Source organism: Nocardioides proteolyticus (genome assembly GCF_051280635.3).
GTDB lineage: Bacteria > Actinomycetota > Actinomycetes > Propionibacteriales > Nocardioidaceae > Nocardioides.
In genome coordinates this window covers 1-55,366 of the sequence record NZ_JBNBPO030000013.1, presented here as the reverse complement: position 1 = coordinate 55,366, position 55,366 = coordinate 1, and the positions used below count along the sequence as shown (strand labels likewise).

General features: G+C 73.5%; 51 protein-coding genes, 4 tRNA genes and 1 pseudogene (1 of these 56 cut by a window edge). 27 read left to right on the top strand and 29 right to left on the bottom strand.

Annotated elements, in window-relative coordinates; all coding sequences use genetic code 11:
- Positions 1-994, top strand: the 3' portion of a protein-coding gene (gene purL, locus ACPOLA_RS09750; protein ID WP_435770223.1) for a phosphoribosylformylglycinamidine synthase subunit PurL. Its footprint begins 1,310 nt before the window's first position; 994 of the gene's 2,304 nt are visible here — the last part of the coding sequence; its start codon lies beyond the left edge, outside the window; it ends in the stop codon at positions 992-994.
- A gap of 94 nt (positions 995-1,088) precedes the next feature.
- On the opposite strand, the gene ACPOLA_RS09745 is transcribed toward purL, so the two are convergent.
- Both ACPOLA_RS09745 and ACPOLA_RS09740 read right to left on the bottom strand, forming a co-directional pair.
- Positions 1,089-2,138, bottom strand: a complete 1,050-nt coding sequence (locus tag ACPOLA_RS09745) for a hypothetical protein (RefSeq protein WP_435770222.1) — start codon at positions 2,136-2,138, stop codon at positions 1,089-1,091.
- Between the two features lie 68 nt (positions 2,139-2,206).
- The gene (locus ACPOLA_RS09740; RefSeq protein ID WP_435770221.1) at positions 2,207-3,466 is read right to left on the bottom strand and encodes an MFS transporter; all 1,260 of its coding nucleotides are present in this window, start codon (positions 3,464-3,466) and stop codon (positions 2,207-2,209) included.
- A gap of 82 nt (positions 3,467-3,548) precedes the next feature.
- Between ACPOLA_RS09740 and ACPOLA_RS09735 the strand changes: the two genes are divergently transcribed.
- From ACPOLA_RS09735 to ACPOLA_RS09710, 6 genes are all read left to right on the top strand, one after another.
- Positions 3,549-4,196, top strand: a complete 648-nt coding sequence (locus tag ACPOLA_RS09735) for a helix-turn-helix domain-containing protein (RefSeq protein WP_435770220.1) — start codon at positions 3,549-3,551, stop codon at positions 4,194-4,196.
- On the top strand, positions 4,196-4,561 hold the full coding sequence (locus ACPOLA_RS09730; RefSeq protein WP_435770219.1) for a sterol carrier family protein: 366 nt from the start codon (positions 4,196-4,198) through the stop codon (positions 4,559-4,561). Before ACPOLA_RS09735 ends, ACPOLA_RS09730 begins: the two co-directional genes overlap by 1 nt.
- 20 nt (positions 4,562-4,581) lie before the next feature.
- Positions 4,582-5,922 carry a dipeptidase gene (locus ACPOLA_RS09725; protein ID WP_435770218.1) on the top strand — a complete coding sequence of 447 codons (1,341 nt, stop codon included), beginning with the start codon at positions 4,582-4,584 and terminating at the stop codon, positions 5,920-5,922.
- A gap of 120 nt (positions 5,923-6,042) precedes the next feature.
- Positions 6,043-7,503 (top strand): amidophosphoribosyltransferase, encoded by a 1,461-nt coding sequence (purF, locus tag ACPOLA_RS09720; protein WP_435770217.1) that lies wholly within the window; start codon positions 6,043-6,045, stop codon positions 7,501-7,503.
- A 60-nt stretch (positions 7,504-7,563) separates the two neighbouring features.
- Positions 7,564-8,625 (top strand): phosphoribosylformylglycinamidine cyclo-ligase, encoded by a 1,062-nt coding sequence (purM, locus tag ACPOLA_RS09715; protein ID WP_435770216.1) that lies wholly within the window; start codon positions 7,564-7,566, stop codon positions 8,623-8,625.
- Between the two features lie 142 nt (positions 8,626-8,767).
- Complete coding sequence (locus tag ACPOLA_RS09710; RefSeq protein WP_435770215.1) at positions 8,768-8,956, top strand: DUF3073 domain-containing protein; 189 nt, start codon at positions 8,768-8,770, stop codon at positions 8,954-8,956.
- A 519-nt stretch (positions 8,957-9,475) separates the two neighbouring features.
- Here the strand turns inward: ACPOLA_RS09710 and ACPOLA_RS09705 are convergent.
- Positions 9,476-10,870 (bottom strand): hypothetical protein, encoded by a 1,395-nt coding sequence (locus ACPOLA_RS09705; RefSeq protein ID WP_435770214.1) that lies wholly within the window; start codon positions 10,868-10,870, stop codon positions 9,476-9,478.
- Between the two features lie 54 nt (positions 10,871-10,924).
- Between ACPOLA_RS09705 and ACPOLA_RS09700 the strand changes: the two genes are divergently transcribed.
- Positions 10,925-12,283: an alpha/beta hydrolase domain-containing protein gene (locus ACPOLA_RS09700; protein ID WP_435770213.1), complete on the top strand. Its 1,359-nt coding sequence runs from the start codon at positions 10,925-10,927 to the stop codon at positions 12,281-12,283.
- A 21-nt stretch (positions 12,284-12,304) separates the two neighbouring features.
- Here the strand turns inward: ACPOLA_RS09700 and ACPOLA_RS09695 are convergent, their stop codons facing one another.
- From ACPOLA_RS09695 to ACPOLA_RS09650, 10 genes are all read right to left on the bottom strand, one after another.
- Positions 12,305-14,404: an MMPL family transporter gene (locus ACPOLA_RS09695; protein ID WP_435770212.1), complete on the bottom strand. Its 2,100-nt coding sequence runs from the start codon at positions 14,402-14,404 to the stop codon at positions 12,305-12,307.
- Between the two features lie 52 nt (positions 14,405-14,456).
- Positions 14,457-15,389, bottom strand: a complete 933-nt coding sequence (locus ACPOLA_RS09690) for an RNA polymerase sigma-70 factor (RefSeq protein WP_435770211.1) — start codon at positions 15,387-15,389, stop codon at positions 14,457-14,459.
- Positions 15,386-15,958: a carboxymuconolactone decarboxylase family protein gene (locus tag ACPOLA_RS09685; RefSeq protein ID WP_435770210.1), complete on the bottom strand. Its 573-nt coding sequence runs from the start codon at positions 15,956-15,958 to the stop codon at positions 15,386-15,388. The genes ACPOLA_RS09690 and ACPOLA_RS09685 overlap by 4 nt, the downstream gene beginning before the upstream one ends.
- 102 nt (positions 15,959-16,060) lie before the next feature.
- Complete coding sequence (locus tag ACPOLA_RS09680; protein WP_435770209.1) at positions 16,061-16,870, bottom strand: alpha/beta fold hydrolase; 810 nt, start codon at positions 16,868-16,870, stop codon at positions 16,061-16,063.
- 447 nt (positions 16,871-17,317) lie between these two features.
- On the bottom strand, positions 17,318-17,962 hold the full coding sequence (locus tag ACPOLA_RS09675) for an MSMEG_6728 family protein (RefSeq protein WP_435770208.1): 645 nt from the start codon (positions 17,960-17,962) through the stop codon (positions 17,318-17,320).
- 22 nt (positions 17,963-17,984) lie between these two features.
- Entirely contained in the window at positions 17,985-18,761 is a 777-nt protein-coding gene (locus ACPOLA_RS09670; RefSeq protein WP_435770207.1) for an Fpg/Nei family DNA glycosylase, read from the bottom strand.
- Between the two features lie 16 nt (positions 18,762-18,777).
- Positions 18,778-19,668 carry an NAD(P)H-hydrate dehydratase gene (locus ACPOLA_RS09665; RefSeq protein ID WP_435770206.1) on the bottom strand — a complete coding sequence of 297 codons (891 nt, stop codon included), beginning with the start codon at positions 19,666-19,668 and terminating at the stop codon, positions 18,778-18,780.
- Complete coding sequence (locus ACPOLA_RS09660) at positions 19,649-20,404, bottom strand: histidine phosphatase family protein (RefSeq protein WP_435770205.1); 756 nt, start codon at positions 20,402-20,404, stop codon at positions 19,649-19,651. Before ACPOLA_RS09660 ends, ACPOLA_RS09665 begins: the two co-directional genes overlap by 20 nt.
- Before the next feature lie 126 nt (positions 20,405-20,530).
- Positions 20,531-20,604: transfer RNA gene (locus ACPOLA_RS09655), tRNA-Phe, on the bottom strand.
- Positions 20,605-20,669: 65 nt separating this feature from the next.
- Positions 20,670-23,345, bottom strand: a complete 2,676-nt coding sequence (locus ACPOLA_RS09650; protein WP_435770204.1) for a LuxR C-terminal-related transcriptional regulator — start codon at positions 23,343-23,345, stop codon at positions 20,670-20,672.
- A 309-nt stretch (positions 23,346-23,654) separates the two neighbouring features.
- Here ACPOLA_RS09650 and ACPOLA_RS09645 point away from each other — a divergent pair.
- From ACPOLA_RS09645 to ACPOLA_RS09635, 3 genes are all read left to right on the top strand, one after another.
- Positions 23,655-23,727 (top strand) — tRNA-Glu (locus ACPOLA_RS09645).
- 93 nt (positions 23,728-23,820) lie between these two features.
- A tRNA-Asp gene (locus tag ACPOLA_RS09640) sits at positions 23,821-23,897 on the top strand.
- 104 nt (positions 23,898-24,001) lie between these two features.
- Positions 24,002-24,358 (top strand): metallopeptidase family protein, encoded by a 357-nt coding sequence (locus ACPOLA_RS09635; protein WP_435770203.1) that lies wholly within the window; start codon positions 24,002-24,004, stop codon positions 24,356-24,358.
- Here the strand turns inward: ACPOLA_RS09635 and ACPOLA_RS09630 are convergent.
- From ACPOLA_RS09630 to ACPOLA_RS09620, 3 genes are read right to left on the bottom strand one after another with little or no spacing between them, the layout of a single operon-like run.
- Positions 24,349-24,678 (bottom strand): fluoride efflux transporter FluC, encoded by a 330-nt coding sequence (locus ACPOLA_RS09630; protein ID WP_435770202.1) that lies wholly within the window; start codon positions 24,676-24,678, stop codon positions 24,349-24,351. The two genes, ACPOLA_RS09635 and ACPOLA_RS09630, sit on opposite strands and share 10 nt — an antisense overlap.
- Positions 24,675-25,067 carry a fluoride efflux transporter FluC gene (locus ACPOLA_RS09625; protein ID WP_435770201.1) on the bottom strand — a complete coding sequence of 131 codons (393 nt, stop codon included), beginning with the start codon at positions 25,065-25,067 and terminating at the stop codon, positions 24,675-24,677. The genes ACPOLA_RS09630 and ACPOLA_RS09625 overlap by 4 nt, the downstream gene beginning before the upstream one ends.
- A complete protein-coding gene (locus tag ACPOLA_RS09620) occupies positions 25,064-26,047 on the bottom strand; it encodes an ATP-binding protein (RefSeq protein ID WP_435770200.1) in 984 nt (327 codons plus the stop codon). The genes ACPOLA_RS09625 and ACPOLA_RS09620 overlap by 4 nt, the downstream gene beginning before the upstream one ends.
- A 304-nt stretch (positions 26,048-26,351) precedes the next feature.
- On the opposite strand from ACPOLA_RS09620, the gene ACPOLA_RS09615 reads away from it, so the two are divergent.
- Positions 26,352-27,833 (top strand): NAD(P)/FAD-dependent oxidoreductase, encoded by a 1,482-nt coding sequence (locus ACPOLA_RS09615; RefSeq protein WP_435770199.1) that lies wholly within the window; start codon positions 26,352-26,354, stop codon positions 27,831-27,833.
- Between the two features lie 42 nt (positions 27,834-27,875).
- Here ACPOLA_RS09615 and ACPOLA_RS09610 read toward each other — a convergent pair whose 3' ends face one another.
- Positions 27,876-28,571 (bottom strand): PaaI family thioesterase, encoded by a 696-nt coding sequence (locus tag ACPOLA_RS09610; RefSeq protein WP_435770198.1) that lies wholly within the window; start codon positions 28,569-28,571, stop codon positions 27,876-27,878.
- An 81-nt stretch (positions 28,572-28,652) separates the two neighbouring features.
- Here ACPOLA_RS09610 and ACPOLA_RS09605 point away from each other — a divergent pair, with 81 nt between their 5' ends.
- Complete coding sequence (locus tag ACPOLA_RS09605; RefSeq protein ID WP_435770197.1) at positions 28,653-29,186, top strand: GNAT family N-acetyltransferase; 534 nt, start codon at positions 28,653-28,655, stop codon at positions 29,184-29,186.
- Here the strand turns inward: ACPOLA_RS09605 and ACPOLA_RS09600 are convergent.
- Positions 29,170-30,351: a hypothetical protein gene (locus ACPOLA_RS09600; protein ID WP_435770196.1), complete on the bottom strand. Its 1,182-nt coding sequence runs from the start codon at positions 30,349-30,351 to the stop codon at positions 29,170-29,172. The two genes, ACPOLA_RS09605 and ACPOLA_RS09600, sit on opposite strands and share 17 nt — an antisense overlap.
- A gap of 177 nt (positions 30,352-30,528) precedes the next feature.
- On the opposite strand from ACPOLA_RS09600, the gene ACPOLA_RS09595 reads away from it, so the two are divergent.
- Positions 30,529-30,942 (top strand): Fur family transcriptional regulator, encoded by a 414-nt coding sequence (locus tag ACPOLA_RS09595; RefSeq protein WP_435770195.1) that lies wholly within the window; start codon positions 30,529-30,531, stop codon positions 30,940-30,942.
- Between the two features lie 14 nt (positions 30,943-30,956).
- Here ACPOLA_RS09595 and ACPOLA_RS09590 read toward each other — a convergent pair.
- Positions 30,957-31,029 (bottom strand) — tRNA-Lys (locus tag ACPOLA_RS09590).
- A gap of 156 nt (positions 31,030-31,185) precedes the next feature.
- Between ACPOLA_RS09590 and ACPOLA_RS09585 the strand changes: the two genes are divergently transcribed.
- From ACPOLA_RS09585 to ACPOLA_RS09570, 4 genes are all read left to right on the top strand, one after another.
- Positions 31,186-31,575 carry an ArsR/SmtB family transcription factor gene (locus ACPOLA_RS09585; RefSeq protein ID WP_435770276.1) on the top strand — a complete coding sequence of 130 codons (390 nt, stop codon included), beginning with the start codon at positions 31,186-31,188 and terminating at the stop codon, positions 31,573-31,575.
- Positions 31,575-32,333 carry a cation efflux transmembrane domain-containing protein gene (locus tag ACPOLA_RS09580; protein ID WP_435770194.1) on the top strand — a complete coding sequence of 253 codons (759 nt, stop codon included), beginning with the start codon at positions 31,575-31,577 and terminating at the stop codon, positions 32,331-32,333. Before ACPOLA_RS09585 ends, ACPOLA_RS09580 begins: the two co-directional genes overlap by 1 nt.
- 84 nt (positions 32,334-32,417) lie before the next feature.
- Positions 32,418-34,064, top strand: coding sequence for a hypothetical protein (locus ACPOLA_RS09575; protein ID WP_435770193.1), 1,647 nt, complete (start codon positions 32,418-32,420; stop codon positions 34,062-34,064).
- A 103-nt stretch (positions 34,065-34,167) separates the two neighbouring features.
- Positions 34,168-34,485 carry a hypothetical protein gene (locus ACPOLA_RS09570; protein WP_435770192.1) on the top strand — a complete coding sequence of 106 codons (318 nt, stop codon included), beginning with the start codon at positions 34,168-34,170 and terminating at the stop codon, positions 34,483-34,485.
- Between the two features lie 69 nt (positions 34,486-34,554).
- On the opposite strand, the gene ACPOLA_RS09565 is transcribed toward ACPOLA_RS09570, so the two are convergent.
- Genes ACPOLA_RS09565 through ACPOLA_RS09550 form a run of 4 tightly spaced genes read right to left on the bottom strand, consistent with a single transcriptional unit; the run spans position 34,555 to position 38,495 of the window.
- Positions 34,555-36,882: a heavy metal translocating P-type ATPase gene (locus ACPOLA_RS09565; protein WP_435770191.1), complete on the bottom strand. Its 2,328-nt coding sequence runs from the start codon at positions 36,880-36,882 to the stop codon at positions 34,555-34,557.
- Positions 36,883-36,929: 47 nt separating this feature from the next.
- Positions 36,930-37,916: a DUF8832 domain-containing protein gene (locus tag ACPOLA_RS09560; protein WP_435770190.1), complete on the bottom strand. Its 987-nt coding sequence runs from the start codon at positions 37,914-37,916 to the stop codon at positions 36,930-36,932.
- Positions 37,913-38,119: a heavy-metal-associated domain-containing protein gene (locus ACPOLA_RS09555; protein ID WP_435770189.1), complete on the bottom strand. Its 207-nt coding sequence runs from the start codon at positions 38,117-38,119 to the stop codon at positions 37,913-37,915. The genes ACPOLA_RS09560 and ACPOLA_RS09555 overlap by 4 nt, the downstream gene beginning before the upstream one ends.
- A gap of 55 nt (positions 38,120-38,174) precedes the next feature.
- A complete protein-coding gene (locus ACPOLA_RS09550; RefSeq protein ID WP_435770188.1) occupies positions 38,175-38,495 on the bottom strand; it encodes a metal-sensitive transcriptional regulator in 321 nt (106 codons plus the stop codon).
- A gap of 347 nt (positions 38,496-38,842) precedes the next feature.
- Between ACPOLA_RS09550 and ACPOLA_RS09545 the strand changes: the two genes are divergently transcribed.
- Positions 38,843-39,046 (top strand): cold-shock protein, encoded by a 204-nt coding sequence (locus ACPOLA_RS09545; protein ID WP_435770187.1) that lies wholly within the window; start codon positions 38,843-38,845, stop codon positions 39,044-39,046.
- Positions 39,047-39,183: 137 nt separating this feature from the next.
- Positions 39,184-39,375 carry a hypothetical protein gene (locus ACPOLA_RS09540; protein ID WP_435770186.1) on the top strand — a complete coding sequence of 64 codons (192 nt, stop codon included), beginning with the start codon at positions 39,184-39,186 and terminating at the stop codon, positions 39,373-39,375.
- A gap of 35 nt (positions 39,376-39,410) precedes the next feature.
- On the opposite strand, the gene ACPOLA_RS09535 is transcribed toward ACPOLA_RS09540, so the two are convergent.
- Positions 39,411-40,457: a hypothetical protein gene (locus ACPOLA_RS09535; RefSeq protein WP_435770185.1), complete on the bottom strand. Its 1,047-nt coding sequence runs from the start codon at positions 40,455-40,457 to the stop codon at positions 39,411-39,413.
- A gap of 47 nt (positions 40,458-40,504) precedes the next feature.
- Here ACPOLA_RS09535 and ACPOLA_RS09530 point away from each other — a divergent pair, with 47 nt between their 5' ends.
- From ACPOLA_RS09530 to ACPOLA_RS09505, 6 genes are all read left to right on the top strand, one after another.
- The gene (locus ACPOLA_RS09530) at positions 40,505-41,368 is read left to right on the top strand and encodes an NUDIX hydrolase (RefSeq protein ID WP_435770184.1); all 864 of its coding nucleotides are present in this window, start codon (positions 40,505-40,507) and stop codon (positions 41,366-41,368) included.
- A 186-nt stretch (positions 41,369-41,554) separates the two neighbouring features.
- Positions 41,555-42,655, top strand: coding sequence for a phosphate ABC transporter substrate-binding protein PstS (gene pstS, locus ACPOLA_RS09525; RefSeq protein WP_435770183.1), 1,101 nt, complete (start codon positions 41,555-41,557; stop codon positions 42,653-42,655).
- Positions 42,656-42,740: 85 nt separating this feature from the next.
- Positions 42,741-43,691 (top strand): phosphate ABC transporter permease subunit PstC, encoded by a 951-nt coding sequence (gene pstC / locus ACPOLA_RS09520; RefSeq protein WP_435770182.1) that lies wholly within the window; start codon positions 42,741-42,743, stop codon positions 43,689-43,691.
- A gap of 4 nt (positions 43,692-43,695) precedes the next feature.
- Positions 43,696-44,814, top strand: coding sequence for a phosphate ABC transporter permease PstA (gene pstA, locus ACPOLA_RS09515; protein ID WP_435770181.1), 1,119 nt, complete (start codon positions 43,696-43,698; stop codon positions 44,812-44,814).
- Between the two features lie 45 nt (positions 44,815-44,859).
- Positions 44,860-45,639, top strand: a complete 780-nt coding sequence (gene pstB / locus ACPOLA_RS09510; protein ID WP_435770180.1) for a phosphate ABC transporter ATP-binding protein PstB — start codon at positions 44,860-44,862, stop codon at positions 45,637-45,639.
- 10 nt (positions 45,640-45,649) lie between these two features.
- The gene (locus tag ACPOLA_RS09505) at positions 45,650-46,411 is read left to right on the top strand and encodes a winged helix-turn-helix transcriptional regulator (protein ID WP_435770179.1); all 762 of its coding nucleotides are present in this window, start codon (positions 45,650-45,652) and stop codon (positions 46,409-46,411) included.
- Here ACPOLA_RS09505 and ACPOLA_RS09500 read toward each other — a convergent pair whose 3' ends face one another.
- From ACPOLA_RS09500 to ACPOLA_RS09490, 3 genes are all read right to left on the bottom strand, one after another.
- Complete coding sequence (locus tag ACPOLA_RS09500) at positions 46,412-47,425, bottom strand: inorganic phosphate transporter (RefSeq protein WP_435770275.1); 1,014 nt, start codon at positions 47,423-47,425, stop codon at positions 46,412-46,414.
- 26 nt (positions 47,426-47,451) lie between these two features.
- Positions 47,452-48,069 (bottom strand): DUF47 domain-containing protein, encoded by a 618-nt coding sequence (locus ACPOLA_RS09495; protein ID WP_435770178.1) that lies wholly within the window; start codon positions 48,067-48,069, stop codon positions 47,452-47,454.
- 130 nt (positions 48,070-48,199) lie between these two features.
- Entirely contained in the window at positions 48,200-50,410 is a 2,211-nt protein-coding gene (locus ACPOLA_RS09490; protein WP_435770177.1) for an RNA degradosome polyphosphate kinase, read from the bottom strand.
- 82 nt (positions 50,411-50,492) lie between these two features.
- Between ACPOLA_RS09490 and ACPOLA_RS09485 the strand changes: the two genes are divergently transcribed.
- A complete protein-coding gene (locus ACPOLA_RS09485; protein ID WP_435770176.1) occupies positions 50,493-51,524 on the top strand; it encodes an alpha/beta hydrolase in 1,032 nt (343 codons plus the stop codon).
- 51 nt (positions 51,525-51,575) lie between these two features.
- Here the strand turns inward: ACPOLA_RS09485 and ACPOLA_RS09480 are convergent, their stop codons facing one another.
- Entirely contained in the window at positions 51,576-52,196 is a 621-nt protein-coding gene (locus ACPOLA_RS09480) for a hypothetical protein (RefSeq protein WP_435770175.1), read from the bottom strand.
- Positions 52,178-55,366, bottom strand: a pseudogene (locus ACPOLA_RS09475) (coiled-coil domain-containing protein); the annotation flags it as partial. The gene ACPOLA_RS09480 and the pseudogene ACPOLA_RS09475, both read right to left, overlap by 19 nt.

Genomic DNA, 55,366 nt, shown 5'->3' with positions numbered 1-55,366 from the left:
GCGGGAGACGTTGCTCCGGCTGGTGGCCAGCCCGAACCTGTGCGACAAGTCCTGGATCACCGACCAGTACGACCGCTACGTGCAGGGCAACACGGTGCTGGCCCAGCCCGCCGACAGCGGCATGGTGCGGGTCGACGAGGAGAGCAACCTCGGTGTCGCGGTCGCCACCGACTGCAACGGCCGGTTCGCGAAGCTCGACCCCTACGCCGGCGCACAGCTCGCCCTCGCCGAGGCCTACCGCAACGTCGCCACGGGTGGAGCCACCCCGCTGGCCGTGAGCGACTGCCTGAACTTCGGGTCGCCGGAGGACCCCGGCGTGATGTGGCAGTTCGCGGAGGCCTGCCGCGGGCTCAAGGACGCCTGCCTCGAGCTGGGCATCCCCGTCACCGGCGGCAACGTCAGCCTCTACAACCAGACCGGCGAGACGGCGATCCTGCCGACCCCGGTCGTGGCGGTGCTCGGCGTGATCGGCGACGTACGACGCCGGACGCCCTCGTTCTTCCAGGCCGCCGACGAGCGGATCGTGCTGCTCGGCCGGACCCGCGAGGAGCTCTCCGGGTCGGAGTGGGCGCACGTCGTCCACGGCCACCTCGGCGGCCGCCCGCCGGCGGTCGACCTCCGCGCAGAGCGGGCGCTGGCGCGGCTGCTGGCCGACCTCGTCGGCGTGGCGACCAGCGCCCACGACGTCTCCGACGGCGGCCTCGCCCAGGCGCTGGCCGAGGCGGCGCTGGTCAGCGGCATCGGCGCCCGGGTCACCCTCGACGGCGATCCCTTCGTCGCGCTGTTCGCCGAGTCCGCCGCACGCGCCGTGGTGACCGTTGCGGACCACGACGTCGAGGAGCTCCGGGCGCTCTGCGCGCGCCACGACGTGCCGATGACCGAGCTCGGCACCACCGGTGGCACGGCGCTGGAGGTCGGGGACCAGTTCAGCGTCCCGCTCGACGAGCTGCGCGAAGCGTGGACCGCGACCCTCCCGGCGGCACTCTCCTCCTGACGCGGAGCCGGGGCGGCTCGGCGAGCGTCAACCGGGGGCCAGCTCCCGAGCCGGCCCGAAGCCAGTCCCGGGGTCAGCCTAGAGCCAGCCCAGGTCAGCGCAGCCGCATGGTCACGCTGACCGGCAGCTCGATCAGGTCCTTGCCCTCGCCTCCGCCCCACACCGAGGTCAGCACCATGTCGTAGACCTGCTTGATCCGCAGCCGCATCGGCGGGTCCTCGGGCACGTCGAAGACCAGGTGGTAGGTGGTGACGCAGCCCCCGCGGGCGGGGTCGGGGCAGGCGGTGCGCTCGCGGTCGACGATCACCTCGGCCGGCTTCATGCGCCCGAGCCGGAACTCGCTCTCGACGGACCCGGCGAAGTAGATCGCCCCGGACTTGAAGTCCGCCGCGATCCGGTCGTAGCGGCGCAGCGAGGTCTTCGCGGTGACGACGAGCCAGCTCCGGCCGGGCTCGGCCCACGCGCCGGCGGCATAGGGCAGCCGCGCGGTCCGGGTCACCGTGCAGCTGTAGTCCGGTGCCCGGCGGGGCGCGTCGTCCTCGCCGGTGCCGAAGGTGGCGAAGGGCGTGCAAGCGCGGGTGCGCTCGCTGCGCGGCTTGAGCCGGTAGAGCGGCTTGGCGCGGTCGGCCTCGCGCTTCCCGGTGCGCAGGTCGACGGTCTGCGTCACGCCGTCGAACTCCACCTCCAGCGAGGCGTCCTCGCCCCGCCCGTCGACCAGGACGTAGAACGACTCCGAGCCCGAGCCGCTCGCCTCGGGGGCGGGAAGCCGGTAGCTGGCTCCCCGCGACACCAGGTCGATGACCGGCGTCGCGTCGCTGAGCAGGTAGTCGTCGTAGTCGCCGAAGGTGCCCGAGTCGTACTGCCAGGTGATCGGCACGAACGACGTGCCCTCCGGGGCGTCGATAGCCTCCAGCTGGCGGGTCTCCTCGGCCGAGAGGCTGTCGGCCGGCTCGCCGACGAGCACCTCGAGCTCGCCGAGGGGCAGTGCGATGGTGGACTCCGTCCCGTCGGCGAACTGTGCGTCCTCCCGTGCCGGGACGATGTCGCCGGTCTCGACCTGCTCCGGGTCCTCGCCGCAGCTCGCGAGCAGGGGGAGGAGGAGCAGCGACCCGAGGGCAGCCGTGACACGACGAGGCAGGCGCATGGCGCCCATTGTGTCGTCCGGCGCCGCGGGATGTGGGCGGAGCCCGACAACCGTCGGCCGAGCGGCGATCAGCCGGTGCCGGCCGGCTGCTGCGCGCGGGGCGTGAGGCGGGGCCACTCGGCCGGCCGGGGCACCGACCGCACCGACCGGGACAGGGTCGGGATCAGGGCCACGGTCGCGGTCAGGCCGGTCAGGACCAGGACGGCCTCCGCGCCGCCGATGCCGGTGAGGAGGACGCCGGCCACGACCGGCGCCACCGGCATGGCGAGCATCGAGACGAACTGCATGGTGGACTGGACGCGTCCGACCAGGTCGGGCGGCGTCACCGCCATCCGGTAGGAGCTGATCCCGGCGTTGCCGGCGGGGTTGAGGAACAGCCCCACGGACCCCGCGAGGGCGAGGGCCCACGGGTCGTTCCACAGGGCGAGCGGCACCGACAGCGGCACGAAGCTCCAGGCGACCACCACGGTCAGGCGGCCGGTGCGGAACCGGTCGATCAGCCACGGCGCGGCGATGGCGCCGAGGATCCCGCAGGCCCCGATCGCCGCCTCCGCCAGCCCGATCTGCCACGCGGGGAAGCCGGCCTCGACCAGCCGCAACAGCGCGACGAAGAACAGGGCGTTCACCGCCAGGTTCGCGGCCGGCGCCCAGAGCAGCAGGACCCGCAGGAACGGTCGCGACCAGGTGAAGCGCAGGCCGGCGGAGAGCTCGTGCAGCGGCCGGGATGTCTCCGTCGCCGGGGTCGCTCGCAGGTCTGCCCGCACCCGGCCCAGCAGTGCCCAGCCGACGGCATAGCTCAGTGCGTCGGCCGCGAACGGCGCCCACCTCGCCAGGCCGAAGAGCGCGCCGCCGAGGGGACCGCCCAGGAGCGCCGCGACGTGCTGGCGCGCCTGCTGCTGGCTGAGCGCGGTCGGCAGCTCCTCGGTGGTCACGATGCTGCGGATCGCGGAGTACTCGGCCGGCAGGAACAGGCCCGCGACCAGGCCGCCGGCCACTGCGACGACCAGCAGGTGGGGGAGGGTCAGCGCCCCGGCCGCCCCGGCGACGACCAGGGAGCCGTAGAGCACTGCGCCGGCGCCGTGGGACAGCCGGAGCACCCGCAGCCGGTGGCACCGGTCGGCCGCGACCCCGGCCGGCAGCAGCACCGCCACCATGCCGAGCAGGTACGCCGCCTCGGCCGCGGCCGCCCACAGCGTGGAGCCGGTGACCGCGAAGGCGACCAGCGGCATCGCGAACGTGGTGACCCGGGTCCCGAGCTCGGAGATCGTCGCCCCGATCCACAGTGCCGTGAAGTCACGGTTGCGAGCGAGGGATCGGTACGCCGTCATACCTGCACCGTAAGTTGCGCAACGTTAGTTGCGCAATAGACGGTGCGCACCAAAAGGTGCGAACCGCGGGTAGGCTGGCGGCATGGTGATGTACGACGACCCGCGGATCCTGCGGGCGATCGCCCACCCCACGCGCAACCGCGTGCTCCACGAGCTGTCCGCCGCCGGCTCGCTGCGGGCGGCGGACATCGCCCGCCGCATCGAGATACCGGCCAACCAGGCGAGCTTCCACCTGCGTCAGCTGGCGAAGTACGGCCTGGTGGAGGAGGACCCCGACGCCGGCCGCGACCGTCGCGACCGCGTCTGGCGGCTCACCGACCCCGACGGCATCCGGTTCCGCACCGAGGACATGCTCGCCCAGCCCGGCGGTGCCGCCGCCTACGCGGTCTTCCGGCGCAACGCCGTCCAGTGGGGCCAGCACCTCGTGGAGCGCGCCTACACCTACGACGAGACGGGCCGGCGCAAGAAGAGCGTCTCGGAGTGGTCGCTTCGCCTGACGACCGACGAGGCCGAGCAGCTGATGGGCGAGTTCGACCGGATCGTCGAGCGCTACCGGGCCGCCGGCCGCGCCGCCGACGAGGACGCCGCCGACGAGAGCGTCGCCGAGGGGGAGTCCATCGGCGATGGCCGCGAGACGTACTCCGTGTTCCAGCTGATCCAGCCCTACCCCGAGCTGCCGGACGTCGGTGAGGGCCGTGGGGAACGCGCCGGCCGCGAGGATGGCGCCTGATGCCGGCGAAGCTGCGGGTGGCCGATCCGGCCGCGGTCGCCGAGGCGCTGGGCCGCGTCCGCGACGGTGCCCCCGAGCGCGGTGACCTGCGGCTGCTGACCAAGCACTATCTGGCGCTGCTCGAGGCGCGCGCGCCCGGCCGCTCGGTGGAGGTGCGCGTGCCGCCGTACGCCGCGGTGCAGGTGGTCGAGGGTGTGCGGCACACCCGCGGCACGCCGCCGGCCGTGGTCGAGACCGATGCCGCCACCTGGATCGCGCTCGCCACCGGCGAGCTGCGGTGGGACGAGGCCGTGGCCGGCGGCGGGGTGCACGCGAGCGGCGAGCGCACCGACCTCGCGCCGTACCTCCCGCTGGACGGTCGCTGACGGTCGCTAGGTTGGCGGGCATGGACACCGCCGCCCTGCGCACCCGCATCGCCGAGCTCCTCCCGGGCGTCCGCAAGGACCTCGAGGACCTCGTCCGGATCGAGTCCGTCAGCGCCGATCCGGCCCGCGTCGACGAGGTCGAGCGCAGCGCCCGCGCGACGGCCGAGCTGTTCGCCGCCGAGGGCGTCGAGGTCGAGATCGTCCGCGCCCACGACGGCGCCCCGCCAGCGGTGATCGGTCACCGTCCCGGCCCGGAGGGGGCGCCCACCGTGCTGCTCTACGCCCACCACGACGTGCAGCCGGAGAACGACCACCGCGAGTGGGACAGCCCGCCGTGGGTGCCCACCGAGCGCGGTGACCGGCTCTACGGCCGCGGCGCCGCCGACGACAAGGCCGGGATCATGACCCACGTCGCGGCCCTGCGCGCCTTCGGCGACCAGCTGCCGGTGACCGTGAAGGTGTTCATCGAGGGCGAGGAGGAGGTCGGCTCCGAGACCCTCCCCGCGCTGCTGAGGCAGCACCAGGACCGGCTGGCCGCCGACGTCATCGTGATCGCCGACTCGGGCAACTGGGACATCGGCGTGCCCGCGCTGACCACGTCACTGCGCGGTCTGGTGCGGCTCGACGTGGAGGTCCGCACCCTCACCCACGCGGTGCACTCCGGGATGTGGGGCGGGCTGGTGCCCGACGCCCTGATCACCCTGGCGCGCCTCCTCGCCACCCTCCACGACGACCGGGGCAACGTCGCGGTCAAGGGCCTCTACAGCGGCCCCGCGGCCGACGTGGACTACCCCGAGGAGCGGCTGCGAGCCGAGTCGGGCGCCGCGCCGGGCGTCGAGTGGATCGGCGAGGGCTCCGCCGTGGAGCGGCTGTGGACCAGGCCCGCGCTCAGCATCACCGGCCTCGACGCGCCCAAGGTCGACGGCGCGTCCAACACGCTCGTCCCGTCGGCGCGGGCGAAGATCTCGATGCGGGTCGCGCCCGGTGACACCACCGAGAACGCCCTCACCTGCCTGGTCCGCCACCTCGAGGAGCACGTCCCGTGGGGCGCCGAGCTCACCACGACGGTCGTGGACACCGGCGAGGCCACCCAGATCGACGCCACCGGTCCGGCGTACGACGCCGCGCGGGCGGCGTTCGCCGAGGCCTGGGACGGCACCGAGCCGGTGGACATGGGCGTCGGCGGCTCCATCCCGTTCATCGCCGAGTTCCTCGACGCCTTCCCGGCGGCGTCGGTGCTGGTCACCGGCGTCGAGGACCCCGACACGCGGGCCCACGGCCCCAACGAGGGCCTGCACCTCGCCGAGTTCGAGCGGGTTCTGCTCGCCGAGGCGTTGCTGCTGCGCAACCTCGCCGGCTGACCCCGCAACGGCCGGCCCGGTCGGCACCGGCGAGTGCCGGCCGGGCGGGTGGCGCATCCCACCCGACGGGTGGCGGTCGCGAAGCGGGAGATGGGGTCCCGCGCCGGTACGCTGAGCCCCGTGTGCGGTGTGTTCGGCGTCTGGGCGCCCGGTGAGGACGTCGCCAAGCTGACCTACTTCGGCCTCTACGCCCTCCAGCACCGTGGGCAGGAGTCGGCCGGGATCTCGGTCAGCAACGGCCGGCAGATCCTCGTCTACAAGGACATGGGACTGGTCTCCCAGGTCTTCGACGAGAACACCCTCGAGTCGTTCGCCGGCCACCTCGCCGTCGGTCACTGCCGCTACTCCACCACCGGCGCGAGCACCTGGCAGAACGCCCAGCCGACGTTCCGCCCCACCGCCGACGGCTCGATCGCGCTGGGCCACAACGGCAACCTGATCAACACCGCCGACCTCGCCGCCATGGTCGCCAGTCTCCCGAGCGACGAGGGCGAGCTCGACATCCACGCCCGCAACCTCGAGGCCGCCACCAACGACACCAGCCTGGTCACCGCGCTGCTGGCGCACCACCCCGACCAGTCCCTCGAGGCCCGCGCCCTGGAGCTGCTGCCGAAGGTCAACGGCGCGTTCTCCTTCGTCTTCATGAACGAGAACACCCTCTACGCCGCCCGCGACCCCGAGGGCATCCGGCCGCTCGTCCTGGGCCGGCTCGAGCGCGGCTGGGTCGTCGCCAGCGAGGACTCCGCGCTGGCCACGGTGGGTGCCAGCGTGGTCCGCGAGGTGGAGCCGGGCGAGCTGCTCGTGATCGACGAGGACGGGCTGCGCTCCCACCGGTTCGCCGACCCCCGGCGCAAGGGCTGCGTCTTCGAGTACGTCTACCTCGCCCGCCCCGACGCCAGCATCGCCGGCCGCAGCGTGCACGAGGCCCGCGTCGAGATGGGCCGCCAGTTGGCCCGCGAGTTCCCGGTCGAGGCCGACCTGGTGATCCCCGTCCCCGAGTCCGGCACCCCGGCCGCGTCCGGCTACGCCCTCGAGAGCGGGATCCCGTTCGGCCAGGGCTTCGTCAAGAACGCCTACGTGGGGCGGACCTTCATCCAGCCGAGCCAGACCCTGCGCCAGCTCGGCATCCGCCTCAAGCTCAACGCCCTGGAGCACATGATCCGCGGCAAGCGGATCGTGGTGGTCGACGACTCGATCGTCCGTGGCAACACGCAGCGCGCGCAGGTCCGGATGCTCCGGGAGGCCGGTGCCACCGAGGTGCACGTGCGGATCTCCAGCCCGCCGGTGAAGTGGCCCTGCTTCTACGGCATCGACTTCGCCACCCGCGCCGAGCTGATCGCCAACGGGCTGGACGTCGACGAGATCGCGGCGTCGGTCGGCGCGGACTCGCTGGGCTACATCTCCCTCGACGGGATGGTCGAGGCAACCGGCCAGCCGCAGACCTCGCTGTGCACCGCCTGCTTCACCGGGGACTACCCCATCGACCTGCCCGACGAGAGCCTCCTCGGCAAGCATTTGCTCGAAGCGACCCTCGAGCCGAGCACCCACGGCGAGGCGCTGCCCGTCTTCAACAACCCGTAGTCGGAGGTCGAGGAGGTCGCGCGGCGGCCGTCCCGAGCCCCCAGCACCCGAAGGAGAGCCGTGGCTGACAACGCCTACGCCCGTGCAGGCGTCGACATCGAGGCCGCCGACCGGGCCGTGGACCTGATGAAGGAGTGGGTCGAGAAGGCCCGCCGCCCCGAGATGCTGGGCGGGCTCGGCGGCTTCGCCGGCCTCTTCGATGCCTCCGCGCTGCTGTCGTACAAGCGGCCGCTGCTGGCGACCTCCACCGACGGCGTCGGCACCAAGGTCGCCGTCGCACAGATGGTGGACAAGCACGACACCATCGGCTTCGACCTGGTCGGCATGGTCGTCGACGACCTCGTCGTCTGTGGCGCGGAGCCGCTCTTCATGACCGACTACATCGCCACCGGCAAGGTCGTGCCCGAACGGATCGCGGCGATCGTCAAGGGCATCGCCGAGGCCTGTGTCGAGGCCGGCTGTGCGCTGGTGGGCGGCGAGACGGCCGAGCACCCCGGCCTGCTGGCCGCCGACGAGTACGACGTCGCGGGCGCGACCACGGGCGTGGTCGAGGGCGACGCGCTGCTCGGGGCCGGCCGGGTGCGACCCGGTGACGCGGTCGTCGCGATGGCGGCCAGCGGCCTGCACTCCAACGGCTACTCCCTGGCCCGCCACGTCTTCTTCACCCAGGCCGGCTGGACCGTCGACCGCCACGTCGACGAGCTCGGCCGGACGCTCGGCGAGGAGCTGCTCGAGCCCACCCGGATCTACACCAAGCCGGCGCTGACGCTGGCGCGCGAGACCGAGACCCACGCGATGGCCCACGTCACCGGCGGCGGGCTCGCCACCAACCTGGCCCGGGTGATGCCGCCCGAGCTCAAGGCCACCCTCGACCGGGCCAGCTGGACGCCCGCCCCCGTCTTCGACCTGGTTCGCCGGGTCGGCGACGTCGCGCAGCCCGACCTCGAGGCGACGCTCAACTGCGGCGTCGGAATGGTCGCCCTGGTCGCGCCCGACGCGGTCGACGACGCGCTCGCGCGGCTGGCCGGCTCCGGCGTGGACGCCTGGGTCGCCGGCGAGGTCGCGGTCGACCCCGAGCAGCGCGGCACCGTCGAGCTGGTGGGCCAGCACCCCGGCTGGTGACCTCCCGCATCGTGCCGCGCGGATCTTTCCCCTGAAGTGCGGGAACAGCCAGCCGCCATGTACGGTTGACCCCACGAGACTCTGATTCAGCAGTCCGGGGCCCGGAGGGTACCCGGCCAAGTGTGCGAGGGGGCTGGACCCTATGGGCCGCGGCCGAGCGAAAGCCAAGCAGACGAAGGTCGCACGCGACCTGAAGTACCGCACTCACGAGACCGACCTCTCGGCACTCGCGCGCGAGCTCCATGGCGAGCCCGTGCAACGTGCTGACGAGGTCGACGAGCTCGAAGAGCTCGACAAGTGGTCGGACTACGCCGACCCCCACCGCGACTGACTCATCTCGCCGAGCGCGTCTCCGGCGCAAACCGGGGCAGCAAGCTGCCCGACGGCGCCTCCCGCCGCGCTGCCGGCCGGCTCATCTCGCCGAGCGCGTCTCCAGCGCATACCGGGGCAGCAAGCTGCCCGACGGCGCCTCCCGCCGCGCTGCCGGCGGGCTCATCTCGCCGAGCGCGTCTCCGGCGCAAACCGGGGCAGCAAGCTGCCCGACGGCGCCTCCCGCCGCGCTGCCGGCGGGCTCATCTCGCCGAGCGCGTCTCCGGCGCACACCAGGGCAGCAAGCTGCCCGACGGCGCCTCCCGCCGCGCTGCCGGCGGGCTCATCTCGCCGAGCGCGTCTCCGGCGCACACCAGGGCAGCAAGCTGCCCGACAGCGCCTCCCGCCGCGCTGCCGGCGGGCTCATCTCGCCGAGCGCGTCTCCGGCGCACACCAGGGCAGCAAGCTGCCCGACAGCGCCTCCCGCCGCGCTGCCGGCGTGACGCAGCACGTCTACCGGGTCCGCTGAGCCCAGCGCTGGTCAACGAGGGCGCATCACCACGACCTCGCCGTGGGTGCCGTAGCCGGCCAGCGGGCCGCCGTACGGCTTGCCGTTGAAGGTCAGCAGCAGCCAGTCGTCGTCGGCGCCCGGCGCTGGCGGGACCACGGTCGGCCACGGGATGTTGGTCGGGTACGGCGCCGCCAGCGCGCCGACCTCGGCGAGGTCGGTGTCGAACACGGGGTAGCGCCGCCGGGTGCGGCGCCGGTTGTCCCGGCCGTCGCTGGCCAGCACCCACCACCGGCCGTCGTGCCGCAGCAGCGTGGTGCCCTCCGTGGCCCGCCGGTCCGTCGCCGCGCCGTCGAGGGCGAGGTCGTCGAGATCAGGCCCGGACGCCAGCACCGGGTGGAAGTCGAAGAACCTCTGGGCGCTCACGTAGCCGACCAGCCAGCGGCCGTCGTCGGTCCGCGCCAGGTGCGGGTCCCAGACGCCGACCGACGGGCCGTCGGTGGGAAGGGAGAGCTCCCGGGTGGCCAGGAGATGCCGGCCGGTCGTGAGGTCGGCTTCGGTCTCGGCGAGGGTGACGCCCACGGTGGCGCCCCTGCGCCGCCGCTTGTCCGCCGGGAAGTCGGCCCAGGTGCTGGTCGCGACCAGCCACCGGTCACCGTCGCGCAGCAGGTGGGTGGCGTGGTCGCCGTACGCGCCGGCTCGGTCGGGGCGCCGGAAGAAGAGGTCGGCGGCATGTCGCAGCCGGGCCTCGCCCGGCTGCCACGACCAGACCGACGTATGCGCGGTGTCGAAGAACCCCGGCCCGGCACTGGTGGCGGTGACCAGGAGGCGCCCGTCGGGGCGGTACGGCGTGCCGTCGGCCCGGTTGACCACGCGCAGGTCCCGCAACCCGAGCTGGCCGAACCCTCCTGCGGTCCACCCCGTGACGGCGTCCGACGTCCAGCCGCTGACGAGCCCGGAGAGCCAGGCCGGGGCCCGCGGGTCGAGGCCCTCGGCGGCGTGGTCGAGCTCGCCGAGGTCGACCCGTCCCCGGACCACCCAGGCGCCGTCCTCGTGGCTGAGGGCGGTCAGCTGCCGCCCCGTGAGTGCCAGCGCCAGCCGGTCCGGATCGGTGGCGGCGCGGCCGTGCCGCCGGCTGCGGTGGGTGCTCCGCTGGCCGCCGGCCACCACCCACAGCGACACCGACCGGCCCTCGAGCCGCACGCCGAGCTCGGTGCCGTCCGCTGTGCCGAGCAGCACGGTGGTGGCCGCCGTCGCCGGCCGGCCGGGCCGCAGCGCCACCTCGATCGCCGCGAACGGGGCGAGATGGGGCGTCGGCGCGGTGCCGGACCGCGGCGCCGAGCCGGCGTCGTACTCCTCGGTGACGACGGGCACGCCGACCACCGCGACCGGGCGCTGGCGGTCGACGATCTCGAACGCGGGGAGCACGACGCGACGGTACTGGCCGGTCGGTCACGGGCACGACCCGCCATGATCGGGGCCATGACGCACGACCGGGTGACCTTCACGCCGCTCACCGGCGGCCACGGCATCGCGCTGACGGCGGCCCGGCCGGGGCCCGACCTCGCGGCTGCCGGCTGGGCCGAGCAGGAGTACGCCGCCGCCGGGACCGCCGTCCGCTACGCGGCCGACGTGCTGCCGGCCGACGGGCGGTTCGCGCTGCGCGAGGCGGGTGATGAGGCGGCGTTCGTCACCCGGGTGGTGGTGCGGAGGCCGGTGACCGCGGCGTTCAGCGGCACGCTGGTCGTGGAGTGGCTCAACGTCAGCAGCGGTGCCGACGCCGCGCCGGACTGGACCTACCTCGCCGAGGAGCTGCTGCGCCGGGGCCACGCGTGGGCCGGTGTCTCGGCGCAGCACAACGGCGTCGAGGGCGGCGCGGCGGTCGTGGCGGTGGAGGGCGCCGCGCTCCACGGGCTGAAAAGCGTCGACCCGGACCGCTACGGCGCGCTGGCCCACCCGGGCGACGCGTACGCCTACTCGCTGTTCACGGAGGTCGCCCGCGCCCTCGCGGGCGCGGCGGACGGCGGACCGCTCGACGGGCTCGCCGTGGAGCGGGTGCTCGCGGTGGGGGAGTCGCAGTCGGCCTACCTGCTGACCACCTACGTCAACGGCGTGCAGCCGATCACCGGTGCGTTCGACGGCTTCCTCGTGCACAGCCGGGGCGAGGTGGCCGCACCGCTCGGGGAGGCGGGACGCGGGGTCGACCTCGCCGCGGCCCGGGCGGCCGGCCGGCCCACCCGGCTCCGCACGGACCTCGACGTGCCCGTGCTCGTCGTGCAGGCCGAGGGCGACCTGTTCGGTCGGCTCAACTACCTGCCCGCCCGGCAGCCGGACGCCGACCGGCTGCGGGTGTGGGAGATCGCCGGAGCCGCACACGCCGACCTCTTCCAGATCGGTGAGTTCGAAGCGTTCCTGGGCTGCCCGGACCCGGTCAACCGGGGCCAGCAGGCGTACGTCGTGAGGGCGGCGCTGCGCCATCTCGACCGCTGGGCGCGGGGTGGGCCGGCGGCACCGTCGGCCGAGCCGCTCGCCGTCACCGGAGGCGACCTGGTGGTCGACGAGGTCGGCAACGCCCGCGGCGGCGTCCGCACCCCGGCGGTCGACGCCCCGGTGCAGGTGCTCTCGGGTCGGGCTGCGCCCGGCGCGTCGGTGATCTGCAGCCTGTTCGGGCGGACGCTGCCGATCGAGCCCGGGCTGCTGGCCGCCCGGTGGTCCTCGCGTGCGGCCTACCTGGCGGCGTACGAGGACGCGACGGACGCCGCGGTCGCCGCCGGCTTCGTGCTGCCGGAGGACCGGGCAGCGGTGCTGGCGGAGGCGCGGCCCGACCTGCTCCCCGGGTGAGCGGCGCCTCCCGAGCGCGGTTCAGCCCGCCCGCGTGGGCTCCGGGTCGGGTGCGGGCCGCCCGGCCGGCGTGATCGAGCGCGGCCACCAGAACCGGTCGCCCATCCGGATGGCGAGCGCCGGCACCAGCACCGTGCGCACCACCAGCGTGTCGAGCAGCACGCCGATGCAGACGATCACCCCGAGCTGGGCGAGCACCACCAGCGGCAGCACGCCCAGGACCAGGAAGACGGCGGCCAGGAGCACGCCCGCGCTGGTGATCACGCCGCCGGTCGCGGCCAGCGCCCGGAGGATCCCCTCCCGGTTGCCGTGGACCGGCAGCTCCTCCGCGGCCCTGCTGAGCAGGAAGATGTTGTAGTCGACGCCGAGCGCGACCAGGAACAGGAAGGCCAGCAGCGGGGCTCCCGAGTCGAGCGCCTGGAAGCCGAAGACCCCGGTGAAGACCCACCACGACGCGCCCATGCTGGCGGCGTACGTCGCGACCACGGTGACGACCAGCACGACCGGCGCGACGACCGAGCGGAGCAGCAGGCCCAGGGCGACGAGCACGAGCAGCAGGATGACGGGGAAGATGACCGTCCGGTCCCGGGCCGCGGCGTCGGTCTCGTCGATCGCCTCGGCCTCCTGGCCCACGACGTGGGCGTCGTACGGCGCGACGGCGTCGCGCAGCGCGCCGATCGCCTGTGCCGCCTCGGCGGAGCCCGGCTCGGCGTCCAGCACCACGGTGATGCCGGTGACCTCCTGGCCCTCGGCGGCGACCCGGGCCGTGCTCACCTGCTCGACGCCCTCGACCGCACGCAGGACCTCCGGCGCGGGGTCGGTGGTCACTACCTGGGTCGGCGAGGCGACCCCCGCCGGGAAGGACTCCGCGATCCGCTGCGCCCCGACGATCGCCTCCGGCTCGTCGAGGAACTGGTCGTCGACGTCCAGGCCGGTGTCGATCGCGAGCACGTTGCTGGCGAGGGCGGCCAGCACGACGACCGTCCCTGCCGCGAAGGCGGCCGGGCGCCGGCCGACCGCGTGGCCGAGCCGGTGCCAGACCGTCCCGCCCTCGGCCAGCGCCGCCTGGCCCGTCCGGGGCACCCGGGGCCAGAAGATCCAGCGGCCGAAGAGCACCAGCGCCGCGGGCAGCACGACGAGGGCGAACGCCGCCGCCACCACGATCCCCGCGGCACACGCCACTCCCAGGCCACGGGTGGTGGGGGTCAGCGACAGCAGCAGGGTGAGCACCCCCACCACGACGGTCGCGCTGCTGGCGACCACCGCGTGCGCCGTACGGCGGACCGCGCGGGCCATCGCGGCGTGCCGCGACTCCTGCTCCTTCAGCTCGTCGCGGTAGCGCGAGATCAGCAGCAACGCGTAGTCGGTGCCGGCGCCGAACACGAGCACCGACAGGATGCCCACCGTGGACTCGTCCCACGCCATGCCGAGCCCCGCCAGCACCTGGGTCGCGAGCACCGCGGCCAGGCGGTCGGCGACGCCGACGACCAGCAGCGGGACCAGCCAGAGCACGGGCGAGCGGTAGGTCACGACCAGCAGCACGGCCACCACCGCCGCGGTCACCGCCAGCAGCCGGACGTCGGCACCCTGGAACACCTCGGCGAGGTCGGCGCGGATCCCGGCGGGCCCGGTCACCAGCGCCTCGACGCCGTCGGGCAGGTCCTGGCCCACCCGGTCGCGCAGGTCAGCCACCTGGTCGGCGACCGCGGACGCGGAGCCGCCCTCGACCGGCACCACCGCGATGGCGGCGGTGCCGTCCTCCGCGGCCATGAGCACCGGTGGCCGCCCGCGTCCACCCTCGCCGGCGCCAGCACCGTCGGCACCGTCGTCACCGCGCCCGGTCGGCACCGCGCCGAGCTGGGTCGCGTGCCGCTCCAGCCGGGGCAGCAGGTCGGTGATCGTCCCGCCGTCGGTGCGGGCGTAGACGACCACCGTCGTGCTCTCCCCGGACTCCGGAAGCCGCTCCTGCATCACCACGCCGGCCGTGCTGTCCGCGCCGTCCGGCAGCGAGTCGGTGGGCTGTGGCGTCCGCTCGGCCTCGCCGAGCGCCAGGATCGCCACGACCGCGGCCACCAGCGGTCCGAGCGCGACGAGCCATGCCCACCGGGGGGAGGTGATCATGCCCCGAGGATGCCGGACCGGCCCAACGCGCGCGCCGACCCGGGGGACCGGCTCAGCGCTCGAGGCTCACCGGATCGCCTTCGAGGTGCGCCAGCTTCGCCGGGTTGCGGACGAAGTAGATCTCGGTCACCAGGCCGTCGTCGACCCGGACGCTGGCCACGACGTCCAGCTCGCCGCCGGCGAGGATCAGCACGCCGGGTGCGCCGTTGACCTCGGCGACGTCGAGGGTCATCACGGTCTCGGCCTGCTTGGTCATCACGCCGAACATCCAGCGCAGCACCTTGTCGCGGCCGGTGATCGGCCGCAGCGCGGCCTGCTTGACCCCGCCGCCGTCGGAGAGCAGGACCACGTCGGGCGCCAGCACGTCCATCAGCTGCTGGATGTCGCCGCCCTGCGCGGCAGCCAGGAACCGCTGCAGGACCTGCTCGGCGTCCGCCTCGACGGTCCGCCTCGGCCGCCGCGCCTGGACGTGGCTCCGGGCCCGGCTGAGGATCTGCCGTACGGCGGCCTCGGACTTGCCCACCGACGCCGCGATGTCGTCGTACCCGAACCCGAAGACCTCGCGGAGGAGGAAGACGGCCCGCTCCGTGGGCCGCAGCGTGTCGAGGACGAGCATCATCGCCATCGACACCGAGTCCGCCAGCTCCACGTCCTGGGCGACGTCGGGCGCGGTCAGCAGCGGCTCCGGCAGCCACGGGCCGACGTAGGTCTCCTTGCGCCGCTGGATGCTGCGCAGCCGGTCGAGGGCGAGGTTGGTGGTGATCCGCACCAGGTAGGCCCGCGGGTCCCGGACGGCCGCGGCCTTCGCGGCGTCCCCCGCCACGCCGTCCCAGCGCAGCCACGCCTCCTGGAGGACGTCCTCGGCGTCGTGGGCGGAGCCGAGCATCTCGTAGGCCACGGTGAAGAGCAGGTTGCGGTGCTCGGCGAAGGCGTCCCGCAGCCCGGGCCCGGGCTCGTCCGCGTGGTCGTCGGCGTGCTCGCTCACGTGGCCAAGGGTGCCAGCTCGCACCGCTCGGCGAACCCCTGCGTCGCCAGCCCCATCGCGCTGTTGAGCCGGCTGCGCTGGTTCTCGAGGGCCACGAAGTAGGTCAGCTCCACGACCGCCTCGACCCCGAGCCGGTCGACGAGCGCCTGCACCATCCGGTCGTCGGTCGCCGGCGGCGTCACGGTCATCGCCTCGGCGTAGGCCATCACGTCCCGCTCGAGGTCGGTGAACACCGTGGACTCCCGCCACACCGGCACCTGCCGCACCTTGGCGACGTCCAGCCCGTCGTTGTGGGCGAGGTAGTAGCCGAAGTCCAGGCACCAGCTGCAGCCGATCACCGCGGCGCTCGCCATCAGCGCGTACGACTTGAGGTCGGGGTCGAGGGCGTCGCACCGGGCGGCCTTCGACTCCGCGGCCATGACCGCCCGGAACACCTTCTTGTTGTGCCACAGCACGTAGGCGTTGTCGGGTACGTCGCCCCAGGTCCGTCGCGCGTAGGCGGCCACCAGCCGCCCCTGCAGACCGCCGAGCTCGCCCTTCGGCACGCGGAACCGGCTCTGTGTCGTCATCGTCGCCTCCATCTCGCGGGGCCCGAGGTCCGGGCCCGGTCGAGCATGGAGACGTCGGCCGCCTGCGATCTGTGACAGTCGGCGGAACCGGTGCCGGAGCCGTCAGAGCCGGGCGAGGAAGGCCTCGATCTCGGTCGTCGTCTCCAGGGGCGCGCTCAGGTTGGGGCAGTGACCGGCGGCCTGCATCAGGACCAGTCGCGCCTCGCGGATCCGCGCAGCGACGTGCCGCCCGACGGACTCGGGAGCGATCGCGTCGTCCCGACACTGGAGCACCAGCGTCGGCACGTCGATCCGCGGCAGGAGGTCACGGGTGTCGCTCAGGAAGGTGGCCCTCGCGAAGGCGAGTGCCATCGCGGGGTCCATCCGGCAGAACACGGCGGTCAGCTCCTCGCCGAGCGCGGGCCGGTCGGGGTTGCCTACGATCACCGGTGCCATGGCCTGCGACCAGCCGGTGAAGTCCTTGGCCACCGCCGCGAGCAGGCCGTCGACCTGCTCCGGGGTGAATCCGCCGACGTAGTCACCGTCGTTCAGGTACCGCGGCGAGGGAGCGACGAGGACCAGGCCAGTGACCCGGTCGGGAGCCGCGACCTGAGCCATCGCGCCGATCATCGCGGACACCGAGTGCCCGACGATCACCGCGTCGCGCAGGTCGAGCTCGTCGAGCAGCGCCACGAGGTCGCCGGCATAGCCGTCGAGGGTCGAGTAGCGGTCGGGGTCCCACGCCGACAGGTCCGACCCGCCCGCGCCGACGTAGTCGAACAGGACGGTGCGGTAGCGGTCGGTGAAGTGAGGCGCGACGTGGCGCCACATGGTCTGGTCACAGCCGAAGCCGTGCGCGAAGACGACGGGCCGACCGCCCTCCGGGCCTGCCACGTGCACGTTGAGTCGGTCGCTGATCGTCGAGGTCTGCATGCCTTCTCCCGTGGACCGGTAGGTCCTCGTTGGGGTGGTCGGCGCATCTCGAGCGTCCGAGGTCGGTACCGATCATGCCTCGCCGGGCGCGCTAGGGCCAGCGGGCGCGGTGCGCACTCCCCGGCGCGGCCGCCGGACCCGGGCGCGCGCGGTGGATCTCAACCGGCCGGGCCGCGGACCAACCGGGGACCAAGTCGGGACCAAATGGCTCACGCGGCGTTCCGGACGGCTGTCGAGCGCTGCGAACGTACGGCGCAGCATCCAACGCTGTCGGGTCGTTTCGGTCGGCCGCACCCGAGCCCTGCCACTCGGCGGCGGCACCATGATCGCGCGGTCGCGCAGGCGTCGTACGACCTGAGCCGCCGTGGCGGGCGGTGAGCCGGACCCGGGCCTGGGTCCGGCTCACCGTCGTTCGACGCCGGCCGGGGAGGCAGGAACCGGTGGAGCTCAGCCCTGCTCGGGTGCCTCGTCCTGCGCGCGGCGGGCGGCGTTGCGCCGCCGCGTCTGCCAGGCCTTCCGCGCCGCCCGGCTGCGCCTGCGGTGCAGCCGCTCCGCCTCCTCGATCCGCCGGGCGAGGGCGCGCTCACGCCGGCGTACCTCGTTGTCGGCACGCCGCTGCTCGGCTGCGACCGCCGCCGCGGAGCGGACCGGCCACACGTAGGGCAGGTCGTCCGGGACGCCGGGGAAGAGTGGCGCGTAGTGGGCCGGGTCCTTGCGGACGAGCGCGGACTGGTGGCTGCGGTGCAGCGCCTCGTCGCCCAGCCACGGCGGCAGGGCGCCGGCGGCCGCGAGCTGCTGCTCGGAGCGGACCGTGGCGACGCCGGCCTCGCGGAGGTCGGTGGCGATGGTGAGGGCGCAGGTGTCGCCGAACCCGAGCTCGGTCCAGACCTCGCAGCAGGTGAAGCCGTAGCGTCCGAGCGCCTCCTCGTAGCCCTTCCACATCAGCACGGCCGGGTGGTTGGCCCAGCCGTAGCCCGGCCTGGTCAGCGCCCGCACCACCTGGATCGTCTCGACCCGCTGCTTGCCGAGGCGCTTGGCGTCCAGAGCGCGTGCAGAGCGCTCGAACGACGGGTGGGGCAGGAACGTCTGCACCCCACCAGCGTGCGGGGGAGGGTCAAGCGGGCTGCTCCACCGGACAGTGGTACGACGTCCGTCCCCCGACCGTGCCGACCACGACGGCTGCCCCGCAGTCCCGGCAGCGCTGCTGCTGGTAGACCCTCCGTGCGCCGGCCTCGGGCACGGCGAGCCGGTCCGGGACGTCGACGGTGACGATCCGGCCATCCTCGACCGCGCGGGACATCATCGCGACCAACATGTCCCACAGCGTGTCGAGCTCCACCGGGGACAGGGACCGGCTGGAACGCGCGGGATGGATCCCCACGGCGTGCAGTGCCTCGTTGCGGAAGACGTTGCCGACGCCTGCCAGGACGCCCTGGTCGAGCAGGGCCGCACCGATCGGACGGCGGTCGGCGGAGAGCGCGGCCAGGGCGGCGGCGACGTCCGCGTCGGCCCGCAGCGGGTCGGGGCCGAGCCCGGCCACCACCCGCCGCACACCGTCGTCGTCGAGCAGCTCGCAGGTGCTGGGCGCGATCAGGTCCCAGGCGACCACGTCGGTGGCGAGCCGCAGCCGGACCTGCTTCCGTGGACGAGCGGCGGGATCGTCGTACCGCAGGAAGATGCCACGCATGCCGAGATGGACGTGGATCGTGCCGGCGCCGTCGGTCATCAGCAGCAGGTGCTTGCCGTAGGCGTCGGTGCGGTCCAGCACGGCGCCGTCGACGGTGGCCGCCTGGAGCGCGAACCGCCCCTGCGGGGAGGAGACGCGCAGGGCGGTGCCGCGCAGCTCGGCGAGGTCGCGGGCGAGCCGGTGGATCGTGTGTCCCTCGGGCATCTCCCTCCCCTGCGGATCAGCCCAGCTCGGAGAGCACGACCGGCACCTCCGCCGGCAGCTCCCTCGCGAGGTAGCCGACGGTGCCGACCGACGCGGCCAGCCGTTCGCCGCAGCGGGCGTGGACGTAGGCCGCCCACACCGCCGCCTGGGCAGGTCCTGCGCCCCGGGCGAGCAGGCCGGCCACGATGCCGGCCTGCACGTCGCCGGAGCCTGACGACGCCAGCCCCGGACCGCCACCCTCCAGCAGCCAGGCCCGGCCCTCCGGCGTCACGACCTGCTTGCTGGTGCCGCCACACACGACCACCACCCGGCTCCGCTCCGCCACGCGCGCGGCGACGGCCAGCGGATCGGCGGCCACCTCGTCGTCCGCGACGTGGGCGGTGCGGGCGAGCTCCGAGGGGTTGACGGTGACCACGGCGCGCCCCTCCAGGTGGTGGAGCCCCTGCGGCCGCTCGGTGAGGTAGGCCGAGCCGAGTGCGTCGAGCACCAGCGTCGGGGTCGTCGACGGAAGCACGCGGTCGAGGAGCTCGACGGCGTGCTCGACGTCGACCAGGCCGGGCCCCGCCAGCAGCACGTCGACCTGCTCCACCTGCTCCACGACGGTCGCCGCCTGGTCGAGCCCGATGGAGCCGGAGGCGTCGGCCGCCAACGGGACCAGCGCCGCCTCCGGCAGGACCGATCCCAGACCCGCGAAGACGCTGTCCACGGTCGCGACCGCCACCTTCCCGGCTCCGGCCCGCAGCGCGCCTTCGGCCGAGAGGCGTACGGCGCCGGGTGACCGGGTCGACCCGCCCAGCACGAGCAGGCGTCCACTCGCATCCTTGTCGGCGCCCGGCTCGGGCAGCGCCCAGTCGCGCAGCACCGTCGGGGTCACCACCCGCGGTGTCTCAGCCGGCACGGTCGTCACGCCCCGGCTGAGGCTCCTCGCGCGTCATGTCGGCCTCGGTCCCGCTGCCGACGGCGCTGGTGTCGGCGAACGAGTCGAGCTCGAGGAGATCGCCGGCCCGGCGATAGCGGGTCATCGAGGCGTTGGGGATCTTGACCTCGCGGTCGAGCTCGAGCAGCTCCGGCTCGGCGATCGCCTCGAGGACGTAGCGGAAGGTCATGATCACCGCCTGGTGGGTGAAGAGCCAGACCCGCTCGCCGTCGTACCCGAAGCGGAGGTCGGTGAGCAGGCCGCGGACCCGCTGGGCCACGTCGGCCCAGCTCTCGCCACTGGGCGGCTGGTAGTAGAACTTCCCGAGCCGCTCACGCCGGGATGCCTCCTCCGGGTGCCGAGCGCGGATGCCGGCGCCGGTGAGCCCGTCGAGGACCCCGAGGTCGCGCTCGCGGAGCCGCTCGTCGTGGCTGATCTCCACGCCGAGGCCCTCCACCGCGAGCGCCGCGGTCCCCGCGGCGCGGCGATAGGGCGAGGAGATGACCACGGTGGGTCGCTCCTCCTCCGGTCGCTCGTCGAGCCAGTCGCGCAGGGCACGGGCCTGCTCCCGCCCGGTGTCGGAGAGCTCGACGTCCGCGTCGCGCGCGTTGAGGTCGAGCTCCTCGGCACCGGCCTGCCGCGCCTCGTGGTCGGCCCGGTTGCCCATGCTCTCCCCGTGCCGGACCAGCACCAGCTCGGCCGGTCCCGCCTGCCATCTGGGTCGCATCCCGCCTCCTGTCTCGCCGGTCGCGGTACCCCGAACGACGGGAACGCACCCGGGACCGGAGGACGGTCCGCACGCGAGAGACACGAAGGGCCCCACCGTCTCCGGCAGGGCCCTTCGCTCACTCGGTGGGCAGGGGCGGGGTCGAACCGCCGACCTTCCACTTTTCAGGCGGACGCTCGTACCAACTGAGCTACCTGCCCGAGCAGGGCCACACCTTACCGGAGGGAGGGGGTGCCGCCGAATGCGGGACCCACCAGCCGCCCCGTCAGCCCGAGCCGGGCGGCCTGCTCTGCAGCAGGCCGAGCCGCCGCGCACGCAGCAGGGCCGCAGCGCGGTCGTGCACGCCCAGCTTGGCGTAGACCGACACCATCTGCTTCTTGACCGTGTTGACCGAGACGCTCTGTGCCCGGGCGATGCCCGCGGCCGTGGCGTGGCGGTCCATCTCCCGCAGCACCACCAGCTCCCGGGGCGTCAGCCGGACCAGCGACACCGACTCGGGGTACGGCCGGCGCTGGCCGGCGAGCCTTCGCCGTACGTCGGCCGGGAGGTCGAGCCCGCTGGCCGTGAGGAGCTCGTCGAGCCGTTCGGGCCCGAGCAGCAGGTAGGGCTCGAGCCCGCCGGTGTGTGTCCCGAGCGCGTGCGCGCGGCGGAACTCCTCGGTGGCCGCGGGGAGGTTGCGCTGGGCGTGGAGCGCCAGCGCGCAGATCATGTGCAGCTCGAACCGGTCCCGCGCCGGGACGGCGTCGTTCCAGACCCCGGACCGCGCCACCCGGACCGCTCGGGCCGGGTCGCCGGTGATCAGGTGGAACCGCGCTGCCGGGGCGAACAGCCACGGGATGAGCTGGACACCACGGTCGAGCAGCCCTCGTGCCCGGTCGACCTCGCCGAGCGACAGCAGGAGGTCGGCCTGGCAGCGGTCGTGGAGCTGGCGGCCCAGGCCGTCGGCCGCACCGATGCGACGCGAGTGGACGTCCGCGAGGTGGTCGATCCGGGCCAGCATCGTCACCGGCTCGCCGAACAGCACGGCGTGGCGCACCCAGGCCAGCAGCAGCACCGGCCACATGCCGTTGTAGTCGGAGCTGAGCGAGGTGCCGGCGAGCTCCTCGGAGGCGGTGGCCTCGTCGAGCTCGTCCATCGCGATCATCGCCCGCGCAGCCCGTGCGGGCAGCTTGGCCAGCGGCGCGGCCCAGTACGCCGACAGGTCGGCCCGGCCGTGCACCTCGAGCCACCGCTCGGCCTCGGGGCGGTGCCCGCCGGACGCGCTGAGAGCGGCCAGGAGTCCGGCGGTGCCGGTGCCGACGGGTGAGCGGGGTGCCGCCTCGTACGCCGCGACGGCCATCCGATGGGCGTCGCCCGGCCTGCCGGCGAGGAGGTAGGTCGTCGCGCACTGGAAGTGGGTCCACGCGGCCTGGTCGGCGGGCACGGGGGCGTCGACCGGTCGCCGGCTGGTGAGCGCCTCGAGTCGCCCCGCGGTCAGGACCGCCTCGTCGAGCTGCCCGTCGTTGCGCTGGGCGACGACGGCGGCGACGAGCAGGTCCACCAGGTCGGCAGTGGGCAGGTCGGGGTCGCCGGAGCTGAGGAAGCGGGCGCCGACGTGCGCGTAGTGGCGCAGCATCGTCTCGACCAGCGTCATCCAGTCCGCGCCGGGTGCCGTGCGGCTCAGGGTGGCGGCGAGCGCCGCGGGCACGGTCAGTGCCGCGAGGTCGGCGGCCGCGTAGCCGCCGTACGCGACCTGGAAGGCGTCGCGGTCGCTGGCGAGGAGGGTCCAGCCATGCTCGCGCCAGAGGTCGGTCAGCAGGCCCCAGTCCTGGGCCGCCCGGGCGTGCCGGGCGAGGCGGCCCAGCTCCGCCGGCGTGGCGCGGTCCGAGAGCACCAGCGCGACCGTGCGGTGGGCGGCGATCGCTGTCCGGGGGTCGCGGATCTCCAGCTCTCGTCGCAGGGTGCGACGGAGCAGGGTCGGCAGCACCCACCGCGGCTGGCCGTCGGTGCGGGCGGTCGGCCAGAGGAGTCCGCGCTGCTCGAGCCTCAGGACCGCATCGGGAGCCTCGTCGTCGGGGGCGGCGAGCAGGCGCCGCGCGAGCAATGGGTCGAGGTCAGCGGGCACCGAGAGGCGCATGGCTGCATCCAGCAGGCCGTCCTCGAGGACCTGGGGCAGCACCTCGCGGCGCAGGAAGTCGTCGGCGGCGTGCGTCGCGAGATCGTCGCCCCAGCAGGGAGTCGCGTCGAGCACCAGCCGCAGGGGCAGCACCCAGCCGCCGACGGCGTCGTAGAGCCGGGCGGCCGTCGCCTCGTCGAGGCGGTGTCCCCACGCGGCGGCGAAGGCAGGCAGCTCGTCGGGCCGGAGGGCGAGATCGGCGGGATGCACCACGTTGGACTCCACGTCGTGGCCGGCGGCCGCTTTGAACGGGTGCACGGGCCGGCACCGCACGACCAGGTGCACCGTGTGCACGCGCGCCAGCGACATGAGCGCCGCGGCGGAGGCCGGGGGCAGGCGGTCGGCGTCATCGACGACCACGATCACCGGTTGGTCGGCCGACGCGAGCTGGTGCAGCCAGCGCTGGTCGTCGCGGTGGCCCGCGCCGCGCCGGTCGGAGGTGACGGCGCCGGCGCGACCGAGGGCGTCGCGAACGCGATCGAGCAGCTCGTCCTCGCCGGGTGCGTCCGCCACCCTCAGCCAGGCGACCCGGCGGCCGGCCGCCCGCTCCTCGCGGGTCCAGCCGGCCAGGAGGGTGCGAGCCCCGAACCCGGGCAGCGACTCCACCACCGTGAGCGTCGCGAGCCGCGCGAGCCGCCGGGTCAGGTGCGGCCGGGCGACGTACGACGTCGGGAGCCGCGGGATGTCGTCGGCCCACGGCGCCGGTGTGGCCGGGTCCCGGATCGGGGCCCGCCCTTGGTGGCGGAGCGGGTGGTCGGATGCTGTGCGACAGCTGATGTCGGTCATGGGGGGTCATCTCCACGAAGCGCGCAGCCGTGACGGCCACAAACCCCCCTGTGGCGGCGCCTGCCCGAGCCCGCGCCCCGTATCGCTCGGCAATACGTGGATGACGTCGCCGGCTGACCGCTCCGGCGGTGTCGGCTCCATTCTGGTGACGGTTCCTGTCAACCGCAGGCGAATCGCGGACCAAGAGCGGACCAAGTCGGACCAAGCCGGCCGTCCGCCGGCGGTCCGCCCGCCGTCCGCCGGCCGATGAGCCTGCCGCCGCCACCGCGACTATGCTGGCGACGCCGCCGGGGCGCGTCCGGGCGGTGGGCCCCCATCGTCTAGCGGCCCAGGACACCGCCCTTTCACGGCGGGTACGCCGGTTCGAATCCGGTTGGGGGTGCGGAGGCGCTCGGCCGCCCTCGCCGATTGGGAGGCGCAGGAGACGATGGGTTAGAGTTCCACCGCTCCGCCAGTCACCATGGCGAGGCAACCTGGCCCCGTAGCGCAGTTGGTTAGCGCGCCGCCCTGTCACGGCGGAGGCCGCGGGTTCGAGTCCCGTCGGGGTCGCCAGCACGCCCGGACCGTCAGGTCCGGGCGTCGTGCGTTTTCTCCCTCCTCCTGCGTCCTTCCTGCGCCCTCCCTGCCTGCGCCCTGCGCCCTGCCACAATGGCGGCGTGCCGGTCGAGATGGGTCCCGAGGAGTTCGACGCGCTCGTGGACCAGGCGCTCGACGAGATCCCCGAGGAGCTCGCCCGGCTGGTGCACAACGTGGTGGTCCTGGTCGAGGACGAGCCACCGGAGGACGAGCCCGACGACCTGCTCGGGCTGTACGACGGCGTGGCGCTGACCGAGCGCGACGGCACCCTGCTGCCGCAGCTGCCCGACCGGATCTTCCTGTTCCGCCGCCCGCTGCTGGCGATGTGCGAGGACGCCGAGGACCTCGCCCGCGAGGTGCGGATCACCGTGGTGCACGAGGTCGCCCACCACTTCGGCATCGACGACGCACGGCTGCACGAGCTGGGCTACGCCTGAGCGAGCCAGAACCCGACGGCGCACGCGGCGAGTCCGCCGACGACGGTCACCGCGGCGTAGGCGGCGCCCCGCACCGCGCCGAGGTCGCGGGTCTGCACCGCGAGCGAGGAGTAGGTCGACAGGCCGCCGCAGAACCCGGCGCCCACCAGCGCCAGGGCCGCTCCCTGGACCGACCACCCGACGCACGCACCGAGCAGCAGGCTCGCCATCGTGTTGGCGGCCAGCGTCCCACCGGGCCACCTGCCGTCGAGGTGCTGCGCCAGCAGGTAGCGCAGCGCCGCGCCACATCCGGTGCCGACGGCCACGAGCGCCGCGGTCACCGCTCGTCCTCTGCGGGAAGGGCCGGCGCGATCCGCCCCACCGCGACCACGGCCAGCGCGCAGGCCGCGGCCGTGCCGAGCAGGTAGGCGGCAGCCAGCGCGGGACGGCCATCGGCCAGCAGGTGGCGTCCGTGCTCGGAGGTGGCGGAGAAGGTGGTGAAGCCGCCCAGCAGGCCGGGACCCAGCGCCGCGGCCCACACCGGCGAACGCCGGGCCGCCGGCACCAGGAGCAGCCCGGCCAGCAGTGCGGAGCCGACGACGTTGACCGCGAAGGTGGTCCACGGAAAGCCGTCACCGTCGGGCGCGGCCAGCCCGGCGGCGTACCTCAGCAGCCCACCGACGCTGCCCCCCGCGGCCACGGCGAGCAACAGCCGTGGAGCCGTCCTCACGTGGCGATGCTCGAAGGGGCGCCGCTGCCCGCCCCGCCCTGCCACGGCACCGGCGGCGCGCCGGCGGCCTGGCGCCGGAACTCCCCCAGGAACCAGATCTGGAAGGCCCGCTGCTCGGGCGTGCGGGGCGCGGTGAGCAGGCGCTGGGCACGGCTGAACTCGTCGGCGGCGTCGAGGAGGTCGATCAGCCCGCCGATCTGGCGGGCCGCCTCCCGCGGCATGCGCAGGCGCAGGTCGATGGTGGCCTGGCCGTCGCGGCGGGCGGTGTCGACCTGCTCCCGGCCCATGTTGGCCCGCAGTGGGCGCTCGAGCGCGTTGAAGTGGTCGGAGAGCACCTTCGCCAGGGGGTAGTCGTCCTGGTGGGCGAGGGCGAGCAGCCGGATCTCGCGCCGCAGGTCGCGGTAGTGCCGCTGGAAGCGGCCGAACTCCAGCGTCGGGACGCCGTTGATCTGGACCGCGACCTCGCCGACCCGGGTGTGCTCCTCCGGCATCGGCGGCACGCTGTGCGTCAGCTGGTAGGGCGCCCCCGCGGACTCGGAGAGGCCTCCGGACGGCTCGAACCAGACGGCCTTGCCGTCCTCCTCGATCTCGGCTCCCCAGGCCACCGAGGCGCGGGCGACGATGTCGAGGCCGCGCCCGACGGTGGTCAGCGCGGCGAGCTGCTCGGGGTCCAGCGTGTCGAAGGTGTCGAGGTCGAACGCGTCGAGGTCGAAACCGCCGGCCTCGGTGGCCGGCTGCGGCGCGATCGTGGACGCGTCGTGCACCTCGAACCGGGGATGCTCGGGAGTGCCGCGGACCTGCATCCGGATCGGCGGCTCGCCGTGGAGCACCGCATTGGTAACCAGCTCGGAGATGGCGAGCTCGGCACACTCGCAGAGGTCATCGCGCCCGAGTGCCTGGCACACCCGGACGACCCAGCGGCGCGCGTCCTGCACGCTGCGCGGGCCGGGGCCCAGCTCCAGGGTCTGCCGGTGCGGCACGTCTGCGGCCTCCACGGGGTGTCAGCGCCCGAGTCTGTTTGTCTTGTCGGTGTCCTAGGTCCGATCCTGAGGGCGATACCCCTCGCGAAGACCCCCTAAACCAGCTCGGTCGAAGAACTTTTACCCGGATCCGGTTCCGGCCCGGCGAGCCCTGTGACGGACCAGACGGCTGCCCGGGTTGGGCGGCTTGGGCGGGTAGCGGAAGAATGGACCAGACGGACCCCGAGGTCCGGCCCCGGTCGTAGGTCGAGACGCGGCCGACCGCACCTCTCCCACAGCTCGTCGAAGCTCACAGGAGGAAGCCATGGCAGCAGGCGACGGAACACCGGACCGAGCGCTCGTCCGCCGGTCCGACCGGCACCAGGTCGTGGTGATCGGATCCGGGTTCGGCGGCCTCTTCGGCACCAAGGCGCTCCGCAGGGCCGACGTCGACGTGACCATGATCGCGAAGACGACCCACCACCTCTTCCAGCCGCTGCTCTACCAGGTCGCGACCGGGATCCTCTCCGAGGGCGAGATCGCGCCGCCCACCCGGGAGGTGCTGGCGACGCAGAAGAACGCCCAGGTGCTGCTCGGTGAGGTCACCGACATCGACCTCGAGCGCCGCCTGGTCACCTCCCACGTGCTCGGGCGCGAGCTCGTGACGCCGTACGACTCGCTGCTCGTGGCCGCCGGGGCCGGGCAGTCCTACTTCGGCAACGACCAGTTCGCCGAGTACGCCCCCGGCATGAAGAGCATCGACGACGCGCTCGAGCTGCGCGGCCGGATCTTCGGAGCGTTCGAGATGGCCGAGCTCGGCGCCTCCCGCGGCGAGAACGTCGACCACCTGCTGACCTTCGTGGTCGTCGGCGCCGGGCCGACCGGCGTCGAGATGGCCGGCCAGATCGCCGAGCTCGCCCACCGCACCCTCACCCGTGACTTCCGCGCGATCAGCAGCCGGCAGGCGCGGGTGATCCTCGTCGACGCCGCGCCGCAGGTGCTGCCGCCGTTCGGCGCCAAGCTCGGGAGGTGGACCCAGGAGAAGCTCGAGGGCCTCGGCGTCGAGGTGATGCTCGGGGCGATGGTCACCCAGGTCGACGAGCGCGGCCTCGTGGTGAAGTACAAGGACGGTCGCGAGGAGCGCATCGAGGCGGTCGCCAAGGTGTGGGCGGCCGGCGTGCAGGCCAACCCCCTCGGCAAGATCCTCTCCGAGCAGACCGGCGCGCCGCTCGACCGGGCGGGCCGGATCGCGGTCAACCCCGACCTGACGCTGCCCGGCTACCCCGAGGTCTTCGTCGTCGGCGACATGATCGCGCTCGACAACCTCCCCGGCGTCGCGCAGGTCGCGATCCAGGGTGCGAAGTACGCCGCCAAGGAGATCGACGGCCGGCTCAAGGGCAAGCCCGGGCAGCCGCCGTTCAAGTACTTCGACAAGGGCTCGATGGCCATCATCAGCCGGTTCCGCGCCGTGGCGATGGTCGGCAAGCTGCGCCTCACCGGGGTGATCGCCTGGCTGATGTGGCTGGTCGTCCACCTCTTCTACCTGACCGGCTTCAAGAACCGGGTCACCGCGGTGCTGCGGTGGGCGGTCTCCTTCATCGGCACCGGCCGGTCCGAGCGCACCGCGACCGAGCAGCAGATCTTCGCGCGGGTGGCGCTGCAACGGCTGGAGCGGGGCGCCACCGACCTGGTCTCCGAGCCGGGGCTGCACGACGACGAGGCCGAGCGGCGCCGCGAGGAGCTGGAGGCCCAGGCGATCGAGGAGGCGCGGCTCAGCGACGAGAACAAGCGGGGCGTCAAGGTCTAGGCCGACCCGCCGGCCGTCCGGCCAGCCGGCCGGCGGGGATCGCTACTCGAAGATCCGCAGCCCCGGCACCGGCGGCACGTCCTCGCCGCGCTGCGCCGCCGCGAGCTGCTCGCGCACCTGCCGCGGCAGGATGAAGACGCCCTCCGCCTCGGCGGTCACGCCGTCGGGCCCGATCAGGTGGCCCTTGGCCCAGGTCTTCACCTCGTCGTACCGGTCGATCCAGGCCTCGGCCCGCAGGTCGCCGAGCGGCGTGCCCCTGCGGTAGACGATGGTCAGCGTGCCGGTCATCCCGGGCCTGCCGCCCGCGCCGACGGCCTGGCCGAGCATCTGGTCGAGCACCAGCGAGACGACCCCGCCGTGGACGAGTCCCGGCGGGCCCTCGTACGCCGCTCCGCAGTGGAAGTCGCTCTCCGCGCGCCCTTCGGGACTGCTCCGTACGACGAGCGGCGGGGCGATCGGGTTGCGCACGCCGATCACCGGGTTGCCCCAGGGCCGGCGCCGTCCGTTGGGCCGGTGCAGCACGCCGAGCGTCGCAGGCAGCTGCTCCTTGCGCAGCCGCGCGACGACGTCCTCGATCTCGGCCTGGGCGGCACGGATCTCGTCCTCGCCGACGGCGGTGCGGACGCTCGCGTCGACCAGGTCGCGGACCGCCTGGGCGAACGGGCGCCACAGCGCGGCCTCGCGCTCGATCTCCTCGCCGGGGGTGTCGTCGGGTGGAAACGGCGGGAACGCCTTCATGGCAGCAGAGTAGAACACGTTCTAGAAGGTCTGGAGAGAACCCGGTGGCGACCGCGGTCCGTGGCCTGATGGGATGCCGCCATGACCTCGCTGGTGGTGCCCGACGTCCGCTGGTGGCAGAGCTGGGCCGCCACGATCGACGACTTCGGGGGCACGGCGGACCTGCACGGCTCCGGCTTCTGGAACCTCGACCACGACCCGGTGCCCACGGAGGCGGGGTGCGCTGAGTTCGTGCTGATGACCGAGCTCACGTCGCAGGCCGACCTCGACGGCACGCGGGTGCCGTCGTCGTACTTCTGGGTCACGGCGGGCGCAGGCGAGGAGGGCGACGAGGTGATCGGCTTCCTGCACCTGCGCCACACGCTCAACCGGTTCCTGCTCGAGGAGGGCGGGCACATCGGCTACTCGATCCGGCCGTCGTCACGCCGACAGGGTCACGCCAAGGCTGCTCTCGGCCTCGGCGTGCAGCGCGCGGCGGCGCTCGGCATCGACCGGGTGCTCGTCACCTGCGACATCGACAACCCCGCGTCGCGGCTGACGATCGAGCGCAACGGCGGCGTCCTCGAGGACCAGCGGAACGGCAAGCTCCGCTACTGGATCACCGCGCTGGGCTGACCGCGTCGGCGTCCTGGCTCTCGGTCGCGTCCGTCTCCTCGTCAGCCACCGGCCGCTGCGCCGCCGGGCGCAGGTCGGGGCGGACGCGGTAGAGCGCCGTGGTGAACCAGTGCGGATCCACCATGCCGGGCGAGATCACGACCAGCGGGAGGCCGTGCCGCTCGACGAGCACCCGCCACCGACGTTGGCCGGGCTCACCGACGATCGCGATCGGGGTGTGCTGGCTGGCGAGGTCGACGACATCGGTCTGTCCGCCGCGCCGCACCGTCAGCTGTCCGCGCCGGATCGACAGACTCGTGGTGGTGCAGCCGGCGCGCGCGGCCCACACGACCAGGGTCAGCACCGCGAGGGTGACCGCCATGCCGATGGTGGCGACGCTCCGGTCCTCCCAGGCGAGGTAGGACGCCCCGGCGGTCGCGGCCAGCGCGAGCAGGAGGATCAGCGACAGCGCGCGACGCACACCCGAGCGCGGGGGGAAGTCGGCGTCGGTGGTGGCCTGCTGGGCGGTGAGGTTGTCCACCGGCTCGGTCCAGCGTCCGACCTGCACGGTCGCGGGCGGTACGTCGGCGGGCCGGGCGACCGGCGGAGCGGCCGCGGGAGGGGTGGGCCGCGGTCGCGGCTGCCACGTGCTGTGCGCGGTCTCCGGCGCCGTCCGCGGCGCGGCGGCGGGCCGGGGGCGGTCGGTGGGTTGGGCGACGGGGTCGGCGTGCAGCGCGTCGAGGACGGCCTTCGCGGCGTCGGCGCCGGCGGGAGGGGGCTCGGCCGCCGGCGTCGCGGGAGCCTCGACCCCCAGGGCGGCGAGGACCGATCGGCCTGCGTCGACGCTGTCGGGACCGGCGGCGGGACGCGGCGCGGCGTGCCGGGGACCGGCGGCATGGCGCGGCCGCACCGCGGTGGGTGTCTGCGCCGCGGCGCCGTGGTCGCTCGTCATGTCCTCTGAACGAGCGGAGGGGGCCGGAGGCGACGGGTCGGCCGGAGCCGCCGCTGACGGCTCCGGGGGCGGCTCGGGGGACGGCTCGGGGGACGGCTCGGAGGGCGGCTCGGGCGCAGCCACGCTCCCGCGGGGCGTGCCGACGATCCGGACGTCGTCGGCGTACGTCGCGCGCTTGGCGAGCCAGGCACGGATCGACTCCGTGTCGGGCCCGAACTCGTCATTGCTCCCCATGACGAAGTCCTCCCTCTCCCTCTCCCGCCAGTCAGGGTAACCCCGGTCCGCCCTCGGCGCCGCCGCGTTGACTGGACCGGTCGGCACGGGCGGGCGGCGGTCCCCACGGTGGGCAGGTCGGTGAGTGCCTTGCCGCGCGCTAGATTTGAGACCGATTCCCGACTCCACGGAGGTCTGGTGACCGGCACCGACGAACGTCCGACCGCGCTGCGCCCGACGCGCCAGCGGCTGGCGATCACCGACGCCCTGCGCGAGGCGCCCGACTTCCAGAGCGCCCAGGAGGTCCACGACAGCGTGCGGCAGTCGGGGGAGAAGGTCGGTCTCGCGACGGTCTACCGCACCCTCCAGGCGATGGCGGAGGCGGGCGAGGTGGACGTCCGCCACAACCCGGCCGGCGAGGCGACGTACCGGCGTTGCAGCCCGTCGCACCACCACCACCTGGTCTGCCGCTCGTGCGGCCGCACCGTGGAGATCACCGGCTCCGCCGTGGAGAAGTGGGCCCACTCGGTCGGCGAGGACCACGGCTTCTCCGACGTCAGCCACACCGTCGAGCTGGTCGGCCTGTGCGCGGACTGCAGCGGCCGCGGGTGAGGGTTCTCGTGCGGTAGGCCCCGTGGGACTCGAACCCACAACCTAAGGATTAAAAGTCCTCAGCTCTGCCAATTGAGCTAGGGGCCCGGGCAGCGGTCGGGCGATCGGTCCCGGCGAGAGCGACCTCTCCTGTCCCGGGACCGTGCACGGTCCGTGGCCGGTCCTCAGTATGCCGGGTCGAGACGGGCGGGATGGCGGCGGTCGACATCGGCTACCCCGTGTCGATATCATCGCGGCATGGCGATGAAAATGCGGGCCGAGAGCGGGCCGTCGATCGACGAGACGGTGGCGCTCGAGGCTGCCTCCTGCCTTTTCCACGGGCTCTCCGACCCGTCCCGCCTGGCGATCCTGCGCCACCTCGCGCTCGGTGAGCACCGGGTGGTCGACCTGACCGCCCACCTGGGGCTGGCGCAGAGCACGGTGTCGAAGCACCTCGCGTGTCTCCGGGACTGTGGGCTGGTGACGTCGCGTCCGGTGGGGCGGGCGTCGGTCTTCGCGCTCGCGCACCACGACGCGGTGATCGACGTCCTCGCCGCTGCCGAACGACTGCTCGCGGTGACCGGTGACGCGGTCGTGCTGTGCCCCACGTACGGCGCCGCGTCGGGCCCCGCCGACGCGGCCGAGGAGGTGTGATGGCGGCCCACGTGCACGCTGCAACCGACCTCAGCGAGGCCGAGCGGAGCCGGCTGGGACGGCGGGCCCAGCTGCTTGCCGGTGCCTCGGTGGCCTACAACGGAATCGAGGCGGTGGTGGCGATCGCCGCCGGGCTGGTGGCGGGGTCGGTGGCGCTGGTCGGGTTCGGGCTCGACTCGGTGGTCGAGGTGTCCAGCGGCCTGATCATCCTCTGGCAGTTCCGGCACCGCCTGCCCGCGTCCCGGGAGCGGCAGGCGCTGCGCCTGATGGCCGCCTCGTTCTTCGCGCTGGCCGGCTACGTCACCTTCGAGTCCATCCGCGCCCTCGCGAGCGGCCACCAGCCCGAGTCGTCCCCGGTCGGGATCGGCCTCGCCGTCGCTTCGCTGGCCGTGATGCCGTTCCTGTCGTGGGCCCAGCGCCGCACCGGCCGCGCGCTCGGCTCCAACGCGGTCGTCGCGGACTCCACCCAGACGCTGCTGTGCACCTACCTCTCCGCGGTGCTCCTCGCCGGCCTGCTGCTGAACGCCGGCCTCGGCTGGTCCTGGGCCGACCCGGTCGCCGGCCTGGTGATCGCCGCCGTGGCCGTCAAGGAGGGCCGGGAGGCGTGGCGCGGCGACGCGTGCGGCTGCGGTCCCGTGGTCGCTGCTCAGGCCGACGATCCACGGGAACCGCTCCCGCCGGATGCCGTCGGCGACTGCGTCGACGGATGCTGTGGGGCCGAGGCGCCCCGCGGTGTCAGCGACGTCTCGCACCACTGAAAGTCCGTCACCGGATCGGCGCGCCCGCCAGGGGTACCACCGGGGTGCCAGGCACCGCGGTGCACGTCGTCCCGTGGAGGCACCATGATCGGACCGCGGTACCAGCGGTCGCGCGGACCCGTGCGCGTCGCTGGAGCAGTCGTCGCGCTGCTCTCCCTCCTCTGGATCGGTACGGCGCCGGCCGCGGCCGCCGACACCCTCGCCCAGCGGGACGGCGGTGGGGGAGTGGTCGCGAGCGGCAGCGGCCTCCTGTGCTGCCTGTTCATCCCGCTCGGCCTCGTGGTGCTCCTCGCCGCCACGCGGCGCCGCCGGTTCGCCGTCACCACGGTGGCCGTCCCCTCCTTCGGAGGAGCCCCTCCCCGCCAGCCGGCTCGGCCCGCCGCCGCCGACGAGGAGCTGCAACGGCGGGTGGAGGCCGCGCTGGTCGACCTCGACGACGCCATCCGCTCCTCGGCCGAGGAGCTCGCCCACGCCCAGCAGCAGCTCGACCCGGAGGCCGTCCGCCCCTTCCAAGAGACCCTGGACCACGCCCGGTCCCGGGCGCGTGACGCGTTCCACCTGCTGCGCACGGTGCACGCCGAGTCCGCCGCCGGCGTCCTCGACCTGACCCGCTGGCGGGCGCGCCTGGAGGAGATCCTGGACGTCGTCGCCGACGCCGACCGTGCGCTCGCCGCCCGCGAGGGCGAGCTCGAGCGCCTCCGGAGCCTGGAGGCCACGGTGCCGTGGCTGCTTGAGGACCTGCGCCGACGTGCGGAGGGCGTGCGTTCCCGGCTTCCGACAGCGGAGCGGGAGCTGGCCGCCATCGCCGAGGACCACGGCCCGTCGGCGCTCGGGACGGTGCGTGGCAACGTGGAGCAGGCCCGGCACCTGCTCGCCTCGGCCGACGGGTTCATGTCCACCGCCCACGGCCGCGTGTCGAGCGGCGACCGGTCGGCCGCGGTGGCGCCGTTCCGCGCTGCCGAGGAGGCCGTCGGCCAGGCCGAGATCCTGCTCGACGCGGTCACCCGGGTCCGCGAGGAGCTCGCCTCCGCCCCCGACCGCATCGACCGCGCGGTCGCCTCGCTCACCGACGACCTGGCCGACGTACGACGCCTCGGGGCCGGTGACGAGCGCACCCGGACCGCGGCGGCCGAGGCCCAGGCGGCGATCGAGGCGGCCCGGGAGGCGCGTGACCAGCGTGACCCGCTCGGTGCGCTGCGCCGTCTCGTGCGCGCCGAGCAGGAGCTCGACGCGGCGCTGGAGCGCTACCGCCGGTCCGGACGCGACCGGGCCCGCCACCTGGAGCTGCTCGACGAGCGCATCGCCCAGGTCGGGTCGTTCGTCGAGGAGGTGGATGCTCTGGTGCAGAGCCGGCGGGGCGCGATCGGCCCGGAGGCCCGCACGCACATCGCGGAGGCCGACCGGCTGCTCCGCACGGCGCTGGAGCGCGTCGGCGACGACCCGGCCGTCGCCGTACGACTGCTCGACGAGGCGGAGGAGCACGCCGAGCTGGCGCTGGCCATCGCCGAGGGCGAGGTCGTGGCCTGGGACGGTCACCCGCACGGGGCAGCGGGCGGCCAGCTCGGGACCATCGGCGTGGTCAACCCGGGCGCACTCGTGCTGGGCGGCATCTTCGGATCGCTGCTGGGCGGTGCCGTCGTCGGCCACTGGGGCAGCCGCGGGGGCGGATGGGGCGGCGTCGGCGGCGGGTTCGGCCGCGCTCTGGACCCGCGCGACGGCCCCGGTCGCTGACCGGGCCGACCCGGCTCGGTCGAACCTCCGCCAGTTCATCCGGGTCCACCGGTGTGACATTCTCAGCGGTATCTCAGGGTCGCCGTCCGGGTACTGGGTAGCCATGTCCACTTCCGGAAATCCCGTCCGTTCCGCTCGGCGCATCAGCACCGAGACCAAGGCGTCCTACAAGACCTCCGAGCTGCCGATCTTCCTCGTGGTGCTCCTGGGCATCCTGATCGCCTCCGCCGTCGCCGACGGCTCCGACTTCGGCGCGCAGGAGGCCTGGCGCTACATCACCTGGCTGACGATCGGATACCTGATCAGCCGGGGCCTCGCCAAGCTCGGCAGCCGGGAGTACTTCGACGACGACGCCGACGAGGCGCGCGGCCATCAGGGCGGCACCCACACGACCCCCGCCGCCGGCAGTCACACCGTCTGAGCCGGCCGACCGCGCAACGCACAGCGCCCCGGTGCCCAGCGGGCACCGGGGCGCTGCGCGGTGGCGGGCTCAGCCCTGGGCGTGGAACCGCCTCAGCCGCAGGCTGTTGCTCACCACGAACACCGACGAGAAGGCCATCGCGGCTCCGGCCAGCATCGGGTTGAGCAGGCCGGCGGCGGCGAGCGGCAGGGCGGCGACGTTGTAGGCGAAGGCCCAGAAGAGGTTGCCCTTGATCGTGGCCAGGGTCCGCCGGGACAGCCGGATCGCGTCGGCCGCGACCCTCAGGTCGCCCCGCACCAGGGTGAGGTCGCTGGCCTCGATCGCCACGTCGGTGCCGGTGCCCATCGCCAGGCCGAGGTCGGCCTGGGCGAGCGCGGCCGCGTCGTTGACGCCGTCGCCCACCATGGCGACGACCCTGCCGTCGCCCTGCAGTCGCTTCACCACGTCGACCTTGTCGGCGGGCAGCACGTCGGCGATCACCGAGTCGGCGGGGATCCCGACCTCGTCCGCGACGGCGCGGGCCACCGCGTCGTTGTCGCCGGTGAGCAGCACGGGGCGCAGCCCGAGTCCGCGGAGCCGGTCGATCGCCTCCCGGGAGGTCGGCTTGACCGCGTCGGCCACGACGACCACGCCCCGGGCCCTGCCGTCCCAGCCGACGGCCACCGCCGTGCCGCCCGACCGCTGCGCGGAGGCCATCGCCTCCACCAGCTCCGTCGGGAGCGGCTGCGACCACTCCTCCAGCAACCGTGGCCGCCCGACCAGCACGGCGTGGCTGGTGGCGCCGTTCCCAGCCCCGTCGCCGGCTCCGTCGCCGGCGACGACGCCCTGGACGCCGAGCCCCTCCAGGTTGGCGAAGTCCTCGACCGGCGGCAGCGCGCCGAGCCGGTCGCGGGCGCCGGTGGCGATCGCCTGCGCAATCGGGTGCTCGGAGGCGTCCTCGACCGCGCCGGCCAGCCGGAGCACCTCGTCGCGGTCCTCGCCGTCGGCGGCGACGACGTCGCGCAGGGTCATCTGGCCGGTGGTGACCGTGCCGGTCTTGTCGAGCACGACCGTGTCGATCTCGCGGGTCGACTCCAGCACCTCCGGGCCCTTGATCAGGATGCCCAGCTGGGCTCCGCGGCCGGTGCCCACCATCAACGCGGTGGGCGTCGCCAGCCCCAGTGCGCACGGGCAGGCGATGATCAGGACCGAGACCGCGGCGGTGAAGGCCGTCGCCAGGCCGGCGTCGGCGCCGACCCAGAACCCGAGGGTCGCGACGGCGAGACCGATCACGATCGGGACGAAGATGCCCGAGATCCGGTCGGCCAGTCGCTGGACCTGCGCCTTGCCGTTCTGGGCGTCCTCGACCAGCCGCGCCATCTGCGCCAGCTGGGTGTCGCTGCCGACCCGGGTGGCCCGGACGACGAGCCGCCCGCCGGCGTTCACGGTGGCCCCCACGACGGTGTCGCCGGGCGCCACCTCGACCGGCACCGACTCGCCGGTGAGCATCGAGGCGTCGACCGCGGAGGTGCCCTCCTCGACCACGCCGTCGGTGGCCACCTTCTCCCCTGGGCGTACGACGAACCGCGTGCCCACCGTGAGCTGCTCGGTCGGGATCCGCTCCTCCACCGTGCCGCCCGGTGTCTCCCGGAGCACGGCGACCTCCTTGGCGCCGAGCTCCAGCAGCGCGCGGAGCGCGGCGCCGGCGCGCCGCTTCGACCGTGCCTCGAAGTAGCGTCCGGCGAGGATGAACGTGGTGACGCCGGCCGCCGCCTCGAGATAGATGTTGCCGGAGCCGTCGGTGCGTTCGATGGCGAGCTCGAAGGGGTGGGTCATCCCGGGTGTCCCGGCGGTGCCCCAGAACAGCGCGTAGACGGACCAGCCGAAGGCGGCGAGGGTGCCCATCGAGACGAGCGTGTCCATGGTCGTCGTGCCGTGGCGCAGGTTGGTCCACGCCGCCTTGTGGAAGGGCCAGGCCCCCCACGCGACGACCGGCGCGGCGAGGGTGAACGACAGCCACTGCCAGAACTCGAACTGCCAGGCCGGCACCATCGCCAGCGCGATGACCGGCACGGTGAGCGCCGCCGAGATCAGCAGCCGCTCGCGCAGCCGGCGGGTCGGGTCGTCGTACGCCGCCTCGCGGTCGGCCGGCTCATCGCCGGCGGGCCGCGGGAGTGCCGCGCCGTAGCCGGCCTGCTCGACGGTGCGCACCAGGTCCTCGGGGGACACCTCGACCGGGAACTGCACCTTCGCCTTCTCGGTGGCGTAGTTCACGGTCGCGGTGACGCCGTCGAGCTTGTTGAGCTTGCGCTCGATCCGGTTGGCGCAGGAGGCGCAGGTCATCCCGCTGATCTCCAGCTCGACCTGCGCCGTGCCGGTGCCGGGTTGCTGCTCCATGGTGCTCGTTCCGGGGCTCATGCGGTGCTCACCTCTGCCTCTCTCGAAGCTGTCTGTGTGGTGGTGGATCAGTGGCCGTGGTCGTCGCCGTGCTCGTCGCCGGGTCCGTCGCCCTGGTCGTCAGGGCCGCTGGGTGACGCGGTCGGCTGGGCGCCGGGCTGGTCGCCCGCGGCCACGGTGAACGCGGCGGTCCGGACGACGCCCTCGTGCTTGAAGTCGAGGTAGAGCCGGTAGCGGCCCTCGCTCGGCACGGTGGCGTGGAAGACCACGTCGGGACCGGGATGGGTGCTGCCGTCGCCCGGCGTGCCGTCGGGGTGCACGTGCAGGTAGGCCAGATCGCCCTCCCGGAGCGCCACGAGGTGCCCGTAGGCCCCGAGGTAGGGCTGCAGGTCGGTGACCGGTCGGCCGTCCCGCGACACCGACAGGGTGAGTCGTGCGTCGCCGCCCGCCGCGAGGTCGCCGTCGAGGGTGACGGTGTAGCCGTCGACCTGCGCGGTGCGGCTCACCGGCGCCGGCGCGACCGGGGCGTGGTCGCCGGGCACGGCGAGGTCGGCGCCCAGGGTGAGCGCCTCGGCGCCGGTGGCCCTGAAGTCGGCGAACAGCCGCCAGGACCCGGGGGTCAGGTCCAGCCGCGTGGACCAGGTGCCGTCGCCGCGCATCTGGGGATGGACGTGCTGGAAGCCGGTGTGGTCGCGCCGTACGGCGATCAGGTGCAGCCGCTTCTCGTGCTCGACGTCGAACTCGGTGACCGGGCGCCCGTCGGGTCCGGTGATGGTGAACCGGACCGGCACGTCCTGGCCGGCGCGGGCGTGCGGGTCCGCGAGGGCGAGGGTGTAGCCGCCCTGCGAGGTCATCAGCCCGGCGGGAACGGAGTCCGCCGCCGGCGCGGCGTCCCCGTCACCGTGGCCGGTCCCTCCCGCGGCGCCGTGGTCCTCGCCGTGGTCGGCAGGCTCCGGCTCGTCGACCGGGCCGACGGCCCGTCCGACGCCGACCGCGATCCCGAGGACCGCGACCAGCGCCACGACGAAGCCGCCGACGCGCAGTGGGGTGCTCATGCCAGCTGGTAGCCGGCCTCCTCGACGGCGGCCTTCACGGCCGCGTCGTCGAGGTCCGACTCCGCGGTGACGGTGAGTGCTCCGGTCTCGAGGACGACGTCGACGTCGGCCACGCCCGGGATCTCCCGGACCTCCTCGGTGACCGAGGCGACGCAGTGGCCGCAGGTCATGCCGGTGACGGTGTAGGTACGGGTCTGGCTCATGATGCTGCTGTTCCTTCCGGTGTGGTGATCGGTGATCCGGGTGCTGGTGCGGGCGTCAGGAGCGGACGAGGCGGGCGATCGCGTCGGACGCCTCCTTGAGCTTGACCTCCGCCTCCGGGCCGCCCTCGCGGGCAGCGTCGACGACGCAGTGGGCCAGGTGCTCGTCGAGCAGGCCCAGCGCCACCGACTGGAGCGCCTTGGTCATGGCGGAGACCTGGGTCAGGATGTCGATGCAGTACTTCTCGTCCTCGACCATCCGCTGGAGGCCGCGGGCCTGGCCCTCGATCCGGCGCAGTCGCTTCAGGTAGTCGTCCTTGTTGTGGATGTAGCCGTGCTGGTGCCCGGCGTGGGCCTCGTCGTGGGGATGCTCGGTCATCGGGGGACTCCTCGTGCTGGGCGACGTGCGAACCATACTATACCCCCCTAGGGTAATGCTCAACCCCGCAGCCCGGCCCGCCGTTTCCGGGGCCGTCACGCCGGCGTCGCGCAACCTTCACGCAATCGGTGAGATTCGCCCGGCGGAGGAGTTCCGCTGTCGCCGCTGATTGGTAAGGTCCATCTCGCAGCGGATGCAGTTCTCAAGGTTCGACGCCTGCGGAGTCTGTGGCCGACGGCGTATCTGGTTTGTGGTGTCCCATCACGGGTCGGAGCGACGTGTCATCGCATCCGCTGCGGGCCGCCGAGGTGGCGGCTCTCGCCCCGACACAAGGAGTAACGAGCAACATGGCTCAGGGCACCGTCAAGTGGTTCAGCGCGGAGAAGGGCTTCGGCTTCATCGAGCAGGAGGGCGGCGGCGACGACGTCTTCGTGCACTTCTCCGCCATCCAGAGCCAGGGCTACAAGTCCCTGGAGGACAACCAGAAGGTCGAGTTCGACGTGACCCAGGGCCCCAAGGGTCCCCAGGCCGAGAACGTCCGTCCCCTCTGACCAGCCCACTCGGCTGATCGAGGAGACCCTCGCGTCTTCAGGTGGGGCCTCGCCGTTCGGCGGGGCCCCACCAACAATTTGTCCGAAGTTTCCCGGTTTGGGTCTTGCTCGCTGGGGGAAGATAGAAGCAGAGGTCCGTGCACGATCCAGTCGAGGGAAGGCAGGCGATGAGCGACCAGTTCGACGTCTCCCTCGAGGACGGCGACCTGATGGTGGAGGTGGAGCTCACCACCAACCTGATCATCGCCGCCAGCGCCTCTGAGGAGCGCCTCCCGCTCGAGGAGATCGACCGGATCCTGGGCGTCAGCCGCTCCTACGACGACAACTGACCGGGCCTCCCGCGCCGGCCCGCTCTGCCGCCGCGTCAGCAGGTGGCGAACAGCACCGGGCCGTGGTTGAGGTCGGAGACCACGAAGCTGTCGTCCACCGGGTCGAGCTCCATGGTGAGCACGCGTCCCTCGGTGCCGACCCTGCCGAGCTCGAAGACGTCGGGGAACGAGCCGCCCTGGCCGGGCGCGGGGCCGGCGGCGAGCGCCGAGCGGCTGTCCGCATCGGTCTGCGCCTGGTCCGCGGTCTCGAAGGCCATCGCGACCCGCACGTCGTTGCCGGGCAGCTCGGCGATGGCGAAGCCGCGCAGGGGATGGACCTCTCCGGCGGCGTCGACCAGCTCCGCCGCACGGGTGCGGTCGGCCGGCTCCGCCTCGCTCATGGCGAGCGCGGCGCAGGCGTGGTCACCGGTGTAGACCGTCGCGCTGAGGGCTCCGCCGACGGCTCCGACGACGTCGGCCACGCCGTCGTCCGCCTCGTCGCGGGCGGCGTCGGCCCGGTCCTCGAGGTACCCCGGGTCGTCGCTGCCGTACAGCACGCCGGCATCCTCGTCGATCTGCACGGCGGCCAGCTCGGGCGTGACCGGCCCGTCGAGCCGCTCGAGCACGTCGACGCCCCCGCGCCACACCCCGTCGTCCTCTGCGGGCTCCGGGAAGCCGGCCTCGCGCAGCCGGTCGCGAAGCGCGTCGTAGTCGAACGACTCCGGCAGGCCGACCATCACGATCGCGCCCTTCTCGCCCTGGGCGAAGAGCTCCCAGTCGATGGTGGCGGGGGAGAACCCCAGCTGGCTGTGGATCGTCGGCGCCGACTCCACCAGCGCGGTGGTGCCCGCCAGGTCGCGGTCGAAGGCGTCGGTGAGGAAGTCGTCGAGCTCCCCGACCGAGGACGCCGCCGACAGGTCGACGCCGACCTCGTCGCGGACGCCCGCCCAGTCCGTCCAGCTGAACCTGACCGACGACTCCGGTGCGAGTGCGACCGCGCGCTCCAGGCGGGTCCGGTCGTCGCGCTGCACGAGCCACACGACCACGGCCACGACGACGAGCACCAGCACGAGCCCGAGCGCGAGGATCCAGCGACGGCGCATCTGGCGGCGACTCCCCTCGTCTCGGTCGGACAGTGCAGACTAGCGCCGTGCCCGACATCCTCGCCGCCGGCGTGGTCACGTTCCGTCCCGGCCGGGAGGTGCTCCTGGTGCATCGGCCCAAGTACGACGACTGGTCGTTCCCCAAGGGCAAGCTCGAACGAGGGGAGCACCCCACGGCCGCCGCGGTCCGGGAGGTGGCGGAGGAGACCGGCCTGCACATCCGGCTCGGACCGCCGCTCGCCTCCCAGCGCTACCCCGTCGCGCGCCGGACGAAGACGGTGCACTACTGGACCGGCCGGGTGGTCGGGGACGACGACGTCTCGGCCTACCGCCCCAACGACGAGATCGACCAGGTGGCGTGGGTGCCCCTCGACGAGGCGGCCGAGCGGCTCAGCTACGTGCACGACCGCGGCACCCTCGCCGAGGCGCTCAAGGTGCGTCGCAAGACCCGTGCCGTCGTGGTGCTGCGGCACGCCAGGGCCCGCTCGCGCGACGCGTGGCGCGCCGACGACGCGGCGCGCCCGCTGCTCAAGGCCGGCGAGGTCGAGTCCGACCGACTGGTGCCGGTCCTCGCCGCCTACGACGTGACCCGCATCGTCACCTCCAGCAGCACCCGCTGCGTGCAGACGGTGCAGCCCTACGCCGACATGACCGGCTACCCGGTCGAGCTGCGCCCCGAGCTGAGCGAGGAGAAGGCCACCGAGGCGCTGGTGAACGACGTCGTCGACGAGCTCTTCCACTGCGGCCAGGGCGCCGTGCTGTGCACCCATCGCCCCGTCCTCCCTCTCGTGTACGACGCCGCGGGCCTCCGGATCCCGGAGCGGACCCACCCGCTGGAGAAGGCCGAGATGCTGGTCCTGCACGTGCGCAAGGGGTCGGTCGTCGCGGTCGAGCGACACAGCCTGCGCTGACGGCGGGGCGGGCGTCCGTACGACCGGTGAGACGACCGCCACCCGGCGCCCCCGCGGTGACCGCCACTGTTCACCGCCCGTTCAGATCGGCCGGGGAGTCGTGTTACCGACGCTTCCTAGCGTCTGTGGCGTCCGAGTACGCATCGGGGGGCCGAGCAACGCCCCTCAGCTCTGAGAGGCAAGTCCTTGAACTTCAAGTCCATTCGACGCGCAGTCGTCCCGGGTGTCGCCGCTCTGGCCCTGACCCTGACCGCCTGCGGTTCCTCCGACGACGAGGGTGGGAGCGGCAGCACCGACGCCGCTGAGCTCTCCGGCGAGCTGAGCGTCGGCGGCGCGTCCTCCCAGGAGTCGGCGCAGAACGCCTGGATCGTCGGCTTCAGCGAGATCGCTCCCGACGTCACCATCAACTACGACCCGATCGGCTCCGGCGGCGGCCGCGAGAACTTCGCGTCCGGTGCCTTCCCGTTCGCCGGCTCCGACTCCTACCTCGCGGACGAGGAGCTCGCGACCGCGACGGAGACCTGTGGCTCTGAGCCGATCGAGATCCCCAACTACGTCTCGCCGATCGCCGTGGTCTACAACGTCGAGGGCGTCGACGAGCTGAACCTCTCGCCCGAGGTCCTCGCCGGGATCTTCGCCGGTGAGATCAAGAAGTGGAACGACCCGGCCATCGTCGCCGACAACGAGGGCGCAGACCTGCCCGACGAGAACATCACCGCCGTGCACCGCTCCGACGAGTCGGGCACCACCGGCAACTTCACCGACTACCTCGCCGCCGTCGCGCCCGACGTGTGGACCCACGGCTCGATCGAGATCTGGCCCGAGGAGATCACCGGCGACGACGCCGGCAAGGGCACCTCGGGTGTGGTCGACACCGTCACCCGCAACGCCAACACCATCGGCTACGCGGACGCCAGCCAGGCGGGTGGCCTCGCGCAGGCCAACGTCGGCGTCGGCGAGGAGTTCGTCGCCCCCAGCCCCGAGGCCGCTGCGCGCATCCTCGAGGTCTCCCCCCGCGTCGAGGGCCGGTCCGACGTCGACATGGCGGTCGACCTCGACTTCACCACGCAGGAGGAGGGCACGTACCCGATCGTGCTGACGTCGTACCTGCTGGCCTGCCAGAGCTACGACGACGAGAACACCGCCGACATGGTCAAGGCCTACCTCGAGTACGTCGTCTCCGACGAGGGCCAGGAGCTGGCCAAGGAGGAGGCGGGATCCGCGCCGCTCGCCGAGGACCTCCAGTCCGAGGCGCAGGGCATCATCGAGAAGATCTCGGCGTCCTGACACCGTCCGCAGCAGACGAGCAGGGGACGGGCGCCACGCCCGCCCCCTGCTCGCGCTGTTCCACCACCTCGACCCGGAGGAACCCGTGAGCGCCACGATCGACGCGCCACCCGACCTGCCCCACCACGACGCCACGTCGACCCGTGTCGGTGACAACGTCTTCCGCACCGCCGCGCTCGGCGCGGCGCTGCTGGTCATCGCCTTCCTCGCCGGGGTGGCGATCTTCCTGCTGCTGCAGGGCCTGCCGGCGCTGGACGCCCACGACGAGCTCGCCTACGAGAAGCCCAACGTCTGGGACCTCGTGCTGCCGCTCCTGTTCGGCACGATCCTGGTGTCGATCCTCGCGATGCTGATCGTCACCCCCCTGGCGATCGGGCTCGCGCTGGTGATCTCGCACTACGCACCGCGCCGCATCGCCAAGCCGGTCGGGTTCCTGGTGGACCTGCTGGCGGCCGTGCCGAGCGTGGTGTTCGGGCTCTGGGGCCTGTCGGTGCTCTCGGACTACCTCAAGCCGCTGCACGACGGGCTGGCGCGCTGGCTGGGATGGATCCCGCTCTTCGACGGCCCGGCCAGCAACACCGGGAAGACGCTCCTCACCGCCGCCGTCGTGCTCGCCCTGATGGCGCTCCCCATCGTGACCGCGATCATGCGCGAGGTCTTCGCGCAGACGCCGCGCGCGCACGAGGAGGCCGCGCTGGCGCTGGGCGCCACCCGCTGGGAGATGATCCGCTACGCCGTGCTGCCCTACGCCCGGTCCGGCATGGTCGCCGCCCTGCTGCTCGGCCTGGGCCGCGCGCTGGGCGAGACGATGGCCGTGGCCATGGTGCTCTCGGCGACCGGCGCCACCATCAACTGGAGCGTGATCGGCGCCGACAACTCCAACACCGTCGCCGCCTTCATCGCCAACCAGTACGCGAACGCCGCCGGTCTGAAGACCAACGTGCTGATCTTCGCCGGGCTGGCGCTCTTCGTGCTCACGTTCCTCGTCAACTTCCTGGGCCGCTGGATCGCCACCCGCGGCGTGAACAAGGGCTGATCAGATGACCGAGCAACTCTCCGACCCGAGGCTCGACGAGCTCGACGGGACCCCGCCCGGCTCGCTGCTGGCCGACCCCGACGCCCGGCGCGGCACGCTGCCGCGGTTCGCGGTCGTCCTCGTGGCAGCCGTCGCGCTCGCCGCCGGCGGCCTGGTGGCCGTCCTGACCGGCCGGGGCCTGGCGACGACGGTGATCGTGGCCTGGCTCGTCCTCATGATCGCCTACCCGGCGTGGACCGCGGTCGTCGAGGGGCGCCGCTCCGCGGTTGACCACGCGATGGGTGCCCTGATGTGGACCGCGTTCGTGCTGGCCATGATCCCGCTGGTCAGCCTGGTCGTGACCGTCGTGGTCAGGGGCGCGCCGGTGCTGACTCCCGACTTCCTGACCAGCGACATGACCGGGCGGGCGCTCCTCGGCGAGGGCGGCGGCATCGCCCACGCGATCGCCGGCACCTTCCTGGTGACCCTGATCGCCGCGCTGATCGCGGTCCCGGTCGGCCTGCTCACGGCGATCTGGCTGGTGGAGTACGGCGAGGGCAGCAAGCTCGCCTCGATCATCACCTTCCTCGTCGACGTGATGACCGGCATCCCGTCCATCGTCGCGGGCCTCTTCGCCGTCGCCTTCTTCCAGGTGGTCACCGGCGACGACCTGCCACGGCTGGGCATCGGCGGCGGCGTCGCGCTGTCGCTGCTGATGCTGCCCACCGTCATCCGCGCGGTCGAGGAGATGCTCAAGCTGGTCCCCGCCGACCTCCGCGAGGCGTCGTACGCCCTGGGCGTGCCGAAGTGGCGCACCATCATCAAGGTGGTGCTGCCGACGGCCGTCGCCGGCATCGTCACCGGCGTGACCCTGGCGATCGCCCGGGTCGCGGGCGAGACGGCTCCGCTGCTGCTCATCCTCGGCACCGCGCGAGCCACCAACTGGAACCCGTTCGACGGGGCCGTGCAGACCCTGCCCGTCTTCATCTTCCAGTCCCTGTCGCAGACCTCGCACTTCAAGTACGGCGAGATCTGGTTCGACCGGGTCTGGGGCGCCGCCCTCGTCCTCATTCTCATCGTCATGACCCTCAACGTGGCGGCGCGGCTGGTCGGCAGCTTCTTCGCGCCGAAGTCCGGCAAATGACCGGCAGCCCCGCACCTGCACGCACCAGCAAGGAACTGAACTGACATGGCCAAGAGCATCGACGTCTCGAACCTGAACATCTACTACGGCGACTTCCTGGCCGTGCAGGACGTCAACATGACGATCCGGGCGCGGTCGGTCACCGCCTTCATCGGGCCGTCCGGCTGCGGCAAGTCCACGTTCCTGCGGTCGCTGAACCGGATGCACGAGGTGATCCCGCGAGCGCGGGTCGAGGGCAAGGTCGTCATGGAGGGCCAGGACCTCTACGACCCCGCCGTCGACCCGGTGGCGGTGCGCCGCCAGATCGGCATGGTGTTCCAGCGGCCCAACCCGTTCCCGACCATGTCCATCTACGAGAACGTGCTCGCGGGCAACCGGCTCAACTCCAAGCGGATCAAGAAGGCGGACGCCGACGCGATCGTCGAGCGGTCGCTGCGCGGCGCGAACCTCTGGAACGAGGTGAAGGACCGCCTCGACAAGCCGGGCGCCGGGCTCTCGGGCGGTCAGCAGCAGCGCCTCTGCATCGCGCGCGCCATCGCCGTGCAGCCGCAGGTGCTGCTGATGGACGAGCCGTGCTCGGCGCTGGATCCCATCTCCACCTCGGCGATCGAGGACCTGATCCACGAGCTGAAGAACGACTACACGATCGTGATCGTGACCCACAACATGCAGCAGGCGGCTCGGGTGTCGGACGAGACCGGGTTCTTCAACCTCAAAGCGACCGGCGAGCCCGGTCACCTGGTCGAGTTCAACTCCACGAAGAAGATGTTCGCCAACCCCGACGACCCGTCCACCGAGGCCTACATCTCGGGCCGGTTCGGCTGAGCCGACGCCGATGATCACCGCGGACGGGCGCTCGGGAGCCCGCCGCTCGGAGTCGCGTCAGCAGGCCGTCCGCGCCTACCTGCACCGCTGGGCGGAGACTGCAGGCGCACAGCTCCTCGTCGTCGATCCCGACGACGACGGTGGAGCCCTCGCGGACGCGATGGCCGGGCGCGGCATCCACGTCACCTGGGTCCGGTCGACCACCGATGGGCTGGTCGCGTTCGGTCGCACCGACCCCCTCGGCGTCGTCGTGGCGCCGGACGCGCCGGGCATCCCCGCCGCGGAGTTCGTGGGCGTCATCCGGCGGCACGGGTCGCCGTACGTCATCGCGGGGGCGGCGGACGTCGCCTCCGCGCCCTCCGGGCAGCTCGGTGCGCTGATGCTGGCCGGCGCCTCCGCCGTGGTGCTCCGGCCCTATCCGCCGGAGCACCTCTGGGAGCTGCTCGCCCACGGACCACGGTCGCTCGCCGACCACGCGCGCGTCGAGGCCGGCCCGATCGAGCTCGACGCGGCCGCGTACAGCGTGCGGGTCCACGGAGAGCGGATCGGCGACCTGCCGCTGAAGGAGTTCGAGCTGCTGCGTGCCCTGATGCTGCACGCGCCGGGCGTGGTCACCGACGAGGAGCTGCGCGAGGCGCTGTGGGGCACGACCGGCAAGCGACCCGGCGGCAACACCATCGCCATGCACGTCGCGCGGCTGCGGGGACGACTGGACGGGGTGGCCGTCGTCCGACGCATCCGCGGCCGCGGCTACAGCCTCACCTTCGAGTGATCAGTTCCCCGGGATCACCGCGGCGAGCGCGAAGTAGGTGCCGACCGCGACGGCGGCCGCGGCGGGGATGGTGACGATCCAGGCGACCACGATCCCGCGCGCCACGCCCCAGCGGACGGCGCTGAACCGCTTCGTCGCGCCGGACCCCATGATGGCCGAGGTGATCGTGTGCGTGGTCGAGACCGGCGCGTGCAGGCCCATCGCCATGACGTAGAGCACCGTCGCCGCGACGCCCTCGGCTGCGAAGCCGCGGGGCGGGTCGAGGTCGATGATCTTGCGCCCGAGCGTGCGCATGATCCGCCAACCGCCCGAGTAGGTGCCGGCCGCGATGGCGAGGGCGGCGGCGACGATCACCCACAGCGGCACGGTCTCGCCGTCCTCGTAGCCGCCGGCGACCAGGGCGAGCACGATCACACCCATCGTCTTCTGGGCGTCCTGGAGGCCGTGACCGAGCGACATGCCCGCGGCCGAGACAGTCTGCGCGAGCCGGAAGCCACGGTTGACGCGGTTGGGCTTCGCCTTGCGGAACAGCCACATGATGGCGGTCATCAGCACGAACGCACCGAGGAACCCGATGAGCGGCGAGGCGATCATCGGGATGGCCACCTTGTCGACGAGCGTCTGCCACTCGACGGTCGTGGCGCTGGCGAGCCCGGCGCCCACGATGCCGCCGATCAGGGCGTGCGACGAGGAGCTGGGAATGCCGAAGTACCAGGTGATGAGGTTCCACGTGATCGCGCCGATCAGCGCGGCGGCGACGATGGTCAGGGCGTGGATGCGGTCGAGCTCAGCCCCCGATGTGGTGGCCTCCTCGATCCGGATGATGCCCTGGATCGTCTGGGCCACCCCGACGCCCAGCAGTGCGCCGACGAAGTTGAGGATCGCGGCCATGGCCAGTGCGATGCGCGGGGTGAGGGCGCGGGTCGACACGGAGGTGGCGATCGCGTTGGCAGCGTCGTGGAACCCGTTGGTGTAGTCGAACACCAGGGCGATCACCACGACCGCGATCACCATCAGCAAGATGGCATCCACGAGGCGGGTCAGCCTTCCTTGACGGCGATCTGCTCCACGGTGTTCGCGACCTTCTCGAAGGCGTCGATGGCGCCCTCGAGGGACTCGACGATGTCCTTGAGCTTGAGGACTTCGATGGTCTTGAACTCGCCGGAGAAGAGCTTCGCGAGCGTGCGCCGGTGGTTGCGGTCGCCGGCGTTCTCGAGCCGGTTGATCTCGATCCAGTAGTCGTCGAGCGACTTCATGGAGCGCAGCCGCGGCATCGCGTCGGCCGTGAGCTCGGCGCAGCGCTGGATGACCTCCACCTGCTCGGACAGCTCCGGCGGGAGCGTCGCGACCTCGTAGAGCAGGATCAGGTCGACCGTCTCGTCCATCATGTCCATGATGTCGTCGAGACCCGAGCCGAGGGCGTAGATGTCCTCGCGGTCGAACGGCGTGACGAAGGTGCTGTTCACCTTCTTGACGATGGCGTGGGTCGTCTCGTCGGCCGCGTGCTCGGCGGCGCGCATCCGCTCGGCGACCGACGCCTTGTCCGACGACTCGGACAGCATCTCGGCAAGCAGCTCGGCACCGGCGACCAGGTGCTGCGCCGAATCGGTGAAGAGGTCGTAGAAGGAGGTATCGACCGGACGCAGACGCAGACCCACATGGACTCCCGTTGAGGCGGAGACGAACGGCATCATGCTAGGGGGTCGCGCGCAGATGAACGCAACCCGAGGCTCCACCCCGCGATGTGGTGCTGCGCACGGCGCCCGCTCGCGAGCGCATCGCTGCAGGTCAGAGGGGATTTACCGCGCTGTGGCGACGGGTCCGCTGCAGCTCGATCAGGGTCTCCTGCAGGTGGCGGGAACCGTCGTTCCTGGTCCACTCGCCGTCCGGGCGCAGCTCCCACGCGGCGGTGGTGGGCGCGAAGGCCAGGTCGAGCAGGGAGTGGACCTCCTCCTGGCTTCGGCTCGGCAGGCGGACCAGGGCCTCGACCCGACGGTCGAGGTTGCGGTGCATGAGATCGGCGGACCCGATCCAGGCGACGGGCTCGCCGCCGTTCTCGAACGCGAAGATCCGGCTGTGCTCGAGGAAGCGCCCCAGCACCGAGCGCACCCGGACGTTCTCGCTGAGTCCCGGCACGCCGGGCCGCAGCGCGCAGATGCCGCGGATCAGCAGGTCGACCTGCACCCCCTCGCAGGAGGCGAGGTACAGGGCGTCGATGATCGGCTCGTCGACGATCGAGTTGGCCTTGATCCGGATCCCGGACGGCCGGCCCGCGCGATGGTGGGCGATCGCGCCGTGGATCTGGTCGAGCAGGCCGCTGCGCAGCGAGTCCGGGGCCACGAGCAGCCGGTCGTACGTCGCCTTGCGCGACCACCCGGACAGGTTGTTGAAGAGGTGGGCGACGTCCTCGCCGATGGTCTCGTCGGTGGTCAGCAGGCCGAGGTCCTCGTACATCCGCGAGGTCTTGGGGTTGTAGTTGCCGGTGCCGATGTGGGTGTAGCGCCGGATGCCCTCGGGCTCGTCGCGGACCACCATGGCGAGCTTGCAGTGGGTCTTGAGGCCGATCAGCCCGTAGACGACGTGGCAGCCGGCCTGCTCCAGCTTGCGCGCCCAGCGGATGTTGGCCTGCTCGTCGAAGCGCGCCTTGATCTCGACCAGCACCAGCACCTGCTTGCCGGCCTCGGCAGCGTCGATGAGCGCGTCGATGATCGGGGAGTCTCCCGAGGTGCGGTAGAGGGTCTGCTTGATGGCGAGGACGTGCGGGTCGGCGGCCGCCTGCTCGATGAAGCGCTGGACCGACGTCGCGAACGAGTCGTAGGGGTGGTGCACCAGCACGTCGCGGCGCCGCAAGGCCTTGAACACGTCGACGGGGGCGGCCGACTCGACCTCGGCCAGGTGCCGGTGGGTGGTCGGCACGAACGACGGGTACTTCAGGTCCTCCCTCGGCAGGTCGGCGATGCTGTGGAGGCCCCGGAGGTCGAGCGGGCCCGGGAGGTGGAAGACCTCCCCCTCGCTGATGCCGAGCTCGGAGATCAGCAGCTCGAGCACCGACGGGGTGATCGACGCCTCCACCTCCAGCCGCACCGGCGGGCCGAACCGCCGGCGCAGCAGCTCCTTCTCCAGGGCCGCGAGCAGGTTCTCCGCGTCGTCCTCCTCCACCTCCAGGTCCTCGTTGCGGGTGACCCGGAAGGTGTGCACCTCCAGCACCTCCATGCCGGGGAACAGCCGGCCGAGGTGCGCCCCGATCACGTCCTCGAGCGGCACGAACCGGTCGTTGCCGACGGCGACGAAGCGATCGAAGTTCGACGGCACCTTGACGCGGGCGAAGTGCTCCTTGCCCGTCTTCGGGTTGCGGATCAGCACCGCGAGGTTGAGCGAGAGGCCCGAGATGTAGGGGAAAGGATGGGCGGGGTCGACGGCCAGCGGCGTCAGGACGGGGAAGACCCGCTCTTTGAAGAGCCGCTTGCACAGCTTCTGCTCGTCCTTCTCGAGGTCGGACCACCGCACCAGCTCGATCCGGTGGTCGCGCAGCGCGGGCACGACCTCCTCGCGGAAGACGCGCGCGTGCCGGTGGCTCAGCTCGGCGGCCCGCGTCCAGATCGCCTCGAGAACCTCTCGCGGCATCAGGCCGGAGGCGGCTCGCACGGCCAGGCCGGTCGCGATCCGCCGCTTCAGCCCGGCGACGCGGACCATGAAGAACTCGTCGAGGTTGCTGGTGAAGATCGCCAGGAACCGGGCCCGCTCCAGCAGCGGCAGCTCGTCGTCCTCGGCGAGCTCGAGGACCCGCTCGTTGAAGCGGAGCCAGGACAGCTCGCGGTCGAGGAACCGGTCGGGCACGCCCTCGATCGCACTCACCGTCTCCGGGGCGGGGGAGTAGTGGTCGTCCGCCGGCCCGTCCGCCGCCCCGTCCTGCGGCCCGTCCGCCAAGCCGTCGGCGACGGCCGTGAGCCGCCCGCGGTGGTCGCTGGACTCGGTGTCGCGGTGCGGCTCGGTGGACATGGCGCCGAGTGTCGCACCGCCCGGTGAACAGCAGGTGACCTTGCCGACCGGCCCGGCGTCGTACCGAAGTAGGTTGGCGCACGTGAGAGCACGTACCGCTGTCGAAGCCGCCGGCCTCAAGGCCCTGATGGGGATGCCCGAGCGGGCCCAGCGCCTGCTCGCCGGACGACCCGTGCACCTGGACGGGCAGACCCTCGCCACCGACCTGCAGCTGATGCTGCGGCTCCAGGCCATCGCCCGGCCGCGGGACGAGCAGGTGCCGGTCGCCGACATGCGCAGGAACCTGCGGCAGGAGTCCGGGATCGTCGGCGGGCAGCAGCGGATCGGCGCCGTCCGGGACCTGGAGGTCGCCGGCCGCCCGGCCCGCCACTACCTGCCCAGCCACCCCGCGACGCCCCGTTCGACGCCGGGCCCGCTGCTGGTCTTCTACCACGGTGGCGGCTTCATGGAGGGCGACGTGGACTCCCACGACGCACCGTGCCGCTTCCTCGCCGAGCGCTCCGGCGTGCCGGTCGTGTCGGTGTCCTACCGGCTGGCTCCCGAGCACAAGCTCCCCGCGGCGCACGACGATGCCTACGAGGCGTTCCGGTGGGTGCGCGACCACGCCGACCAGTTGCGAGCGGACCCCCAGCGGATCGCCGTGGGCGGTGACTCGGCGGGCGCCAACCTCGCAGCCTGGGCGGCCATCTCCGCGGCGCGGGACGGGCTCCCCGTGGCCTGGCAACTGCTGGTCTATCCCTGCGCCGACGGGCTGCGAGACGGCGAGAGCGTGCGGCTCTTCGGCGAGGGCTTCTACCTCACCCGCGAGTTCATCGAGCGGGCCGACCTCTCCTACACCAACGACCTCTCCGAGCGCGCCGACGAGCGCCTCTCGCTGGTCCGCGCCGAGCTCCCCGCCGGCCTGGCGCCGGCGTACGTCGCGACGGCCGGGTTCGACCCGCTCCGCGACGAGGGCGAGGACTACGCCCGTCGGCTGGCGGAGGCCGGCGTCGACGTCGAACTCACCCGGTTCCCCGACCAGGTGCACGGCTTCCTGAACATCCTCAACGTCGGCCGCACGAGCCGGGCGGCGGTCACCGAGATCGCTGGCCGGATGCGGGCTGCGCTGGCGTAGCGCCGTCCCAGGACGGCACTCGGTCGGTCGCAGGCCGGCTCACGGGGCGGGTCACAGGGCGGGTCGGTGCTCGCGCAGCTGCCGGACGAACTCGTGCGGGTCGACCATCGAGGCGTCCACGACGAACGGGTCGAGGCCGCGGCGCAGGAAGTGCACCGCCCAGCCGCGGTCGCCCGGCCGGCCGAGCATCTCGACCCTGGTCTCCGGCTTGCGGAGGTCGAACCGGTGGGTGGAGTCGCCCTGCTCGACGTACACGATCCCGCGGATCACGCTGACCTCGACCGGCACCACCCGGGTGCGGGCCGCAGCCCAGGCCAACACGATGGTCAGCAGCACGATCACGACGCCGAACGGGCTGAACAGCTTGCCGTTCAGCAGCGCGAGGAAGGCGACCATGCCGGCGACCACGGCGGTCGCGGCCAGCACCAGCGAGAGGATGCGCGGGTCGCTGCCGTCTCCGGTCAGCCGGTCCGGCTCCGCAGCGCTGTCGTCGAAGAGAGACAGCCCCGCCGGGTCGGCCGACTCGAGGTCGGAGATCTGCGCGCGGGCCCGGTCGAGCTCGCCCCTCAGGCGCTCGACCTCCCGCTCCGCCGCAGCGCAGCGGCGCGCGAGCTCGTCCCGCTCCGTCGGGGGCGATCCTGGTCGGTCGGTGCCTAGAGGTCCGGTCTCCACTGGCGAAGTGCCTCCATGAAGGTGTGTGGGTCGACCATCCGCGAGTCGATGGTCACGGGCGACATGCTGCGGCGCAGGATCAGGACCCGCCACGTCCGCTGCCCGGGCCGGCCCGTCTGCTCGATCTTGGTGTTGGGGCTGGTCAGGTCGAACCGGGTGTTGACGTCGCCGACCGTGACCTTGAGGACGCCGTGCTCGTCGAGGTGGACGGTACGGGTGGAGTTGCTGACCCGCAGCGCGTAGCCCAGCAGCACGGTCGCCACCACGGTGAGGGTGGCGCTGAGGCCGATGTCGTCCCACAGCCGGCCCTGGAAGGCCATCCGGCCCACGACGGCCGCGCACGCCAGGGCGACGAGGATGGCGAGCGGCGCGAGGCTGCCGTTGCCGCGCCGCGCGTGGAACGGGACCGGCTTCGCGGGGCCGGCGGCGGCCGCGCCGACCGGCTCCGGCGTGGGGTGCGGCTTGGCGTCCGGCTTGGTCACCGGCTCGGGTGGGGCGGGCTCGAGTGCGGCGGGCTCGGGGTCGACGGCGTCCGGCTCCGCGGCCTCCGGCTCCACCGGCTCGGGCTCCGCGGGCTCGGGCTCCACCGGCTCCGGCTCCGGCTCCGGCTCCGCGGGCTCGGTCTCGACGAGCGCCGCGTCGACGGGCTCGGGCTCCACGGGCTCGGCGGGCCCGGTGGGCTCCGACTGCGGCTCCACGGCGGCAGCCACGAGCTCGGCCTCGACGTCGTGGTCGGCCCGGACATCGTCCTCGGCCTGGGCATCGGCCTCGAGATCGGAGTCGGGACCGCCGTCGGCGTACGGGTCGAAGGCGTCCGTCTCATCCGCGGCCTCGTCCGCTGGGGAGGGTTGGGTCTCCGACAGGCTGGCCGTGCGACGCCATTGCTCGAGGAGGCTCGGCGTCTCGAGCGGCACCGCCCCCGGCTCCTCCGCAGGCTCGAGGGAGTCCGCGCCGGGGCGCGCGCCGGCGCGCCAGCGCTCCAGGAGCGAGGGCTGCCGGTCGGCCGGACGGTCGGACCGTGCGGCGGCGACCTCGTCGTGGGCCATGTCGTGCCGCGGTTCGGGTTCGAGCGCTGCGTCCGCGTCCGCGTCCGGCTCCTGCTCCGGCTCCAGGCCGGGCTCCTGCTCTGCTGGCGGCGGCTCGCCGGACGCAGCGGCGGCTTCGGCGGGGGACTCGACGACGTCGCCCGCGACCGGCTCGCTCGCGGGACCGGCGAGAACCTCCTCGAGCGAGGCCGGTGGGAGCTCGACGTCGGGGGCCTCCCGCTGCTCGACCGCCTCCCCGGCGGGCTCGACCGGCTCGGCAGGCGCAGCGGGCTCGGCCGGCTCGACGGGCTCGACGGGCTCGGCCGGCTCGACGGGCTCGACGGGCTCGGCGGCGGCGGAGACCAGGCGCTCCTGGATCTGTGCGACGCGATCGGCCAGCTCGGCCACGCGCGCATCGGCGGCAGCACGCGCCTCGGCCTGCGCCGCGGCCGCAGCCTCGGCCTCGGCGCGGGCGAGCGCCGCCTCGGCGACGGCCCGCTCCCGCTCCTGGGCGAGCTCGCTGGCACGGGCCTCGGCCTCGGCTCGGATCTGGGCGGCGTCGGCGAGGGCCCGCTCCCGCTCCTGGGCGAGCTCGCTGGCACGGGCCTCGGCCTCGGCTCGGATCCGGGCGGCGTCGGCCAGAGCACGTTCGCGTTCCTGGGCGAGGTCGGCGGCTCGGGCCTCGGCCTCGGCGCGGGCCTGGGCCTGTTCGGCGGCCAGGGCGTCGGCCTCGGCGCGGGTCTGGGCGGCGTCGGCGAGGGCGCGTTCGCGTTCCTGGGCGAGCTCGGCGGCTCGGGCCTCGGCCTCGGCGCGGGCCTGGGCCTGCTCGGCGGCCAGGGCCTCGGCCTCGGCGCGCGCGAGCGCGGCGTCGGCGAGGGCGCGCTCCCGTTCCTGGGCGAGCTCGGCGGCTCGGGCCTCGGCCTCGGCACGGGCCTGGGCCTGCTCGGCGGCCAGAGCCTCGGCCTGCGTGCGTGCGACGGCGGCCTCCGCGAGGACCCGCTCCTGGTCCTGGAGGATCTCGGCGGCCCTCGCCTCGGCATCCGCCCGAGCGCGGGCCTGCTCCGCGGCGGTGGCCTCCGCCTCGGCGCGGGCGCGCGCGTGGATCAGGGCCTGCTCCTGCAGCTCGACCAGCTCCGCCTGGAGTCGCTGCACGGCCTCGCTGTGGTCGGCGGCTGCTCGCTCGAGCTCGGAGAGGGCGGCCGCGGCGCGGTTCTCGGCGTCGGTGCGGGCACGGGTCGCCTCGGCCGCCACGTCGGCGGCGAGGGCGAGGGCCTCGGTCGCAGCCTTCTTCTCCTCCGCCAAGGCCGCAGCCGAGTCGTGTGCCGCGGCGGCGGCGGCCTGCGCCTCGCGGGCGAGCTCCAGCTGCTCCCGAGCCGCCTCCTCCGCGAGCCGGCGGGCTTCGTGCGCCTCCTCGGCCCGCCGGGCCTGTTCGGTGGCGGACTCGTCGGCGGCCAACCGGGCGGCGACCTGTTCCTCGGCGCGCGCGGCGGCGTCACTGGCGCGGCGCTCGGCGGCCTCCGCCGTCTCCAGCGCGATCCGGGCGAGCTCGGCCTGCTCGATCGCGGCCTGCTCGGCGGCCTCCCGTGCCTGGTGGGCCTCCTGGGCGAGCCGGGCGTGCTCGGCGGCCGCCTGCTCGGCGGCAGCCCGCTCCTCGACGGCCTCGCGTGCCAGTGCTCCGTGCTCCTCGGCGCTCGCGGCGGCCTGCTCGGCGAGCAGCCGCGCGCGCTCCTCGGCCGCCTCCGCCGCCTGGTGCGCCTCCGCGGCCAGCGCCGCCTGCTGGCGGGCGGCCTCCTCGGCGAGCGCACGCGCCTGCGCGATCTCCGTCGAGGTGCGCTCGGCGGCCTCGCGCTCCTCGAGCAGGCGCCGGGCGAACTCGGCGTGCTCGGCGGCGCTGACCGCGGCTGCCTCGGCCATGACCCGGGCGCGCTCCTCGGCGGCCGCCCGCTCCTCGTGGGCCTGCCGGGCGGCGGTGGCGTAGGTGGCCGCTGCCTGCTCGGCCTCCTGGCGTGCTGCTGCGGCGGCCGCGGCCTCCTCCGCCTGCTCGCGTGCGCGGGCCTCGGCGGCCTCCCGCTCGGCCTGCGCGGCCGCGGCGCGCTCGGCCTGCTCGATCGCGTGGCGCTCGGCCTCCTCGCGTCGCGCCGCCTC

What these genes read in the sequence shown, in the direction of transcription:
- ACPOLA_RS09570 (WP_435770192.1), top strand. Translation starts at nt 34,168, where the DNA reads ATGTCCACTTCCGGAAATCCCGTCCGTTCCGCTCGGCGCATCAGCACC.
- ACPOLA_RS09500 (WP_435770275.1), bottom strand. Translation starts at nt 47,425, where the DNA reads ATGGTGATCGCGGTCGTGGTGATCGCCCTGGTGTTCGACTACACCAAC.
- ACPOLA_RS09545 (WP_435770187.1), top strand. Translation starts at nt 38,843, where the DNA reads ATGGCTCAGGGCACCGTCAAGTGGTTCAGCGCGGAGAAGGGCTTCGGC.
- ACPOLA_RS09610 (WP_435770198.1), bottom strand. Translation starts at nt 28,571, where the DNA reads ATGAAGGCGTTCCCGCCGTTTCCACCCGACGACACCCCCGGCGAGGAG.
- ACPOLA_RS09580 (WP_435770194.1), top strand. Translation starts at nt 31,575, where the DNA reads ATGGCGGCCCACGTGCACGCTGCAACCGACCTCAGCGAGGCCGAGCGG.
- ACPOLA_RS09505 (WP_435770179.1), top strand. Translation starts at nt 45,650, where the DNA reads ATGATCACCGCGGACGGGCGCTCGGGAGCCCGCCGCTCGGAGTCGCGT.
- ACPOLA_RS09605 (WP_435770197.1), top strand. Translation starts at nt 28,653, where the DNA reads ATGACCTCGCTGGTGGTGCCCGACGTCCGCTGGTGGCAGAGCTGGGCC.
- ACPOLA_RS09735 (WP_435770220.1), top strand. Translation starts at nt 3,549, where the DNA reads ATGGTGATGTACGACGACCCGCGGATCCTGCGGGCGATCGCCCACCCC.
- ACPOLA_RS09615 (WP_435770199.1), top strand. Translation starts at nt 26,352, where the DNA reads ATGGCAGCAGGCGACGGAACACCGGACCGAGCGCTCGTCCGCCGGTCC.
- ACPOLA_RS09575 (WP_435770193.1), top strand. Translation starts at nt 32,418, where the DNA reads ATGATCGGACCGCGGTACCAGCGGTCGCGCGGACCCGTGCGCGTCGCT.
- ACPOLA_RS09670 (WP_435770207.1), bottom strand. Translation starts at nt 18,761, where the DNA reads ATGCCCGAGGGACACACGATCCACCGGCTCGCCCGCGACCTCGCCGAG.
- ACPOLA_RS09535 (WP_435770185.1), bottom strand. Translation starts at nt 40,457, where the DNA reads ATGCGCCGTCGCTGGATCCTCGCGCTCGGGCTCGTGCTGGTGCTCGTC.
- ACPOLA_RS09685 (WP_435770210.1), bottom strand. Translation starts at nt 15,958, where the DNA reads ATGACGACACAGAGCCGGTTCCGCGTGCCGAAGGGCGAGCTCGGCGGT.
- pstA (WP_435770181.1), top strand. Translation starts at nt 43,696, where the DNA reads ATGACCGAGCAACTCTCCGACCCGAGGCTCGACGAGCTCGACGGGACC.
- ACPOLA_RS09550 (WP_435770188.1), bottom strand. Translation starts at nt 38,495, where the DNA reads ATGACCGAGCATCCCCACGACGAGGCCCACGCCGGGCACCAGCACGGC.
- ACPOLA_RS09695 (WP_435770212.1), bottom strand. Translation starts at nt 14,404, where the DNA reads ATGATCACCTCCCCCCGGTGGGCATGGCTCGTCGCGCTCGGACCGCTG.
- pstB (WP_435770180.1), top strand. Translation starts at nt 44,860, where the DNA reads ATGGCCAAGAGCATCGACGTCTCGAACCTGAACATCTACTACGGCGAC.
- ACPOLA_RS09565 (WP_435770191.1), bottom strand. Translation starts at nt 36,882, where the DNA reads ATGAGCCCCGGAACGAGCACCATGGAGCAGCAACCCGGCACCGGCACG.
- ACPOLA_RS09490 (WP_435770177.1), bottom strand. Translation starts at nt 50,410, where the DNA reads ATGTCCACCGAGCCGCACCGCGACACCGAGTCCAGCGACCACCGCGGG.
- ACPOLA_RS09585 (WP_435770276.1), top strand. Translation starts at nt 31,186, where the DNA reads ATGAAAATGCGGGCCGAGAGCGGGCCGTCGATCGACGAGACGGTGGCG.
- ACPOLA_RS09660 (WP_435770205.1), bottom strand. Translation starts at nt 20,404, where the DNA reads ATGCGACCCAGATGGCAGGCGGGACCGGCCGAGCTGGTGCTGGTCCGG.
- ACPOLA_RS09740 (WP_435770221.1), bottom strand. Translation starts at nt 3,466, where the DNA reads ATGACGGCGTACCGATCCCTCGCTCGCAACCGTGACTTCACGGCACTG.
- ACPOLA_RS09745 (WP_435770222.1), bottom strand. Translation starts at nt 2,138, where the DNA reads ATGCGCCTGCCTCGTCGTGTCACGGCTGCCCTCGGGTCGCTGCTCCTC.
- ACPOLA_RS09600 (WP_435770196.1), bottom strand. Translation starts at nt 30,351, where the DNA reads ATGGGGAGCAATGACGAGTTCGGGCCCGACACGGAGTCGATCCGTGCC.
- ACPOLA_RS09725 (WP_435770218.1), top strand. Translation starts at nt 4,582, where the DNA reads ATGGACACCGCCGCCCTGCGCACCCGCATCGCCGAGCTCCTCCCGGGC.
- ACPOLA_RS09650 (WP_435770204.1), bottom strand. Translation starts at nt 23,345, where the DNA reads ATGACCGACATCAGCTGTCGCACAGCATCCGACCACCCGCTCCGCCAC.
- ACPOLA_RS09700 (WP_435770213.1), top strand. Translation starts at nt 10,925, where the DNA reads ATGACGCACGACCGGGTGACCTTCACGCCGCTCACCGGCGGCCACGGC.
- ACPOLA_RS09560 (WP_435770190.1), bottom strand. Translation starts at nt 37,916, where the DNA reads ATGAGCACCCCACTGCGCGTCGGCGGCTTCGTCGTGGCGCTGGTCGCG.
- ACPOLA_RS09710 (WP_435770215.1), top strand. Translation starts at nt 8,768, where the DNA reads ATGGGCCGCGGCCGAGCGAAAGCCAAGCAGACGAAGGTCGCACGCGAC.
- ACPOLA_RS09555 (WP_435770189.1), bottom strand. Translation starts at nt 38,119, where the DNA reads ATGAGCCAGACCCGTACCTACACCGTCACCGGCATGACCTGCGGCCAC.
- ACPOLA_RS09730 (WP_435770219.1), top strand. Translation starts at nt 4,196, where the DNA reads ATGCCGGCGAAGCTGCGGGTGGCCGATCCGGCCGCGGTCGCCGAGGCG.
- ACPOLA_RS09680 (WP_435770209.1), bottom strand. Translation starts at nt 16,870, where the DNA reads ATGCAGACCTCGACGATCAGCGACCGACTCAACGTGCACGTGGCAGGC.